The sequence below is a fragment of the Bacillus sp. NPDC094064 genome, from assembly GCF_050279585.1.
Classification (GTDB): Bacteria; Bacillota; Bacilli; order Bacillales; family Bacillaceae_G; genus Bacillus_A.
Window position 1 is genome coordinate 157829 of sequence record NZ_JBNNUI010000002.1, and the last position, 52396, is coordinate 210224.

The following is a 52396-nucleotide window of genomic DNA, read 5'->3' on the forward strand; positions in this document are numbered from 1 at the left end:
GAGAGATATAAAAAAGTTTTTACAAAAATTACGTCCTGTACAACTTATTGTTTTGTTTTATTTATTAGCAGTAGTTGTATCAGTGATATTACTTAGTTTACCGTTTGTTACGAAGGATGGTGTGAAATGGACGTTTATCGACGCCTTATTTACATCTGTTAGTGCGGTAAGTGTGACGGGATTGTCTGTTGTTACGATTTCAGATACATTTACTACGGCAGGAATTATTGTTCTTGCCCTAATTTTACAATTAGGCGGCTTAGGGATTATGGCGCTTGGTACGTTCGTTTGGATAATAACGGGGAAAAAGATTGGTTTACAGCGAAGAAGATTAATTATGGCAGACCATAATCAAGGAAATCTATCAGGTCTTGTAGAATTGATGCGTTCTATTTTAATTGTAATTATTTCGATAGAGCTCATTGGAGCAATCCTGTTAGGGACTAGATTTCTACTTTACTTTCCGACTTGGCAAGAAGCTTATTTTCACGGTTTCTTTGCGGCTGTTAGTGCAACGACGAACGGAGGATTTGATTTAACCGGGCAATCATTAATTCCGTACAAAAAAGATTATATTGTTCAAATGATTCATATGTTACTTATTATTTTAGGAGCTATCGGTTTCCCTGTATTAATGGAAGTAAAGCAATTCTTTAGTAAAAGGCGACAGCAACTATTTCGTTTTTCATTATTTACAAAATTGACGACAACAACATTTTTTGCACTCGTTGTTGTTGGAACTATTATGATTTTTTTACTAGAACGAAATCATTTTTTAGTAGGAAAGTCATGGCATGAAACAGTATTTTATACATTATTCCAATCTGTGACGACGCGAAGTGGTGGACTCGCTACAATGGATATACGTGAACTGTCACAACCAACGCTTTTGTTTATGAGTATATTAATGTTTATCGGGGCATCACCAAGTTCGGTTGGGGGTGGAATACGTACGACAACATTTGCTGTTAGCATATTATCGTTATACACGTTTGCAAAGGGCGGGAGAACAGTTAGAGTCTTCAAACGTCAGATACATGAAGAGGACGTGCTGAAAGCATCAGTCGTTATGACGATGGGGATTTTATTATGTGCCACAGCGTTATTCATTTTATCTATTACGGAAAATGTGCCACTTATGAGTTTAATCGTTGAAGTTTGTTCTGCCTTCGGAACGACAGGGCTATCAACGGGGATTACGCCAGATTTAACAACTGTCGGTAAACTTGTACTCATTGTACTTATGTTTATTGGACGTGTCGGTATTTTAACATTTATTTTAGCTAGTGGTGGAAGGGAACAGCCGCCTCGCTATAAATACCCGAAAGAGCGAATTATTATTGGATAGCATATGAAACCATTCTACCTAACTTAGGTAGAATGGTTTTTTAGTCGTTAATGCCAAATTGAGGGTGCATAAAAGCCTCATTCTTATTGTCCACTTCTTTTTTTAGCAACTCTTGATTTTCTTCTGAGATCCACCCAATATCATTTGTAGGATGAATCCATTCTTTTCCAGCCATGATGGCAGGATCTACTTCATCACTCCAATTGTTAAGCGGACTGTTTTCGGAATCATATTTACTGTCTCCGATTACAACATCATATTGATTTATAAAAGGTTGTTGCATTTGTTTTCCTGTACCTTTAAAAGAAGGAAAGTTCATTTGATGTGGGAGCGTTTCGGCTAAGATTGGTGACTGAATCTTTTCTTTCTTCTTCAAAATTATCGCTCCTTTTTAATCATTTGTTCATATGTAGTATTTCCATCTAGCGGCTCTTATGTACTTGTTAACACTTGCCAGTAATAATTATTTCAGGTTGCTCCAAACTAGAGTAGAAAGTGATTTCTTGAGAGCAGGTGAATGTATTGGTAAAAAGAAAAGTGAAACAAAATGCGGCAATCAACAATAATAAAACTCCGAAAGAAAGCTTACCAGATGCAGAATTTGCATTAGAGTATGAAGGAGAAAATAGTGCGAAGTATGCAAATCGTAATTCAAAAAAAGGTAAACAAAAATGAGGCGTTTTTTACAAACGCCTCATTTTTTTGTGGGATTATAAAGGTTTTTTTAATTATTTGTAAATTTAGCGTTTATTATTAGCAGAAAAATGCAAAAAAACATAGAAGTAGCAACGTATTACACAAAAACAACCAACAAACAAAAGATTAATGTTGGTTTAATACTGCTTTTACACTAGTTGTTTATATTTGAGTAGTACATAAGATTTGTAAAAGGAGAGAGAGACAGTGAAAAAAACAATCTTTAAAGCTGTAGCAACTGGAATGGTATTTTCGTTATTAATGGGGTGTGGTGCAAAGAAAGAAGAAAGTGCTGGAGCAAAAGTGAAAGATGATAAATTATCTGGATCATTAACTGTGTACACAGCGATTGAAGAAGAGCTTGTACCAATTTATCTTGATTCTTTCAAAAAGAAGTACCCAGATGTGAAGTTGAACATTGTTCGTGATTCAACAGGGGTTATTACAGCGAAATTACTAGCTGAAGGAAAAAATACACAAGCAGATGTTGTATGGGGAACTGCGGCGTCTAGTCTATTAGCTTTAGAGAAAAAAGATATGTTAAAAGAATACTCTCCAAAAGGAGCAGATCGCGTTCTTCCGCAATTTAAAGATGATAAGAAACCTGAAAAATGGGTAGGCAATACGGCATTTATGACGGGAATTGCTGTGAATAAAGAAGAATTAAAAAAGAAAAACTTACCGATGCCAGAATCATATGAAGATTTAACGAAACCGGAATATAAAGGAACGCTTGTTATGCCACATCCAGCTTCTTCTGGAACGGGATTTTTAACAGTTTCTGCATGGCTACAAATTATGGGTGAAGATAAAGGCTGGGATTACATGAAGAAACTTCATGATAATATGGCATCTTATACGCATTCAGGTTCAAAACCAGCGAAATTAGCGGGAGCAGGTGAATATCCAGTTGGTGTATCAATGGTTTATAGCGCTTTAAAAGAGAAACAAAAAGGTGCACCAGTTGAAGTTGTACTGCCGAAAGAAGGATTAGGTTGGGAAGTAGAAGCGAACGCACTTATTAAGAAAGATAATGCAAAGAATGATAAATTAGCACAAGCATTTTTAGATTGGGCCATTACAGATGATGTAATGAAGTTATACTTCGAGAAAAACGGATTTGCGACAATTAAAAATGATTATAAACTTCCAGATGGATTCCCAAAAGATGTGACAGAAAAGTTATACAAACAGAATGACTTTAAATGGGCAGCAGAAAATCGTGACAAAATTTTAGAAAAATGGGAAAAAGAGTTTGGTCAAAAAGCAGAACCGAAAAAGTAAGTGAGTGGGAGAGAGAAAAATGAGCGAATATTTATCAATTCAACACATTCAAAAACAGTTTGATGCATTTACAGCGCTAAAAGATATTTCTTTTACTGTGAAAAAAAATGAGTTTGTTTGTTTATTAGGCCCAAGTGGTTGTGGGAAAACGACGTTGCTCCGAATTTTAGCGGGGCTAGAAGAGGCAACAACAGGTAGTATTGCTGTGAATGGAAATAATATTACAGCTTTACCACCTGGAAAGAGGAACTTCGGAATGGTTTTTCAATCGTACGCATTATTTCCGAATTTAACTGCACTTGAAAACATTGAATACGGCTTAAAGACAAAAAAATATGGAAAAGCAGAAGTAAAAGAGCGAGCGCTGGATGCGTTAGAACTTGTGGATTTGCTGAATGTAAAAGATAAATATCCTGCTCAAATGTCTGGCGGACAACAGCAGCGAGTGGCACTTGCACGTGCGCTCGCTCTGTCTCCTGATATTTTGTTACTTGATGAGCCGTTATCTGCTTTAGATGCGAAAGTGCGTGAAAAGTTGCGTAGAGAACTGCGTGATTTGCAAGAAAAAGTGGGAGTAACAACTATTATGGTCACGCATGATCAAGAAGAGGCATTAACGATGGCTGATAAAATTGTTGTAATGAATCATGCGGAAATTATGCAGATTGGAACACCAGAGGAGATTTATCAAAGACCAGCCAATCCGTTTGTGGCAGATTTTATTGGTTCTATTAATTTCTTTTCGAAAAATAACGAGGAACATGCAATTCGTCCTGAACATGTAGCAGTTGTACAAAATAATGGTATGAAAACAGTTGTAGAGAGCATGGAATTTCGAGGATCTGTATACCGGACGGAAGTACGAATCGTAGAAGAGAAAACAAACCTATATAATGAAAGAATTGTAGTGGATATATTGGCATCAGAAGTAGAGGCAAATACTATTAGAAAAGGAAAGCCAATTCAAATCTCTTTCTCAGAAAATCATGTGTTGTCATATGGAAAGAAGGTCATTGTATAGATGGAGATGTTAGAAAATTTTAAGGTAGAAAGTACAAAAAAAAAGATTAAGAGACGTATCGGTAAAGAAGAGTGGATACAGAGACTATTAATTATTGGTATGCTTCTTTCATTTTTTATCATGCTTGTATTGCCTCTATTACAACTGTTTACACAAGCCTTTTACGATAAAGATGGAGCTTTCGTTGGTATTGCGAATTTCAGTAAATATTTTACAACACCAACGCTAGTGCAATCATTACAAAATACGATATGGATTTCGGGCGCTACAACAATTATTTCAGTTACACTCGCATTCGCTTACGCCTATGCGATTGCTCGTACAAATGTTTTTGGAAAGCGCGTATTTCAATACGTAGCGTTATTACCATTATTCGCACCGACGATGATGCATGGTATTGCGCTTACATATTTATTTGGTAATCAAGGGTTAATAACGAAAGGGATGTTCGGGTTATTTGAAGGAATACAAATACCGTTATACGGACCGGTAGGAATTGTAATGGCTGAAGTTATGTATACATTTCCACAAGCATTTCTTATATTATTAATTGCTTTCCAAAGTTCCGATTATCGTTTATATGAAGCTTCTAATATGTTAGGAGCGAGTAAGACAAAGCAATTTTTCACGGTTACTTTACCTAGTGTAAAGTACGGATTAATTAGCGCGATGTTCGTTGTATTTACGCTTAGTTTCACTGATTTTGGAGCCCCCAAAATTGTTGGTGGACAATACAATGTACTTGCTACCGACGTATATAAGCAAGTAATTGGACAGCAAAACATGTCCATGGGTGCAACTGTCGGAATGATTTTATTAATCCCAGCTATCTTTGCTTTTGCAGTTGATCGTATTACGCAAAGGAAACAGGCGAATCTTTTATCTTCAAAAGCAGTACCTTACAGAATCAAAAATAATAAGAAAAGAGATGTTATTTCGTTTATGTATTGTAGCGTAATAACGCTTATGATCATTCTTTTATTCGTGGCAGTTGGTATTGCTGCAAGTGTGAAAGTGTGGCCATATAATATGAGTTTTACATTTGAGCATTTTAACTTTTCGAGTTTAACAGGAGATGGACTTGAAGCGTTTAAAAATAGCGTAATTGTTTCAGCCGTTACAGCGGTGATTGGAGCGATTTTAACATTTGTGTTTGCTTATGCGATTGAAAAAATAGAACAGTTACATTTTTTCAGAAAAGTAGGTTATTTTTTCTCTATCGTACCGTTAGCGATTCCTGGATTAGTACTTGGATTAGGATATGTCTTTTTCTTCAGCCAACCAACAATACAAATACTAGGATTTTCAGTAACGAATCCGTTTCATTCCTTATATGGCACAATTGCTGTTTTAGTGTTAGTAAATATCATTCATTTTTACTCTGTAACGTTTGTTACCGCAACGACTGCTTTAAAGAAACTAGATCGAGAGTTTGAACTCGTTTCACAGTCAATGGGTATTCCATTTTATAAAACATTCTTTCGAGTAACCGTACCAATGTGTTTACCAGCCATTTTAGAAATGGTTATGTACTACTTCGTGAATTCAATGGTAACTGTCTCAGCAGTCGTGTTCTTGTATGCGGCAGATTTTAAACTAGCTGCTGTATCAATTGTAAATATGGATGATGCAGGAAATGTAGCACCAGCAGCTGCGATGAGTGTACTCATTGTCGTTACCAATATTGTAGTAAGAGTTGTATATGAATGGGGAACGAAAGCACTTCGTAACCGAACGTCACAATGGCAAAAAAGATAAATAAGAAGGGTGATGGAGTGAATGAAAATGGAAGCAGTTATTTTTGATTGGGCAGGTACGACAGTTGATTATGGATGTTTTGCACCACTCGAAGTATTCATGAAGATTTTCTATAAACGTGGAGTTGAAATTACAGCAGAAGAAGCACGTAAGCCAATGGGATTATTGAAAATAGATCATGTAAGGGCACTAACAGAGATGCCTCGTATTGCGAATGAGTGGGAGCGTGTTTTCGGACATTTACCAACTGAAGCAGACATTCATGAGATGTATGAAGAATTTGAAGAAATTCTCTTTACTATTTTGCCACAATATGCCACGCCAATTGATGAGGTGAAAGAAGTGGTTGCTTCATTACGTGCAAGAGGCATTAAAATTGGCTCAACAACTGGTTATACGAGAGAAATGATGGACATTGTTGCAAAAGAAGCAGAAATACAAGGATATAAACCTGATTTTCTTGTGACGCCAGATGATGTTCCAGCAGGCCGTCCGTACCCTTGGATGTGCTATAAAAATGCGATGGAACTTGGTGTGTATCCGATGAGTCATATGGTAAAAGTGGGAGACACGGTGTCAGATATGAAAGAGGGCAGAAATGCTGGAATGTGGACAGTCGGTGTAATCCTTGGCAGTAGTGAGCTTGGTTTAACGAAAGAGGAAGTTGAAACTATGGACCCGGTAGAACTTCGTGAAAAGATGGAAGTAGTTCGTAATCGTTTTGTTGAAAACGGGGCTCATTTTACGATTGAAACGATGCAAGAACTCGAGAGCGTAATTGAACATATCGAGAAACAAGAACTTATTATTTCATAAAAGGGGCATAGGATCATGAATGAAAATCATTACTTATTATTAACGCCAGGACCATTAACGACAACAAAAACAGTAAAAGAAGTTATGCTATACGATTGGTGTACGTGGGATGCGGAATATAACACAATGGTGCAAGATGTAAGAGCTAAACTTGTATCATTAGCAACGAAGGAAGAAGAGAAATATACAACGGTTTTAATGCAAGGAAGCGGTACGTTTTCAGTTGAAGCAGTGTTGGGTTCTGTTATTCCTACAGACGGAAAGCTTCTTGTTTGCACAAATGGTGCTTACGGTAAGCGCATTGTGCAAATGGCAGAGATGTTACGTATAGATGTGGTGGTCAGTCAAACAGAAGAGTGGGAACCTACTAATATTGTAGAGGTAGAAAACTTATTGCAAGAAGATAAAGAGATTACGCATGTTGCAGTCGTTCATTGCGAAACAACGACTGGCATTATAAATCCAATTGCAGATGTATGTAAATTAGGAAAACAGTACGAGAAAGTTACAATCGTTGATGCAATGAGTAGTTTTGGTGGTATTGAAATAGATATTGCTGAGTTGCAAATTGACTTTTTAATTAGTAGTGCGAATAAGTGCATTCAAGGTGTTCCAGGATTCGGATTTGTAATCGCAAAGCGTGCTGAATTACTGAAGTGTAAAGGACAAGCTCGTTCTTTATCTCTGGATTTATATGATCAATGGGAAACGATGGAAGAGCAAAATGGGAAGTGGCGTTTTACTTCACCTACACATGTTGTACACGCTTTTTACCAAGCGCTACTTGAACTAGAAAAAGAAGGCGGAGTAAGAGCGCGTTACAATCGATATTACAACAATCAAAAACTATTAGTGAATAGAATGAAAGAAATCGGCTTTAAGTCAATAGTAGATGAAAAATATCAATCGCCTATCATTACATCTTTCATTTATCCAGAAGAGGACTTCGAGTTTCAACAGTTATATAACGAGTTAAAACGTTATGGATTTGTTATTTATCCTGGGAAAATTTCGAAGGTAGATACGTTCCGCATTGGAAATATTGGTGATGTACATGAGGAAGACATAAATCGTTTAGTTGATAGTATTGCTAAAGGGGCTGTTATAGGGTGAAAGTATTTTGCTTAGGTGGGGCAGGTAAAATTTGTCGTGAAGCAATTTTGGATTTAGTTCAATTTTCATCTTTTGAGACGATTACAGTAGCAGATTTTAACGAAGAAGAGGGACTTGAAGTAGTAGAATGGCTCAACGATCCTCGTGTTAATTTTGTGAAAGTAGATGTTACAAATCATGAGGATACAGTTGCAAAAATGAAAGGTTATGACATTGTAATGGACGGTACGACGATTAAGTTAAATGGATTGTCTACGCGCGCCATTGCGGAAGCTGGGTGTCATGGTGTGAACTTGAATGGGTTTGGTGAAGAAAATGACTCGCATTCTATATTTGTTCAAAATGACAAAACGTGTTTACCTGGGTTTGGTATGACGCCAGGTGTAACGCAAATGATGGCGATGCATGCAGCAAATCAGTTAGATACGGTAGAGTCTGTTCGTGTAAGCCACGGCTCGTATCGTCCAATTGCTTTTTCTGCATCCATTACAGAAACAACGACGTATGAATATGACCCACATTTACCATCGCGTACAGTGTATGAAGATGGTGAGTTTAAGCAGGTACCCCCGTTTGCGCGCCCGAGAGAAATTGAATTGCCAGCGCCTTATGGTAAGGCAACGCAGTATATAATCCCGCATTCTGAAACGTTTACGTTAGCAAAGGCGTTAGAAAATAAAGGTGTCAAATTAATAGAGACGAGAGGAACTTGGCCAAAGCAAAACATGCAGCTCGTACGCGCTTTATATGATTACGGCATATTGCGTAATGATCAGATTGAAATAAATGGTAAAGAGATTGGGATTATGGATTGCATTTCGAAGTATTTACTAAAATCGAAAGAAGGACAAGAAACAGAGCTTTATGGTTATGCTCTTCATGTAGAAGTAGTAGGTATGAAAAATAATCAAAAACAGCGACGTGTGTTATATCATACACATCCGTTATCTGATGGTTCTGTAGGAGGCTGGGAGAAGTTAAGAGCTTATACAAGAAATGTTGGGATCCCATTTGGAATCGCTACAGAGTTAATTGCAAAAGGAGTAGTTAATAAAGTTGGTGTTATTACTCCTGAATTCGCTTTTGAAAATCCACAAATGATTTTTGATGAGCTAGAAAAGCGTGGTATTCATATTCATGAAGAGGTTTTTACTTACAAAGAAAATTATAACTTTGTATAGGCAAGGAAGTTTATGAGGTAGATATAAATGGGGTGAAGCTATGTCTGTAGTAGGAGAAGAAAGAAAGCGTACCATTCTTGAAAAGGTAGAGTTTAAAGGGAAAGTGAAAGTTTCAGAATTAGCGAGAGAATTTGCTGTATCAACAGAAACAATTCGTCGATATTTAGAAGAATTAGATCGTGAAAAGAAGCTAAAGAAAGTGTATGGTGGAGCTGTTCAACTGCCTGGTGCTGGGATAGAGGCACCGATGTTAGAAAGAGAAATGTTGCATATAGAAGAGAAGAAAAGAATTGGTTATAAAGCAGCAACGTTTGTGGAAGATGGAGATGTTATTGCGATTGATGATGGGAGTACACCACTTCAAATGGTACCATATCTTGTTCATCGTAAAAATTTAACGATTGTGACAAGCTCTTTTCCAGTTGCAACACAATTAATCTCTTCCATTAATAAAAAGATGTTTCACGGTGAAGTTTTATTTATTGGTGGAAAAGTATCTCCAAAGCATTCGCGCGTATCAGGATCTATCTCTCAGCAAGTCATTCATCAATTTCATTTTCATAAAGCGTTTGTTTCGATGGATGGGTTATTACCTAGTTTTGGAGTTTCCAGCTTTGAATTAGAAAAGGCGAAACTGTCAGAAGCGATGATGAAATTAGCGGAAAAAACATATATTCTATGTGATCATACAAAGGTAGGCGTAAAAGGGAATTATCGAATAGCAGCATTTTCTCGTATTCAGCATGTTATTTGTGATAAAAAAATGCCACATAGTTTTGAAGAAGAAGTCAAAAGGCATAATATTCAATGGATAGTTTGCTAAATAAAGTGACAGTAAGACTCCTACCTAATTTTTAGATGGGAGTCTTACTGTCCACAAATAAAGGAATAAAAGATTTGCATTTATGCAAAAAATGGACACATTTTCTTATTTCCTTCATATAATTTACCAATATAAAAAAAGTTGGTCGGAGGAAAGAAGGGGTAATATGTCAGAACGAATTTATAACAAACTTGTATTGTATACAAATATCTTACAAAAAATCGGTGTAATTAATGAGAAGGAAAAAAGTGAAATTCTTCATACGTTAAGTAAAAAATCCCTTTGAATAAAGGGTTTTTTATTTTTATCTTTATAAATATAAATTTAATGTAACATTACCGTTGACAATGATAATGAGATTCATTATCATTTATTCGTGGATAATTGATAATTTTTATCAATTAAATAATTATATACGATAGGAGATATTATTTTGAAAAAAAATTATATTAAGGCACTAGTAGTAGCAACAACATTAGCAATTCCATTTGCTGCGTATTCTACTCCAGCATTAGCAGCAATAAAAATTGAAGCAAACCAGTCGGTAGCAGCGAGTGATCGCACGTATGATACTGAGATTAAAATTTATAAGGATCAAAAAGACGAGCCATCTATGGTTTCTCAATACATAAAAAATCCTAAAGTAGCGATTGAAGACGGGAAAAAAATTGTTACTGTAACAATGCAAGATAGCGATTATTTTCAATATCTTAGAATAGAAGATAAAAACCAACCTGGTGTATTTCATGATGTGAAAGTTTTGTCAGAAGATAAGAGGAAAAATGGAACGAAAGTAGTTCAATTTGAAATTGGCGAGTTTGAGAAGAAGCATAATATGCAAATGCATATACTTATTCCGGCTATTGGATATGACCATAAATATCAAGTTCAGTTTAAAATTGTAGATCCGACTTTAGGCAACAAAGAAACTGAAAACCCAGATGATAATTCTAATTCAGGTAATACGGAAACAGATGATCAAGTCGACAGTCAAAATATGATAACAGATAAAAAGTTAAGAGAACTTGTTAATAAAAAGGTATTTAATAGAAAAGATGTAGATACACCAATTACGAAAGAGGAATTATTACAAGTAAAAGACTTGTTTTTAAATACGAATGAGATTCTTGATTATAGTGCATTAAAATATATGCCAAATTTAAAATCTTTAACAGTTGCAAATGCAAAGATAAAAGATCCGTCATTCTTTACGAACTTAAAGCAATTGAAACATTTGGCTTTACGCGCTAATGAAATTGTAGATGTAACACCACTTGTTAAGATGGATAATTTGGAATCTCTTGATTTAAGTAATAATAAAATTACGAACGTTGCACCACTAACGGAAATGAAAAATGTAACAAGTTTATATTTAGCAGGAAATCAAATTGAGGATGTGGCACCATTAGCGAAAATGGAACAATTAGATTACTTGAATGTGGCAAACAATAAAATTTCAAATGTTGCTCCGTTAAGTAAGTTGAAAAATGTAACATACTTATCTTTAGCAGGAAATCAAATTGAAGATATTACACCGCTTTATACGTTGCCGTTAAAAGATTTAGTATTAACACGTAATAAGGTGAAAGATTTATCAGGTATAGATCAATTGAATCAATTACAAGAGTTATGGATTGGGAAAAATGAAATAAAAGATGTTACCCCTCTAAGTAAGATGACACAGCTGAAAGTATTAAACTTACCTAACAATGAGTTAAAGGATATTACTCCATTATCAAGTCTAGTAAACTTGCAAAAACTTGATTTAGAAGCAAATTATATTTCAGACTTAACACCAGCTAGCAATTTGAAAAAGTTAGTATTTCTAAGTTTTGTTGCAAATGAAATCCGTGATGTTCGACCAGTTGTAGAACTAAGTAAAACAGCTTACATTAATGTTCAAAATCAAAAAGTATTTTTAGAGGAAACAGAAGTAAATAAAGAAGTGAAAGTACCTGTATACGAAAAAGATGGTAAAATCTCTACAAAAATTCGTTTGAAGAGTGAAGGGGGTACGTATAGTAACGATGCGGTGAAGTGGAGTACACCAGGTGAGAAAGTATATGAATTTGGTGTGAAGGACCCATTTGCGGACACAGGCATTTTCTTCACTGGTTCTGTGATTCAAAATGTTGTAAATGAAAAAGTATCCGAAGAAGTAATAGCATTTAAAGATGTACCAAAGGGCCATTGGTCAGAGAAAGCAATTAATCATTTAGCGAAAGAAAAGATATTTGTAGGTTATGGAAATGGACAATTTGGATTTAGTGATAACATTACTCGTGGTCAAGTAGCAGTTTTAATACAAAAGTACTTGAAGTTGGAGCAAAATGTAGAACAGAAAACGAAGTTCACAGATACAAAAGGAAATGCGTATGAAGGGGCTATTGAGACAGTTGCACAAGCCGGAATTATGACGGGCGATGGCAATGGTAAGTTCCGTCCAGATGGAGTATTAACTCGATATGAAATGTCAGTAGTACTACAAAAAGTATTCAAGTTGAAGGAAAATGGAAATATTGTAGAGAGCTTTAAAGATGTACCAAAGGGTCATTGGGCAGAAGGATATGTGAAAGCTTTAGCGGACAATAATATATCAAAAGGTGATGGGAAAGGAAACTTTTTAGGTGATGACTTCGTAACACGCGAAGAGTATGCGCAGTTTTTATATAACGCAATAATGAAATAAAAAAGAGAAAAATACGTTATTCTTTAAATAAGAAGAATAACGTATTTTTTCATGTACGAAATGAAGAGGATAATAAGTATATGAATAGCCCTTTTTATAGAAGAGCCGTGAAACCATATTGACAAAAAAGCATTCTCATGTGATAATTCAATTAAATTTTTAGAATAATCAAAAAATATTCCTTTTACATAAAAAGGATTCGAACCTTATATGAATATTACGCCGGGGGTGACGAGATGTTATTTTTTCTGAAGAAATGGAATGAATTAAAAGATGTAAAGTCGGAATTGGCACTTCGTGATTGGTTTTATGGCACAAAAATTAGTTTATCATTATGTACGTCAAAAGAGCCATTAACATTTTTAGTGAATGTCGAGGGAAGAGATAAAGGGTTATTTTCAGAAGAAGATTTTATTGTCGTAAATTGTATGTGTGAGCCAGTCTTTGAAAATGAAGAGAAACCAGCTGCCGAATCATTTATGCATGCGGATATTTATAAAAAAAGTAGTGCAGAATGCATTTTACAAGTACAGACTGTAGATAGTCATTTAATATCAGAGTTGTATGGAAAAGAAGGAGAAGTAACATTCGATAAACGTAGTGTGGAACGTGTCTTCGGAAAAGAAGGCATAACAGAAATGACAATTCCGATTGTAGAAGATGAAAAAAAATTCGCTGATTTATTAGAAAGTAATGTTCCAAATTTTATTGAAGGCGGCGGAGTAGTCCTTGTTCATAATTATGGTATGATCGTGTGGGGAAAAACGCCAGAAGAAGCGAAAAAATGGCTAGAGGGTATAGAGTATTTAATGAACTATCACGTAAAGTTGTTAATGATTAAAGGTGCGAAAAGTTCGGTTATATAAGAACGTTTGTAATGTTGTTACAAGTCAACAAACAAATGAAAGCGTTTTAAAAATAATTTTACTCATAAAATATAGGTCTCCTTATTATATATAGATTACATGTTGACATGTAAGGAGGAACATATTTTGCGAGTTAAATATCATTTTCTGCCAAAACAGCAAGTAACCTTTTGCAAAATAAACGATTCCGGTGAAGAGGCTTTGCAAATTATGAATGAAACGGGATTTCGAGCAATCCCTGTATTAGCAGAAGATGAGAAGAAATTCATGGGGATTATTTATAAAGTAGATCTATTAGAAAAGAAGTGTAATAACGGTTTAGAGAAATTAAGTACAGGAGATATGCTGGAAGACTCCTCTGCATTTATTTTCGAGAAGGATTCATTCTTCAGAGCATTTTATGTTATTCGTCGTTTACCATTTTTATCGGTTTTAAATGATTATAATGAGTTTGTCGGTATTTTAACACATTCCAATGTATTTGATGTTATTGAAGATTCATTCGGTATGCAGACAGGTGGGTACATATTAACAATTGCAACACAAGATTGTAAAGGAACGATTAAAGAACTTGGAACGTTGTTAAAAGCATATAATATCGGTGGACTGTTTACGCTAGATAACGGTGATCAATATATTCGTCGTGTTATTGTAAATATAACAGATGAGTTAAATGAAAAAAGATTAAAGCTATTAATCGAAAAAATAGAGAAAAAAGGTTTTAGGGTGAGTCATGTAGATTATATTTAAGTTAAAAAAGGTACCTATCTGCTACATATCGATTGGTACCTTTTTTAGTATGAGAATGAATTTTATTTTGAAACAGGAGGTGGAGATAATGCTAAATCAGATAAAAAAATAAAGTCTGCATGTTCACGAATTTTAGGAATAGAAGTTTCTATAACGCGTGACGTAATTTCACCTGGAGGCCCAACATGTCCGATAGCTACCATTATAGGTTTTTCTTGAATTTTTTTGATGAGTAATTGGGCTTGTTTTGAAATATGTCCTGCTGTATACACATCATCAAAAAATAGTTGGTTTTCAATTATAGGCACTCCTAATTCTTTTCCGATTTTTGGGACGACGCTATTAGGGTTTGTTTTGCTATCTAAATAAAATAAACCGTGCTTTTTACAAGCTGCAAGTATAAGTCGTACAATTCTTTCGTCTGCTGTTACTTTTGACCCCATATGATTGTTCATTCCAATTGCATGCGGTACTTCTTGAATCGCTTGTTCGAGGCGATTATTTATTTCTTCATCACTTAAATCAGTTGTAATTGCTTTTGGTCCAAGCCATTCTTTCTTACCTTTAATAGGTTCCATTGGCATATGTATAATAACTTCGTGTCCTTTTTTATGGGCTGCTATCGCATCTTCTTTTGTGGAAGGAAGAAAAGGCATAACAGCAACAGTCAGTGGGATGGGAAGTGATAACATTTTATCAGTCCCCTTCATATTATTGCCGAAGTCATCAATGACAATGGCTACTTTATTCGTATGAGCATTTGCTTGAATCGGAAACAAAAAGGACGGTAAGAACATAGTGAAAATGAGTACTGCAATCGTATATTTGCGCATATAAATATTTCCTTTCTATTTTATTCCGCTATTTGCAGGCGGTAAGGTTCTTACCTCAAAATTCTGCTGGAGCAAAGACATTAGGTAGGAAAACTGCCCGCAAACGCCCGATTGGTGTGGGTTGATAATCAGTGGGGGATGAAGAAAACCTCACTGATTAAAGTTTCACTTTATCAATCATCATTATGTTTTGCTTTTTTATATAAATTAAACAAAAAATGTCGAAGAAAAGGGTGGCGAAAATAAAGAATCAGCTATTTAATTGGTATTTGTAAAAAAAGAAGATGAAAAAAATGTCTATTATTGCGAATGTATTTACAAAGATAGAATAATTTGTAATAATTCTCAAAGTGAGGGTAAAGATTTGTAAATTACAGGGAGAAAATGTTAAATTTTCTGATTCTTCAAATTTACATATGGTTAAGCGGCTAAAAGGTCAATGGAGAAGTGAAGAGCATGGAAGTATACTAAGGGGGATATGGATGTTTACTGTAAAAAGGAAGTACACATTAGAAAAGCTTTCACGTGATATTCATATGAAACGTGAAGAAATGATTCAATTAGGATTAACAAGTGGGTTAAATAGTATGGAGACAATTCAAGTTAGTCAAGAGTTGGACAAGCTTATTTTACAGTACCAGCGTTATAAAGAAAAACAAACACCGAAATGGTTTTCAATTATAAAGGTACCTATTTTTCAAATTGGGTATGAAGGGAAATCAAATAATTTTTGGCGAATGCTTGTGGCTGGTTTTATGAAATAAGTATAATTATCCTTTCGGGATAAGGATAATTATACTATGTGTAACGGAATCTCGATATGAACTGTTGTTCCTTCGTTTTCTATACTGTCAATAAAAATATGCCCATTGTACATCTCTACAATTCGTTTACATATGACAAGTCCAAGACCTGTTCCAGTATCTTTATTAGTAAAGAACGGATGAAAGAGGTGTTTTTGAATATGTTTCGGAATCCCTTTTCCGGTATCTATAATTTGCAATTGTGCGTGTGTCTTATTGTTTGTTACGATAATTGTTAATGTATCACTAGAAGTCATGGCTTCAATTGCATTTTTTGTAATGTTTAAAACCACTTGTTTCATATGGTCTTTTGAGCACCGAATATAAACAGGATGGTCTGGCAAATGTAAATGGAATACAATGTTATGTAGATTCGCCTCAGATTGAATAATTAATGCTACCTCATTTAGAATTGTTCTTACGTCATATGTTTGTTCGATGATAGCAGTTGGCTTTCCAAGAATAAGAAATTCGCTTACAATTTCATTAATTCGTTCTATTTCTTGTTCGATTATGGAAAAGTAGAACTGATCCTGTTCACCTTTATATTTCTCTTTTAATAGAGCGACGAGTCCTTTAATTCCAGTAAGAGGATTACGTATCTCATGCGCTGTACTAGCTGCAAAAGTTCCAACCAATTCAATTTTTTGCAGTTCATTTTGTTGTCTTTCCAGTTTTGTTTGACGTTTTAATAACATATATTGGGCAAGTAAAAATAAAATAGACATTAAAAATAAAGTAGCCACGCACTCTATTGAAACTAGCTGGTGTAAAGTTTGTTTGTGAATAGGTAACGGAGAAACAGAGACCGTCCAATTTAATTTTTGTAGTGGGGTAATAAGCATATTAGAATGCTTATCAGTTGTGTCATTATTATCATCAGTTAGAAACACTACACCATGTTTATCCGTTACTTCGAAATGGTATTGTGGTTTAATAGCATTTAAAGAAGAGGAAATGTAGTCAAAGCGTAAACTAGCTAATAATAAGCCTGAGAGCTCCTTTTGTTTACTAAATATTGGAGAGGCAATCATAATAGCTTGATGTCCAAGAACGCGATCTGTAATAACTGATGATACAGTTGTTTTCTTAGTCTGTAATGCGTCTTGAATATACTGGCGGTCTGAGACGTCAACAGGACTTGGTTCGCCTTCGGATGCGATTGTAATCATGCCGTCTGTCGTAGTGTAATAGATACCAGAAAAACGTTCATCATTACCATCCGTATCATGTACAATCTGCTTAATCCCATTAGTGTTTCCGGTTTCGGTCCCTACGACCTTTGCGAGCATTTCTAAGGCTGAGATAGCTTCACCAAGATGATGGTCTAAATAGTCTCTATATAAAAAGAGGACAGTGTGAGCAGCTAGTTTGTTTTCCTGTTCCATTTTATACGTATGATACGAATAAAATGTAGCACCAATCCCTATTGTTGGTAGGATAACAAGCAATATATATAAAATTATGCTTTGGAATTTGAATTTCAAATTTGGTACTCCTTTTTTTGTTATCATTATATATAAACTATGTTAAAATTGTCATGTTTTTATTCAAGAATCATTCGGGGTACGTTAGGGGAGAGGAAATGAGTGAGTACTCATTCGGAAATTACATGAAGTATGAAGCTGGTTTTTCTTTTTATTGCTGAGAATTTAAGTGAAGGGTTGAAAGTTGTATGACATCAAATAATGAACGAGAAAATATTTCTCAATCTTTAAAAGTATTTATTGCATTATCTCGTGTACATCGTTCTGTTATGGATACTACAAATAAGTCCATACAAAGTAATGGGTTAAATCCAACTGAATTTGCTGTGTTAGAACTGCTATATCATAAAGGTGGTCAACCACTGCAGCAAATTGGTGAGCGTATTTTAATAGCTAGTGGCAGCATTACATATGTTGTAGATAAGCTAGAAAAAAAAGGGCTAGTAAAGAGAATTCCATGTCCGAATGATAGACGTGTTATTTATGCACAATTAACTGAGTCTGGAGAAACCTTTATTGCTTCTATTTTTCCAGGTCATGAGCAAGTTATACATCAGTCTTTTGAAATGTTAACGAAAGATGAAAAGGATGAATTACTTGATCTACTAAAAAAAATTGGAAAGTATGAAAAATAATAATATGTTCCAAAGAGGCTTTGGATAAATAAATCCAAAGCCTCTTTGTTTATATGTAATTATGACAGCTACTGCCGCTTTTTATTGAAGAATAAAAGGGAATATGTAAGTAGGCATTGAATTATAGTAATGATGCATATAACGGAGAGGAGGCTCGTTCATGTCATTTAAAGACTATGAATATAAGCGGCCAAATATTGAAGAATTAAAAGAGAAGTTTACTGTTGCTTTAGAAAAGTTTGATAATACAAAAACGGTTGAAGAACAAAAACAAGTAATCAATTCGATTAATGAAATTCGTAATGATTTTGGTACAATGGGGAACCTTTGTTACATTCGTCATTCTGTTGATACGACAGATGCTTTTTATAAGGAAGAGCAAGATTTCTTTGATGAATACTCTCCAGTTGTACAAGGATATGGAACAAAATATTATAAGGCATTAATCAATTCTCCATTCCGTGAAGAATTAGAGGCGTATTATGGAAAACAATTATTTGCTCTAGCAGAATGCGATTTAAAAACATATTCAGATGAAGTCGTGAAAGATTTACAAGTAGAGAATAAACTGTCTTCACAATATACACAATTATTAGCATCTGCAAAAATTGACTTTGCTGGAGAAGAAAGAACGTTATCACAACTGATTCCGTTTATGCAAGGAAAAGAAAGAAGCGAACGTAAAGCAGCAAGTGAAGCATACTACGGATTTTTAGCGGAGAATGAGGAAGAACTAGATCGTATTTATGATGAGCTTGTTAAAGTGAGAACGAAAATCGCGAAATCTTTAGGTTTCAAAAACTTTGTTGAACTCGGATATGCAAGAATGTACCGTACAGATTATAATGCGGAGATGGTGGCGAATTATCGTCAGCAAGTGCTTGATTATATCGTTCCAGTTACAACGGAATTAAGAAAGAGACAACAAGCGCGTATTGGTGTAGAAAAGTTAGCATATTATGATGAAAACTTTGAGTTTGCTACAGGCAATCCGACTCCAAAAGGAGATGCAGATTGGATTATTAATCATGGGAAAACGATGTATAAAGAGTTATCGGCTGAAACAGATGAATTTTTCAATTTCATGTTAGATAATGATTTATTAGATTTAGTTGCAAAAAAAGGAAAAGCTGGCGGTGGATATTGTACATATATCGAGAATTATAAAGCGCCATTTATTTTCTCGAACTTTAATGGAACATCTGGTGACATTGACGTATTAACGCATGAAGCTGGTCATGCTTTCCAAGTATATGAAAGCCGTAAATTTGAAATTCCAGAATATAATTGGCCAACATATGAAGCGTGTGAAATCCATTCTATGAGTATGGAATTCTTTACATGGCCATGGATGAAGCTATTCTTTGAAGAAGATGCAGATAAATATTACTTCTCTCACTTAAGTTCAGCACTTCTGTTTTTACCATATGGTGTATCTGTTGATGAATATCAACATTTTGTGTATGAAAACCCAGAAGCATCACCCGAGGAGCGTAAGACAGCATGGCGTAACATAGAGAAGAAGTATTTGCCACATCGTGACTACGAAGATAATGAGTATTTAGAGCGCGGTGGTTTCTGGCAACGTCAAGGACATATTTATAGCTCGCCGTTCTACTATATTGACTACACGTTAGCGCAAATTTGTGCGCTGCAATTTTGGAAACGTGCAAGAGATAATAGACAAGAGGCGTGGGAAGATTATGTGAATCTGTGCCAACAAGGTGGAAGTAAATCATTCTTAGAATTAGTGGAAGTTGCGAATTTAACATCGCCATTTGCTGAAGGCTGTGTGAAAAGTGTCATTACAGAAATTGAAGCATGGCTACACGCGATTGACGACACAAAATTGTAAAAAACATGCGCTTTTTTTCACATGTTTAACATCGACATAATGGGAAAATAATGAGATAATAAAAGAAAATTCAGAATTATTAAAAGGGGTGTTTCGGATAAGGAGCACCTCTTTTCACCAACAAAAAGGGGGAAAGAAGTATGCTCCACTCTAATATGGATGTAAGTTTAGAAGGTTTGGTGAACTCATTACACTCTACCCGAGGCACACTATTATCAGAAATTGAAATGTTAAATGATACAGAAGTGAATGTAAAGCCACGTCGTGATAAATGGAGTATTATTCAAATTTTACATCACTTGCATTTAGTTGAACAATCTGTCACATCTGCCCTTGTATATGCTTTACAAAAAAAAGAAAGAAAACTGGCTCCATTTAAAGACCTCCAACTTACGCTTGATCGCACACATAAACGAGAAGCTCCTCAGCAAATGAAACCAACAGAAACTTTAATGAAAAAACAACAAGGAATTCAATTACTAGAACATTCACGACAAGAACTATTACATGCGCTTCATAGTGTTATAGATGAAAATGAATTATTTGAAAATGGATTAAAGCATCCTATTTTTAATGATTTAAATTTGTATCAGTGGGTTCAATTTCTTGATTTGCATGAACAAAGGCATCTTACGCAGTTAAAAGAGGCGAAACATGCAATACTACAACGGTAAGAAGAGAGAGACGGGTGATCTGCCCGTTTCTTTTTTTGTGCGTAGTTATAGCCTCACTTCAAAAGCTGGGGGCTGTATGTTACATAATCAAAAGGGATAGAAAAAACTATGCATAGTTTCCTATCTCACTTTGGAATAATACTTTGTGAAAGAGTCAGAAGGAGTGAACAGTGTATGGCGAAGAAGAAGAGAGAAGAAGAGCGTGCTTGGAAAGCTCGTAAAGAGAATCAAAAACCACATGGAAAAGTGAAAGCTTTTGCTGAATTAGTGGAAGGAACAGAAAAAACGTGATGAATTCCATCACGTTTTTTTTATGAGCGGGAAAGTTAACAAGAAGGTTGTACCTGTACCTTTTTCGCTTATAATATCAACTTTTCCATCCATTGCTTGGATGACGCTAAAGACGACCATCATTCCGAGTCCAGTACCTTTTTCTTTCGTTGAGTAGAAAGGTGATCCGAGCCGCTTTACTTGTTCTTGATCCATACCAACTCCTGTGTCTTTTATATACAGTTGTATATGTTTATGGTCTGGAACTAATGTAAGAATAAGGTCACCGCCGTTAGGCATTGCCTCAATACAGTTTTTAAAAATATTTAATAAGCATTGGTTCAGTTTTTGCTTTTCACCAGCTATAAAAAAAGATGTACTTTGTTTTATATAGTGTATACGAACATTTGTTAAATTGGCGAGAGGTGTAATTAAAGATAGCGCATGAAGTAATTCTTCCTCTACTTGTAATTGTTGTTCTTTTTCAATACTTGGTTTTGCAAAAGTTAAGTAATCCGTAAGAACATGATTTGCTTGTTCGATCCCATTAATGGCTATGTCGATATATAATTTTCGTTCCTTTTCAGAACATGTATCTGACTGTAAAAGTTGCAAAAATCCTTTCGTTGAAGTTAAAGGATTACGAATTTCATGAGAGATAGAAGCTGCCATTTCACCGATTAAATGAAATTTTTCAGCATTCATAAGTTCATTTTGAAGTCGAACTTGCGTTTGTAATATGTGTAGCAAATATAAAATAAGGATTGTGCCAATCATTGTACATATTTCGTATACGATAATATGCGGTATATAATCAGCCTTATTTGTAACCTCTGCAAGGAAAAATGGTATCCAGCCAAATCCGAATATGAGACTGTAAAAGACAGCAAGTGCTATTTTTATACGGTTAGAACTTCGGTTAAACAGTTTGTATGTTAATAGTAGAACAATAAACAAGAGAACCGAAGCGATAAGGGATGGGAAAACACCAACTCCTCCTAATAAAAAGCGGTATATGTTTAATACAGTTAAGATGGAAGCACCAGCAATAGGCCCCCCTGTTAATGTGCCGACAATTAATACGATATGACGCATATCAAATTGAAATCCATAATTTGTTTTTGCACCAAATGTGATACATAGTATGGTAGCGAGGCAACACAATACAATAAATATAGCTGAATTTAATTTAGGAGATCGTTTGCCTTTTTGATTCCAAAATAAGTGATAGATAAGCATCGTAACGAGAATGGATAATATATTTAAAAAGAGGTAAATAATAAAGAGTTTCAGTAGGATGCCCCCTCCCTTCTAATATTAGATTAATCATACTATAAAATGAAAAAAATGAAATAAAAATAGCGGAAAAATCAGAAATTTTTTATGGTAGTATACAATATGTTACAATAAGCTTTGTCAATGAAAGAAGAAATTCCGTGCACTGCACGGGAGAGGTTCGTGAACTCCCTCTATAAAAAACTATGGAAACAACAATATCTCTAGGTATTGTTTTGTTTTTTTATTGCGACAGTTCAAGAACGTTCTTTCTTCTTATTCGTAGTAGAGAAGGAGAATGAGTGAAATGAAAAAAGAAAAAGCGGTTGTTGTTTTTAGTGGTGGACAAGATAGTACAACATGTTTATTTTGGGCGATAGAGCAGTTTGCAGAAGTAGAAGCTGTAACGTTTAATTACAATCAGCGTCATAAGTTAGAAATTGATTGTGCAGCGGAAATTGCGAAAGAGCTAGGAATTAAACATACAGTACTAGATATGAGTCTATTAAATCAACTTGCTCCAAATGCATTAACGAGAACGGATATGGAGATTACACATGAAGAAGGTGAATTACCATCAACATTTGTGGATGGACGAAATTTACTATTCTTATCATTCGCTGCTGTATTAGCGAAACAAGTTGGAGCGCGTCATATTGTAACAGGCGTATGTGAAACTGATTTTAGTGGGTATCCAGATTGTCGTGACGTATTTGTGAAATCATTAAACGTTACATTAAATTTATCTATGGATTATCCGTTTGTCATTCATACACCACTTATGTGGATTGATAAAGCGGAGACATGGAAATTATCTGATGAACTTGGTGCATTTGAGTTTGTTAGAGAAAAAACATTAACATGTTATAACGGAATCATTGGTGATGGTTGCGGTGAATGTCCAGCATGTCAACTTCGTAAAGCAGGATTAGATACGTACTTACAAGAACGCGAAGGAGCGAGCAATTAATGGATAATTTCTTTGGATTTCGCATCGTAGAAAATTTGCAAAAAATGGACAAGGATATTCAGCGTAAACAACTTAAATATCATAATAAAAGAGTAATGGTCAGCAAGGAATTTACATTTGATGCAGCACACCATTTACACTGTTATGAAGGAAAATGTAAAAACTTACATGGTCACACATATAAAGTTGTATTTGGGATTAGTGGATATGTAAATGAAATAGGCCTTGCGATTGACTTTGGAGATATAAAAGAGATTTGGAAAAATGAAATAGAAATTTATTTAGATCATCGTTATTTAAACGAAACGTTACCTGCAATGAATACGACTGCTGAAAATATGGTCGTTTGGATTTATGAAAAGATGGCAGAAGCATTAACAAAAGATAATCGTGCGAACGAATATAAAGGAGCTCGTGTTGAATTTGTTCGTCTATTTGAGACGCCGACTAGTTATGCGGAAGTAAGACGGGAGTGGATGCTCGATGAGTAAAATCCCTGTCTTAGAAATATTTGGTCCAACTATTCAAGGTGAAGGAATGGTTGTAGGACAAAAGACAATGTTTATCCGTACAGCTGGCTGTGATTATAGCTGCGCTTGGTGTGATTCTGCTTTTACGTGGGATGGATCTGCTAAAGATCAAATTAAACAGATGACAGCGGAAGATATTTGGAATGAGCTTATTGCAATTGGAGGAGAAAATTTTTCTCATGTTACGATTTCAGGCGGAAATCCGGTATTGCTGAAAAATATTAAGTTTCTTCTTTCTATACTAAAAGAGAATGGAATGCGAACGGCAATCGAAACGCAAGGGAGTAAATGGCAAGACTGGTTACTTCAAATTGATGAGGTAACGATTTCTCCCAAACCACCAAGTTCGACGATGCAAACAGATTTTCAGAAGTTAGATGCTGTTATTCAGAAACTGGCAGGAAAAGATATTAGCTTAAAAGTAGTCGTATTTGATGATTATGACTTTGAGTATGCAGTTAAGATGCACGAACGTTATCCAGACGTACCATTCTTCTTGCAAGTAGGGAACGATGATACGAAAACAGTGGATGATGCAATGCTTATTAAAAAATTATTAGATAAGTATGAGTGGTTGATTGAGAAAGCTGTAAATTGTAAAGCAATGAATGATGCAAAAGTATTGCCGCAGCTTCATGCGTTAGTATGGGGAAATAAACGCGGCGTATAACGAGAAGGGATGTTTAACATGGCAGGAAGATTAGATGAAGATTTAAAAGATGTAACATTACTAGGAAATCAAAATACAAAATATTTATTTGAATATAGCCCAGAAATTTTAGAGGTATTTGATAATAATCATCCAAATCGTGATTATTTTGTAAAATTCAACTGTCCTGAATTTACAAGCTTATGTCCGAAAACAGGACAACCAGACTTTGCAACAATTTATATTAGCTACATTCCAGAGCAAAGAATGGTAGAGAGTAAATCTTTAAAGTTATATTTATTTAGTTTCCGTAATCATGGTGATTTCCACGAAGATTGCATGAACGTAATTATGAATGATTTAATTAAATTAATGGATCCACGTTACATTGAAGTATGGGGGAAATTTACACCACGTGGTGGCATTTCAATTGATCCGTACTGCAACTATGGTCGCCCAGGAACGAAGTATGAACAAATGGCAGACTACCGCATGATGAACCACGATCTATATCCAGAAACAATTGATAATCGTTAATAGAAAGAAAGGGCCTGTATACTATACAGGCCCTTTCTTTCTATTATATTATGCATTTTGGTTAATGACAGTATAGTTTTTATGACTTACAACTGTAAGAGGTTCCATATCTAGTTCTCTAAAATTCTCCATAATTGTTATATCAACAATAACAGAGTTTTGATTTACTTTTTGAACACGGCCTTGCATGCCACCTTTAAATTCGATGATATCTCCAGTTTCTGCGATCTGCATAAGCAACTCTCCTTGTTACAGTTTTTCCAAAAAAGAATAATTTGGGATTTTTTATTTTCCTTTATTTTGAACTATGTTACCTGTTTTGTAAATGTTTTCAAAGTAAAAATTCGAAAAATATTCACTTTTTGTAAGAAAATATATGAAAAAACATGTTGTTAGGAGATAAATGAGAGAAATGCGAATATTTTTATATGAGAGTATAATGAAAAGGTACAATGACCTACTAAAGTGGGGGAAACTAGGGGCGGTAAAATGATGTTTGAAATTGTGGGGAGCTTTATAGCGATTTTATTATTTTTATTTTCTTATATACAGCTAAAGAAAATTCGGCACCATGAAACAACTGCATATTTTGACGGATTGGATGGTATGCATGCATCGATAACACATGATAGTGGCGGGGATATGTAATAATGTATAACTTTCTTTTTACGCATGGTATGATGGCAATAAGAAATAGTGCATAATAGAGTTCGTAAGTGATGAATGGGGAGTGAAAAGAATGAGGATTTCTTTTATTCGTCATGGTCGCTTAAATCGTACTATGGAACCAATGACAGTTACTTCATTTCATGAGTGGATGAAACGATATGACTTACATACTATAACAACAAAAGCTCCTATACCAATGGAAACAATTGAAGTGATGGAAGCAGCAAAATTGGTCGTAACGAGTGATCAAAGGCGTGCTGTACAGTCAGCAGCTGAATTAACGGATTCTTTATCTTTTATACAAAACTCTCTTTTTAGAGAGGCTGAGGTTTCTTCAAGCTTTTTTTTTCCAAAATGGTTGAAATGCAAACCTAAGGTATGGATGGTTATCGGCCGAACATTATGGATACTTGGCTACCATAAAGATGTAGAGTCTTATAAGGAAGTAAGAGAGAGAGCAAGGCAAGCGGCTCATCTATTGCACCGTTATGCTCTCGTTCATGGAAGTGTTGCTCTTGTAGGTCATAGTTATTTTAATACGATGATTGGGACTGAACTGAGGGCAATGGGGTGGTCTGGTTCGCCTATTTTTCATAGGAAGCCATGGGGATGTACAACATATACATTCCACGAGGCGATGGATGGAAATGTATTAAATACGAATTTAACATAAAAGCACACGATTTATATAAATCGTGTGCTTTCCTTTTAAGATACAGAAACCTTTGTATTTAATGGTTTTACTAAATGGGCGTAAGGTTCACCCACAAGCATAACGATTTGATCTTTTTTGTAACCTAGCTTTTCATATAATGAAAAAGCACGTGTGTTTTCTAAATTAACAAGTAAGGCGATTTTTTCATGCGCTTGTTCAGTTGCATGGATTTCAGCAGCTTTAATTAATTGAGAACCTATGCCTTTTCCGCCGTATGCACTTGAAACTGATAACGTATCAATGTAATACTCATCAAGCTCAGCTTCTTTTTCTAACGTAATAGAGTTATCTTTATGTAATTCTCTTAATTGACGTACAATTGGTGCGTCAATTATTGTTGCTTCACTACCGTGATAAGCGACGATAATTCCGACTGCAGTCCCGTCTTGTTCATATACAAGACAATTTTCATAGCTCAGTCGATTTTTCTCTTTTGAGAACCATGTTTCTAGTCCTAGTAATACTTCTGTTTCAACTGTGCTACCTGTGATTTTTTCAGCAATTTCGTGCAGAGCGTTATACAATAAAGGAGCTATAGCCTTTGCATCTGTCTTTTTTGCTTTCCGAATCATAGTATCCCTCCTAGTTCTATTTATATATTGTAGCATAATGGTATGGAACTTTGCATAATTGAATGTCAAAATGTTTGATATAGAGAAGTGGCTATGTTAGTATATGATATTTAGTGGACATACAATAAAGAGATCTCTTTTGAAAAATAATGAAAGTAAAATGCCGACATAGCAACGGGATAAATTTACAGTTGTTGACCTATAGAATATACGATAGAATAAAATATTGCATAGAGGTGAAATACATGGATGAACAATTAGCAAATGCAATTTTGGATCAGCTGAAAAATGGTGAGATAAAGGAGTATGTTGCAACGAAAGATGTATTTTATACGTTCAGGAAAGTTGTAGTAAGTCGGGAAGATTTTAAACATATTATTGGGAATGCACAGCGCGGCGGACAGGTCATTTATACATATTCAGAAACGCCACGTTCGTAACTAGAAGATATAGGGGAGGAGACTTATGGGCGATTTTAAACAAGGGATATTACCGCATTGGGATTATATGTGGAAAGATCGATCTGGAAATAGGTTTATGGGAATGGTTATGTATCCAGAGAGACGAAAATGTTCAGCGAAAATGCTGCAGAAAATAAAAAGAGCATATGAAGAAGCGATAGAAATTAAGGTAACCGTACAAGTTCAACATACATATCAGTACGTAGAAGGAATGATTGTATACTTTGATGAAGAAGCTCCTGTATGTACAATGATTGATAAAGATGAGAATCCACATCACATTTTTGTAAAAGATATTTTGCGTATTGAGCACTCTGAATAATCTTTTCATAAATAAATTGAAATTCCATAATAATAATCTTTTTCTATAATAGTTATCTTTTAGTATGTAACGAGAACTGAAAGTATATGTATAATATTTAATAAAGTAAAATTGATAAATGTAATCGTTTTTTAGAGCAGATTATCGTTTAATGTCTGTTCTTTTTTGCGTGATGCTGGAGAAATATATTCCTCCAGCATTTGCCGTTTTATGACAAAATATATTGGTAACTTTTTTAAAAATAAGGTTAAATTCGTTGACAACTTTTTTGAAAAGCACTTTATTGACATGAGTTTTAGAATGTTGTTTCATAGTCATTGTATTGAAAAAAAACGACTGTCATGTCGAAAAGTAAAAGTTAAAAAAAGAAAGAATTTATACATATATCTTGTGTCTTATTTTGAAACGTAATACAATATATAGAGAAATCAAGAAACAACATACAGAGAGTATAGATTGGAGAGGGAGGGTCGGAAATGTTAGTTGCATATGATTCTATGACAGGAAACGTGAAGCGTTTCATTCACAAATTAAATATGCCGGCCGTTCAAATTGGTGAAGATCTAGTAATAGATGAAGACTTTATTTTAATTACGTATACAACAGGTTTTGGCAATGTACCAGAACGTGTTTTAGAATTTTTAGAGCGCAATAATGACAAATTAAAAGGCGTATCTGCAAGCGGCAATCGTAACTGGGGAGACATGTTCGGTGCAAGTGCTGACAAAATTTCTGCCAAATATGAAGTGCCTATTGTATCAAAATTTGAGTTATCAGGAACAAATAACGATGTAGAATATTTTAAGGAAAGGGTGCGGGAGATTGCGACACATTGAACTGAATAACGAAATCACGCAAATGCAGGACGGTTTTTATCAGCTTCATAAAGATAAAGAGGCATTAGAAGTCTTTATGGAAGAAGCTAGAGAAAATACCGTTCCTTTTAATAGCGTGGCAGAGCGAATGGAGTATATGAAAGAACATGATTACTATTACAACGTTCTGGACGAGTATAGCTTGGAGGAAGTAGAAGAGGTATATAACATCGCTTATGGTGAAAACTTCGAGTTCCAATCTTATATGGCAGCATCTAAGTTCTACAAAGATTATGCGTTAAAAACAAATGATCAAAAACAATACTTAGAAAGCTATGAAGATCGTGTAGCAATTGTTTCATTATACTTAGGACGCGGTGATGTTGCGAAAGCAAAACAATTCGCAAGCATGATCGTCAAACAAAACTATCAACCAGCGACACCAACCTTTTTAAATGCGGGAAGAAGCAGAAGAGGAGAAATGGTGTCTTGTTTCTTGTTAGAGATGGACGACAGCTTAAATTCAATCGGTTTTAACATTAATACTGCAATGCAATTATCGAAAATCGGCGGGGGAGTAGCTTTAAACTTATCTAAGCTACGCGCACGTGGCGAGCAAATTAAAGGTATCGAAAACGCTGCAAGTGGTGTAGTACCTGTTATGAAATTGCTTGAAGATTCGTTTTCATATGCGAATCAACTTGGCCAACGAAAAGGTGCCGGCGCAGTATACTTAAACATTTTCCATTGGGATATTATTGAATTCCTTGATACAAAAAAAATAAATGCCGATGAGAAGAGCCGTATTCAGTCTCTATCAATCGGAATTATCGTTCCAAGTAAGTTCTTTGAGCTTGCTGAGAAAAACGAACCTTTCCATGTTTTCGCGCCTTATACGGTGTATAAAGAATATGGAAAGCATTTAGATGATATTGATATCGATGAAATGTACGATGAATTAATGAGCAATCCGAAAGTGAAGAAGAAGCCGCTAGATATTAGTGCACGTGATATGCTTATTAAAATTGCTATGATTCAGCTTGAATCTGGTTACCCATACTTAATGTTTAAATCAAATGCAAATAACCAACATCCACTGAAGGGTATTGGAACTGTGAAGATGTCGAACTTGTGTACAGAAATCTTCCAGCTTCAAGAAACTTCTGAAATAAATGATTACGGTACAGATGACATTATCCGTCGTGATATTAACTGTAACTTAGGATCGTTAAATATCGTAAACGTAATGGAAAATAAAGAGATTCGTGAAGCAGTTCATGCAGGAATGGAAGCTTTAACAGCTGTTTCTGATATGACAATCATTCCGAATGCACCAACTGTGAAAAAAGCAAATGATGAGCTTCATTCAGTTGGACTTGGCGCAATGAACTTACACGGATATTTAGCAAAAAATAAAATCGCTTATGAAAGTGCAGAAGCGAAAGAGTTCGCGCGTACATTCTTTATGATGTTAAATTACTACTCTATTGAGAAAAGTATGGAAATTGCTAAAGAAAAAGGCGAGACATTTAAAGACTTCGATAAATCTGATTATGCGAACGGCACATACTTTGAAAAGTATGAAACGACAGATTACAGCCCAGTAACTGAAAAAGTTCAACAACTATTTGAAGGAATTCATATTCCAACAAAAGAAGATTGGACAAGTTTAAAAGAGCAAGTGCAGAAGAATGGTTTATACAACTCATATCGTCTTGCAATCGCTCCTACACAATCAATCAGCTACGTTCAAAATGCAACTTCAAGCGTAATGCCGATCGTAAGTCAAATCGAATCAAGAACGTATGCGAATGCGACAACATATTATCCAATGCCGTATTTATCAAAAGATACGTTCTGGTACTATAAATCTTCTTACGATATGAATCAGTTTAAACTAATTGATTTAATCGCAGAAATTCAAGAACATATTGACCAAGGAATTAGTACAATTCTTTACGTTAATAGTGATATTTCAACACGTGAATTAGCACGTTACTACATCTATGCACATAAAAAAGGCTTAAAGAGTCTGTATTATACGAGAACACGTAAATTAAGCGTGGAAGAGTGCGTGGCTTGTACCGTTTAATATAAAAATTGAGACATGATGAGCAGGGTTTTCTGAACCCTGCTCATGCTTAGTTATCAATTTTTCATGTTTATTTAGAGAAGGGGCGATTGAATGCGTGCGGTAAACTGGAACAAAAAAGAAGATGATTTTAGTTTAATGTTTTGGAAGCAAAACATCGCTCAGTTTTGGACAGAAGAAGAAATTGCGGTTTCGTCTGACAAAAATACTTGGGCACAATTATCAAAAGAAGAGCAGGTTGCTTATAAGCGCGTATTAGGTGGTTTAACACTTTTAGATACGAAACAAGGCGGCGAAGGGATGCCACTTGTACTTGTTCATCTTGAAAATTTACAAGCGAAAAGTGTATTAGCTTTCATGGGAGCTATGGAAGAAGTACATGCGAAGAGTTACAGTCATATCTTCACAACATTAGCTACAGAAGAAGAAATTGATGATATTTTTGAATGGGTAGACAACCATCCATTACTTGAGAAAAAGGCTGGTATTGTTACTAGTTATTATCGTCGTTTATTAAAGCCTGAAGTAACGAAAAAAGAGTTATACATGGCAATGGTCGCAAGTGTGTTCTTAGAAAGTTACTTATTCTATAGTGGATTCTTCTACCCACTTTACTTAGCTGGTCAAGGTAAACTGACGGCAAGTGGTGAGATTATTAACTTGATAATTCGTGATGAGTCAATTCACGGCGTATTCGTCGGTATTTTAGCACAACAAATCTTCGCGGAACTTTCTGCAGAAGATCAACAAGAAGTGCAAAAAGAAACGCAAGAGTTATTAATGAAACTATATGAAATTGAAATGGCATATACAGAAGAAATTTACACTTCTATCGGTCTTGTAGAAGATGTAAATCGTTTCGTTCGTTACAATGCGAATAAAGGACTTATGAACTTAGGACTTGAGCCGAAGTTTGAAGAAGAAGAAATTAACCCAATCGTTTTAAATGGTTTACGTACAGATACGAAAAACCATGATTTCTTCTCTGTAAAAGGAAATGGTTACGTAAAAGCAACGAACGTTGAAAAGTTATCTGACGATGACTTCGTGTTTAATTTTTAATATACGATCATAAAGAAAAGCTGTCTTATCAATGAATAAGACAGCTTTTCTTTATGATTTTGTTTACATAACACTATTATTTTTATATAGTGATTGCTGTTTAAAGAGTTCTATCTCATTAATGGATAGAATTTTTTTTGTAATTAAATAGGTATTTACAATCCTTTTGTATCGGTGTACTAGTTAAATAGTACACCGATACAAAAGGAGGGAAGAAATGAAAATATATTTTTCTCCAAATACACCAATTTACATTCAGGTAATGGAATACATAAAAAAAGAAATCGTAACGGGTCATTTATTACCTGGCGATAAAATTCCCTCTGTCCGTGAATTAGCGAGAGAATGACAGAGCTATTGAAAATAGAAAATTTATGGAAGAGATATGGGTTAAAAGCAGTAATCCGTGAATTAAACATAGAGATTACAGAAGGGAAATTTGTTGGGCTTGTTGGAGATAACGGGAGCGAGAAAACGACGTTATTAAAAATGATTGCAGGCTTGCAGCATCAAGTGCATTATTCCAAAAACGTGACGTATTATAATAAAGTGAAACTTTAATCAGTGGGGGTTTTCTTCATCCCCCACTGATTATCAGCCCTCACCAATCGGACTTTAATGGGCAGCCCGACCCCCACCTGAATTCTTTGCTTTCGCTGAATTTTGAGGTGGGGGTCTTACTGCCCATTAAAGCGGGATAAAAGAAATCCCAGCTTGTAAAAACGGGGATTTTTATTACATAACTTTCTTCTGTCTTTTAACTTGAAAAACGGTGATACGGTATATTAAATAAAATGATTACTATATATGTTAAGAGATATGCTGTTTGAAAGTATATGAGAGAAATAGGAAGATTTTCAACTATATTCATATTATAATTTAGTTATTCCACCATTTGTAGGAGATGGATTGCCCATAAAACATTGATTAATGCTTTACTTTTTACTATCTTTGGAGGTGATTGATATGCAATATGCATTTTCACGTATAAGGCTACGTAGTTTTTTCGGATGGATGATTATAGGGTTGTTCCTTACGATGATCCCATTAGGTTTATCAAATGTTTCAGATAACACGTTAGAGGTTATTTCACAAATAACTATATTTTTTGTATTTCCGTTATTTTGGTTATACGTAAAAACAAATAAAAACAATGTTGTGTTTCAAAGTTTTTTTGATAAGCCAAGTCGTTTACCGTGGGGATTAATTTTATTAGCGACGATAATGGGAATGATTTTTTCAGTCGGTATATCTCATATTCAATTTTACATATTGGCACACACGTTACCTAATTTTTTAGTGAGTATGTTAGAAGACGGAAATGTAATTAATACGAGTAACATATATATGACAATATTTACTTTCATTTCAGCATGTGTATTAGCGCCTATTATGGAAGAAGTTATTTTTAGGGGTTTCTTTTTACAGCGAATGGCTTATAAATGGGGGATTAAACGAGCTGTAATTATATCTTCACTTATTTTTGGTTTCGGACATTTTGACGTGATCGGTGCTTTCATGTTTGGTGTCATTATGTGCTTTTTATACATAAAGACGAAAAATATATGGACGAATATTGCGGTGCATGCTTTAAATAATTTGATTGCAACAAGTATGCAATTTGTAGGTGGAGAAGAGAGTGGGGCAATCTCAATTCCTGAATTACAAGCGCAAAGTAATTTATGGATTGGCATTGGTCTTGCGGTTGTTGGATTACTTTGGTTAATTCCTTACATATGGAAACAATGGCGTATAGTAAAAGAAGTTGGTGTGCCACCGATCCGCTTTATAAATGAAGAAAAAGTAGTGAATGTATCACAAGAAAATGAAGTGTATAGTCAAGTCATTGTAACAGATAGATTGATGGCTGTAGAACTACCAGATGAAGCTGTAAATAAGCTTCGATTAGAAGAAAATGATTATGTAAAAGTATTCGTAGAAGAAGATACAATTGTTATAAAGAAAGCGCATGATAAATAATTAAAAAACATCTCTCCTATATATAAAAGGAGAGATGTTTTTTAATTCGTAATAATTTCTACACGAAAATTATTACCGTTCTTTACATATTTAATATCTGTAACAGTACGGACTGTTTTTAAAAGCTCCACTTTCTCACCAATTCGAGGGATGGTCGGAACATTATCCCAAATACCAAGCAAGTCGTCTAATTGTGCCGTTTTTTCATAAAACCAGATTTTCAATGTAAAGCCCCTTTCTCGAACTTTATGTATTTTAATACATAATATATTATTTTTATTCTTAATGTAAGGGGTTTTTAATATTTTTTTGAATAAATATTAATTAGTGTTCTGGGAAGATATGTTCAATGTCCGGAGTAAGAGATACTTCTGATAATACGATATGAGAAACTGTCGTTGCATATGAAGAAACATCATTGATAAATTCTTCAAGTTCAACGAGTGAAGGGACGGAAATTTTTACAATGTAGCATAAGCTTCCTGTTACTCGGTAACAAAAACTTGCAGATGGATAAGACTGAATAAACTGTTGCATACGTGTTGTGTCACCATTTTTTAAAGTGATTTCTAAAATACAATCTAAAACAAGTCCAGCTTTTTTATAATCAATATCGATTGTGTATTTTTGAATAACTCCTTCACTTTCAAGTTTACGAACACGTTCTGCAGTAGACGGAGCAGATAAATTTACTCGTTTGGCTAATTCGCGCATCGAAAGGCGACTATCATTATATAATTCATTTAAAATTTTACGATCAACACGATCTAATTGCATTTGTAAATATACCTCCAGTAAAATGATAATTTTTGTAAAGTGAAAATAAAAATTAAGATTCATATGAAATGTAAAGAGAACTTTATTTATTTTACAATAAAACAGAAAGAAATAGGAGGGGAAATGATGGAGAGAATTTCATTATCAAATGTAGGAGATACAAAGTTTCAAAAATTATTAGGCCATAATCGGGATATATTACATTCGTGGAGTACGTTAGAAAATACACTGTATAATAAAGGAACTCTTTCAGCGGAGTTGAAGGAACAAGTAAGAAGAACATTGGCGTACGGGAATGAATGCTCGTACTGCATGGCAAAGGGAAGACCAGATGATATGCAAAAGGTAGAAGAAATTAGTGTAGCTGTTACTTTTGCGCATACATTTGTTCATGATAAAAAGGCGATCGATGATAATATGTTTCGTGTATTAAAACAATATTGGACGGAAAAAGAAATTGTAGAGCTTTGTGCTTATATTTGTTTTATTACTGCGTCGCAGCAACTTGGTTTTCTGTTTCAATTACAGCCTAATTAAGGAGAGAATGATGACAAATCAAACAGCACTTATCATAATTGATGTACAAAAGGCGTTCCAATTACCATACTGGGGCGAGAGAAATAATCTTTTTGCCGAAGAAAATATGAAAAGTTTAGTAGAAGAATGGAGAAAGAGGAAGCGACCAGTTTTTCATATTCAACATGTAAATAAAGAAAATGTTCAGTCGATGTTTTATCAACATGCGGAAACAGTAAACTTTAAAGAAGAAGTGAAACCACTGCCAGGTGAAGTAATTATTCAAAAGTCTGTTAATAGTGCGTTCATTGGGACAAATTTAGAAGAACAATTAAGATCGAAACAATGTGATACGGTAGTAATTGTGGGATTAACGACAAATCATTGCGTGGAAACTACGACACGGATGGCAGGTAATTTAGGATTTACTACGTATTTAGTGAATGATGCGACAGCTACTTTTAATCGTATAGGCCCAGACGGCATAGAGTATAGTGCAGAGTCTATTCATAATATGACACTTGTCAATTTGCATGATGAATTTGCAACAATTATGACGACAAAAGAAGTGTTAAAATTATTTTGAGAAAATAATTGCGGAATTATGTAGAAAAAAATAAGAATATTTCGTATAATCTAAGTATAATCATTTTGAAAATAGGGGTGGCATCATATGAAGCAAATTCCAGTAAAGAAAATAGAAGAAGTAGTTGTTTTAGCAGGAGATAATAAACAAAAGCAAAAAGAATTTTATGAATTGCTCTTATCAACAGAGTTTTATGTTGCCGGTTCACTAGAAGCAGAAGACGGAGCAACAGAAGGAACACTTCGTTTGCGTCATTTCCAAGGAGAGGGTAGATGGATCGTGCCGTTCTTTACACAATTGGAATTTGTAAAAGATGTGTTGCCAGAAGGTACGCCCCTTGTTACGATACGTGGAAAAGAATTGTTTGGTAGTATCGAGAAAGATGCAACAGCGGTATTAAATGTTGGTACGGATATAAGTAAAACATTTGTTCCAGAAGAAATTGTGGATATCGCATCTGGACGAATTTTTAATTATTATAAGTAAAAGGAAAAGCTTAATAGCTTTTCCTTTTTAGTTTGAATATGGAGTGGCCACGCCGGAAGAAATAGAGAGTGTTTTATTGTTTGTATGGATTGTCGCTGTAGCTCCAAGCGGAATACCGACGTTTGGGCTTATATGTCCAATCGGTAAACCGAATAGTACAGGTATATCATATGGCGTGAAATATTCAGATAGTATTGTTTGCAATGACTGGGATGGTTTTGAAGGAGTGCAGTCGTGACAACTTGTAAAAATAACACCGCTGCATTCATTAAACTGTCCAGATAAAAGTAGTTGATTTAACATGCGGTCAATGCGATACGGTTCTTCCCCGATATCTTCAAGTAATAAAAGTGTATTGGCCGTATTTATTTCATAGGGTGAGCCAACTATACTCGTTAAAACAGTTAAATTCCCTCCAACCAATGTCCCTGTAACTGAACATGCAGAGGTGGATAAGATACATTCTGATGCAGATAAATTGATTGAACACGGATGGAATAGTTGATTGAAAGAAGATAAAGAGAGAGAATCTATACCTTTTCCTAATTCTTCAATCATTGGACCGTGAAATGTAACAAGCTTTGCATAGCGTGAAAACGCGGTATGTAAAGCTGTAATATCGCTATATCCCCAAAAGATTTTAGGGTTTTGCCTAATGATTTCATATTGAATGTAAGGGAGGAGACGAGCGCTGCCATAACCACCTCGTGCACAGAAAATTGCTTTTACTTCAGTATTTGTAAAAGCTTCATGTATATCATCAAGACGAACTTGGTCTCTTCCAGCCAAATAGCCATACTTTTCATAAACACTCTTCCCAATTAGTACGGATAACCCCATCTCTTGTAATACCTTCACACCTTTTAATACGTTTTCAAGTGTTGGTGGCCCAGACGGAGCAATAATCATTACTGTATCACCTTGTTTTAACGCATTTGGATAAATCATTATTCTCAGCCTCCTTCTCTTTCAATATATTCGCTTCATATGAAGTTCACCCCTTGTAAAAGAAGGGGAAAGCTTATCACATAAAGAAGATATAAGGGGGATAGGAGGGAAATGATGTTTACAAGTCGAGTAATAGATAGATTGCAAATTAAGTATCCCATCATTCAAGCTGGTATGGCAGGTGCGATTACGACGCCAGAACTCGTTGCAGCTGTAAGTAATAGCGGAGGGTTAGGAACGCTTGGAGCAGGATATATGAGCCCAAAACAAATTCGTGAAGCGATTTATAAAATAAGGAAACTAACCGATAAACCTTTTGGTGTTAATTTACTTTTAACAAAAGAGGTACAGATAGAAGAAGAGAAGGTAAACGGGGCGAAAGAGTTACTTAGTGGAGTGAATAGAGAGTTAGGAATAGAGGAAGAGGATGTATTACAGCTTCCAAAAAGTTATAAAGAACAATTACAAGTATTATTAGAAGAAAAGGTACCGGTCGTTAGTTTTGCATTTCAAACGTTAGAACAAGAAGAAATAGATGAATTAAAAAGAAGCGGAATAAAGGTCATTGGAACAGCAACTCATGTAGCAGAAGCGAAAGTACTTGCCGAGCTAGGGGTAGATATTATTGTCGGGCAAGGTAGCGAGGCAGGTGGGCATAGAGGAACTTTTATCGGGAAAGAAAAAGACGCCATGATTGGTACGTTTGCATTAATTCCGCAGTTAGTAGCAGCAGTACCGCATATCCCGATTATTGCAGCTGGTGGTGTAATGAACGGACAAGGGCTTGTTGCGGCATTTGCGTTAGGGGCAGAAGCAGTTCAAATGGGATCAGCTTTTTTAACGAGTGAAGAAAGTATTACACATGATACATATAAAGAGCTCGTATTACAAAGTACAGATACGAGTACAACTGTAACTCGTGCGTTTTCCGGGAAATATGCGCGGGGTATCCGTAATGAATTTATAGAGAAACATGAAGGAGAAGAAGAAAGGCTCCCGATGTATCCAGTGCAAAACGTATTAACTTCTAAAATACGGCAAGAAGCAGCAAAGCAAAATAAGGGTGAATACATGTCACTTTGGGCGGGACAAGCGTCATCATTGGCACGAATAGAATCAGCGCAGCGTGTAGTGAAGCGTGTCATGGAAGAAGCGGATAACGTAATCGAACAATTACAAAATGTATATAGAAAAAGACCACTTGAATAATTCAAGCGGTCTTTTCATTAGTTTGCTTTATAAAATTGTTGGATAGCTTCGTCGATGTAAACCCAGCCCTTCCAACCTAAATGCATATGATCTTTTAAGAAGTACTTATCATATTCATGATTTGAGAAGTCAGCAATTGGATAGCCAGCTTTCGTAATTTGCTCATGAACTTTCTTATAGTACGCTTCGCGGCGTTCTTTCGGGAATCCAGCGTAATCGTACCAAGGACCTTTCACAGGAACAGAAATGAAGAGTGGTTTTGCACCAGATTGTTTTAATAAATCAAGTACCATTTGTAAGTCTTCATATTCTGGTGATTCGTCATAAGAATCATTTTTTAAGTAGCCTTCACGCTGTTTTAATTTCTTCTTAATTTTGTTATTGAAGTAATCATCTTCAATACCGTATTCGTTAGACCCTGATTCTGCTGCACCTGTTTGATCTGCATGTTTACGAGCTTCATCCCAGTTCATTTGTTTTAATGAAGGATCAAGGTTTTCTTTATGCGGTTTAATATCAAACATTACTGTAAATAAATCTTTACGATCTAAAATGTTACGATAAATATAAGCAAAAGGTTTAGCAGCAAGTGCTTTTACTTTATGCTTCGTATCATCATAAGCGATACCTTCAAGTGAAATTTTTAATAAAGTTTCTTTCTTAACAATCTCAAAGTTTAATAAACGTTTTGCAATTTGTTGTTTCATTTCAGGTTTTAAATCATCGTTGAAAATGAAGTGATAACCTTGTTGTTTTGAAAAGTTAGGTGCAAAGTGTGTTTCATCAATACCTTGTGGTACAAACCATTGCGGAGAAAGAACGAATACCATCTTCTTATCTTTCAATTGGTCCATTGTAGATGCAAAGTTTAATACATGTACAAGGTCTTGTGTTCCGCCGCGTCCAAGTAGGAATGGTGTAAATCCTTCAGGCTTTACTTTGAAATAATTTGATGGATGGAAAGCATCCATACGTGCGAATTCCGATGAACCGTACATCGGAAGGTATTTCGGGTCTGCTAACATTTTTTGCTGTAAAATCATACTTTGAATCTTTTCTTCTTTTAAAGAAGTGGCAGCTTGTTCTACTTTTTCATCACTTAAAAGTGGAAGTAGGAAGCGCGTTGGAATAAGTAAGAATACAGCAAAAAGGGCCAATGCTAAAAGCATCGGACCAAATTTTGCTTTGTTCATCGGATTTCTTCCAACTTCTTAATAACCATGTTTGGTGTAGCCCACTCGTCACGGTCAAAATCAGAAATAGAAACTTCAATATCTAAACGCTCTTGGAATTCAACTAATAAAGATACTACAGCGAAAGAATCAAGAATACCTTCTTCAAATAATTGAACATCTAAGTTTTCTTTTACAATATCGTTTTCACATACTTCTTCTAAAATATCTAATACTTGCTCTTTGAATTCTGCCATTTTTAAAATCTCCTTTATATCCGAATATATTATATGTGCAACTTCTTATTGGAATAAGAAGGGTGCATTAAAAGTATCTGTTAAGGTGTCCAGAGAAAATTAGGAAACCGAAACATACAACGTGGAACGTAATTACAATCGCAAGGACGTGCGTAAATTTATTATTTGGCCAAAACTTATGCTTCTTGTTTTTTCGTTCGAAAATATCGAATAGGATGAACAAAGCAGCGTGATAAAGACCATAAATAATGTATTGATACACATGCTCACCAGTAATATGCCATATTCCCATGATGAAGAAGTTTAAAAATGCACCGATATACGAAATTGTGTAGCGGTTTTTAATTAACTTTTTCTTCGTTGCAAAAAAGACGAAACGCATGTAAATAAAGTCACGGAACCAGAATGATAAACTCATGTGCCAGCGGTTCCAGAAGTCTTTAATATTACGACTAAGGAATGGTTTATTAAAGTTTTCTGGCGTTTTAATCCCCATCATATAACTTACACCGATTACAAATGAGCTATAACCAGCAAAATCGAAGAATAAATATAAGCTATAGCTATACATGTAAATCATATTTGAAAGGATTGTGTCGTGTTGCGCGAATGCTGGATCCATAAAATATTGCTTTATTAAGTAAGCGATAATAAATTTATATAAGAAACCTTGGAAAATACGGTTTAGTCCTATATATAGTAAGTTTTGATATTCTTCTGCACTAGGTGGCTTTTGAATATCTTTTTGGAATCTTCGGTAACGATCGATAGGTCCCGTTGAGATAGCTGGGAAGAATAAAACGAATTCCCAAAAATTGAAGAAGGAAAGTTCTTTAATTAAGCCATCACGAACTTCAAATACCATTTGTACTGCTCTAAATGTTACATAAGACATTCCTAAAAATACAACAAACTTTAGTTCAGGTACAAACGGTGCGATTTTTGCCAAAATAAGTGGCAAAATTGATAAAATAACAGCTATACAAAATGTGAATGTACTATTATTTTGTTTTCTTAAAAGTAAATAGCCTTTAATAAGGGCATATTGCCAAATAATAAATGCGGCTAACATAATTGCTTGCTTCGGTTTATCCGAGAATATAATAGCAAGCATGACTAATGTTAAAACGGCATTATATTTACGCAACATTTTACCTTTTAATCCAGCTATGATAGTAGGTATTAATAAAATGCCCACTATAGCGAAAAAATAAAATGATCCATATGCGGTCATGCTGTAACCTCACTCAATAATTTTTTGCGATCTACCTTTCCATTTGGTGTCATTGGAATAGAAGATTGATACATGAATTTACGTGGAATCATGTAGTTTGGTAAACGCTCATTGAGTTCTTTTTTGATTGCAGATGTTAATTTGAATTCTTTTTCAAACGAATGCTCTCCAGGAACAACAACCGCTAATAAATAATCGTATTTTTCACCTTTTTTAATAGGAACAATAACTGCCCCTTCTACGTAAGAACACGCACGAAGATGATGTTCGATTTCTTCTAATTCCATTCGATAACCATGAAGCTTAATTTGGAAATCAAGACGACCATTATAGAATAGAAGACCATTTTCTACATAGCCAGCATCGCCTGTTTTATAGGCACGCTCGCCGTCAATTATAGTAAATGCTTTTTCTGTTAATTCAGGGCTTCCTAAATACCCAACGCTTACGCTAGGACCAACAATTACGATTTCACCTTTTTCACCATCAGGTGCAATTGTGCCATCTTCTTTCATAATAAGAAGGCGACAATCTGATTTACAGTAGCCAACTGGAAGTGATTTATATTGATCCAGCACTTCTGTTGTAACGTGAATACCTGTTACAGCAACTGTAGCTTCTGTTGGACCGTACGTATTCATAATTGTTGCTTTCGGGAATCGCTCAATTAATTTTCTGGCTACTTCATTTGGTAACACTTCACCGCAGAATAAGAATGTTTTCATGTTCGGTAGCATACTCTCAGAGAAAGATGCTTCCATTAAACACATTTCAGCGAAAGATGGTGTTGAAGTCCATACTTGAATATCCGATTGCTCTAAAGAAGCAAACAAGTCTTTTGGACGTGCAATCATATCTTTATCGATTGCCCAAAGTGTACCACCTGTTACTAATGATGGGTAAATATCCATTACAGATAAATCGAATGAGAAAGGTGCTTGGTTTAAGAATACTTGCCCTGCTTGTAAGTTGAAATCTTCTACAGCCCATTTTGTAAAGCTAACAAGGCAGTTATAAGTAATCTGAACCCCTTTCGGATTACCTGTACTTCCTGATGTGTAAATAATGTAGAAGTTCTCATCACCTTTTACCGCATGTTCAGGATTTGGAGTGTTCCCTTTATGAGTAAAGAAAATATCTTTTAAGTTGTTTTCACTTACAATGCGAACTGGTAAATCAGTTACAGTTACTTCAGCTGCCGATAAAAGTAATTTCGCACCAGAATTTTCAGCGATACGTTGTACACGATCAGCTGGGATAGATAAATCTACAGGAATGTAAGCATGTCCAGCTTTTACACAACCTAAAAAGTTAATGATCATTTCAGGTTGCATATGGCCATACACCATAATTGGTGAACGATCATCTGGATACTCAGAAGAAATCCAATGTGCTAACGCATCAGAATCTTCCTTTAATTGTTTGTACGTAATTTTCGCATCTCGCCAAACAAAAGCGGTTTGATCAGGCGTTTCTGCAGCCCACTTTTCAATTTGTTCTAATAACTTCATAACGTTCCCACCCTAAAATTCGTTGTAAATAAATGTACTTGTGTTTGTATCATGGAATCCATACAACCAAAGTAATGCAAATAAAATTGCAAGGTAATAAACCGTCTTTGCAACCCATTGTGTGAGTGGTCGAGACCATATCTCTTTTAATCTTTCCATGTCTTTCCCTCTCTTAATGAAATAATAGCTCTTTGTAGGTATCATGTCCTACATTATTGTGAAAAAAACAAAATCCCACATTTTAGGTAAAAATAAGTCAAAAGGCTCTTTTCTGATATTAGCACTAAATACTAAAAAAGAAAATCCCTAACTTAGCAATTATATTACATTCAGCATGAATTTGTAATGGGTTTGACATGCAAATAGAAAGTGGATTGTGTGAATGTATAAAAGTGGACTGAGAGAATGGGTAGAAATGCAATATTTGTTTGTATCTTTGCGTTTGTCATAGTTAATTTATGAATCGCTAAAGTTTCTTAACAGGAGGGATTTTTGATGAAGAGCGTGTGGAAGGATATTATTTCAGAAAAAAATATTATGAAATGGAGACGGCATTTTCATAAATATCCAGAACTATCGTTTGCTGAAAAAGAAACTTCTCAATTTATATATGATACATTATGCTCATTTTCTACTTTGGAAGTAACGAGGCCAACGAAGTATAGTGTACTAGCAATTAAAAGAGGAACGGAACAAGGGAAAGTAGTTGCAATTCGAGCTGATATAGATGCTCTACCAATTCAAGAGGAGACAAGGAAATCTTATACGTCTGTAAATAAAGGAATGATGCATGCATGTGGACATGATGCACATGCTGCTATTTTGTTAAGTGTTGCAGAGACGCTAGCAAATATAAAGGAAGAGTTTGTAGGTGAAATTCGTCTATTCTTTCAGCATGCAGAAGAAGTATATCCTGGCGGCGGACAAGAAATGGTTGCGGCAGGTGTTATGGATGGCGTTGATTATGTAATAGGTTTACATGTTATGTCTGGATTAGAAAGCGGGAAGATTGGGATTGTGTATGGGGCGATGATGGCAGCACCAGACGTATTTACAGTTGAAATTCATGGAAAAGGAGGGCATGCGGCGCGGCCAGAAGAAACGGTAGATCCTATTGCTATCGGAGCACAAATTATTACAAACTTACAACATATCGTATCAAGAAATACAAACGCTTTTATGCAAAGGGTAGTTTCGGTTACGCAGTTTCATGGGGGAATGGCGGATAATATTATTCCAAATGTAGCAACTTTAATGGGAACGGTTCGCTCTTTTAATCAAACATTAAGAAAAGAAGCAGAAGAGAGAATTGAGCAAGTCGTGAAAGGAATTACAAAAGCACATGGAGGATCATATACATATACGTATCGATATGGATATGATCCAGTTATTAATGATGAATCTATCACGAAAGTAGTAGAAGAAAGTGCGATATATTTATTCGGGCATGAGCGTGTTGTGAAGCTGGAACCTTCTATGGGAGGAGAAGATTTTTCAGCATATTTAAGAAAAGCACCGGGTTGCTTCATTAAATTGGGGACGGGGAATGAAAAAATAGATACATGTTACCCGCATCATCATCCAAGATTTGATGTAGATGAATCAGCTTTAATTTATGGAGTGGAATTATTTTTAGAAACAACGATGAGGTTACTGAAATCATAGAAAAGCATAAAAAAAGGCAACTGCACTCTATTGCAGTTGCTTTTATTTCTTTCCGTCAGAGAGGGCTGAGAAAGAACTATGCTCATTTATAGTATATGAATAGCTAACGGACAAGCTTGTACATTTTAACTATTTTTTTAAAAATAGTTATTGACATTGATAATAATTATCAATTAATCTAAGTGTAGTTAGAATTGATAATTATTATCAATAGGATGGATGCGACATGTTAATGAGAAAAAAATATCACCTTCTGCGTAGGGGATTAAAAGATAAAAATAAAGATGTTGATCAGCATATAGAATGGCAACGAAATGTAATTCGTTCGGAATATGTAGAAGAGAAGAGTGCAATTCAAACAGAAAAAGAGATACAAAGTAAAGGGAGAGATAAAGTTGAGTAAGTTAGTAATGATTTTTGCAAGTATGAGTGGAAATACAGAGGAAATGGCCGATCATATTGCAGGGGCAATTCGTGAAACAGAAAATGAAATTGAAGTTATTGATATTATGGATTCACCAGAAGCTTCTATATTAGAACAGTATGATGGGATTATTTTAGGCGCTTACACTTGGGGAGACGGAGACCTTCCTGATGATTTCTTAGACTTTTATGACGAAATGGATTCTATTGATTTAGCTGGAAAAAAAGCGGCAGTATTCGGGTCATGTGATTCGGCTTATCCGAAATACGGCGTGGCTGTTGACATTTTAATAGAAAAGCTGCAGGAACGTGGGGCAGCAGTTGTGTTAGAAGGACTAAAAGTAGAATTAACGCCAGAAGATGAAGATGTAGAAAAATGTTTACAGTTTGGAGCTGAATTTGTAAAACATCTTTCTTAATGGCAGAAGGGAGATGAAGAGCAAGTGCATGAGAAAATCACCATTAAAACGATGACAGATTACCATTTGTATGATTTTATGCGTTGTCCGCATAAATTTTACTTTCGTCATATAAAAAGAAGAGAACCTTCTTCTTTTGAATGGCAACAAATAGCACAGATGATTGTGAATCAAATTATTAACGAGTATTACACACTACCTGCGGGTCAACAAACGAAAATTGTACTTTTAATATTAATAGAAAAGTATTGGGAAAAAGTAAGGATTAATATGTTTGCTTCGAAGACGGAGTACTATATTGTGTTAGCGAAGCTAACGGATCACTTATTACAGTTTGTTGAAAGAGATGATAGCGAGACGCCGCCGTTATTTTTATTTGAAAAATTTCAAATATATATGGAAGAGTTAGGTGTCCACATGTCATTGACATTAGAAGTTGGTGAGTGGCGTACTGAGTCGTTTGTAATTAAAAAGTATGTTGTCGATGCAGATGAGGAAATGCTTGCTCTTTGTCAAAAGTTAATGACAGTATTCAGTTATAAAGCTTTCGGTATTCTTCCAGGAAAAGTTGAAGTTATTAATTTAATAGAAGGAACTAAGTATGAGTACATTCCGAAACAGGAAGATATTATAATTGGAATGGCTGATTTATCTAGAATGAAAGAAATGTTGCAACAACCTGAGCACTACACAGAGCGGCATTTTCGTTCTGAGTGTATGAGTTGTGCTTTTCGTAGTGAATGCCAAGGGGAAGAAGTAAAGGAAGAAGCGAAGCAGCGGAAAAATATCGTACATTAAAGGATGCAAATTTGCATCTTTTTTTGTTATTGACATGAAAAGCTTTTCATCATTTACGGTGTATTTGTAGCAGATTTTAATACGAGGAGGAATAATCAATGAAAGACGAAACGAAAGTATTTCAATGGTTAAAAGAACAAAATGCTCCTTTTGGAATGCAACTACAAATTTTACAGGCGTTTCAATTATATAAAGTTATTGTTGAAATGGATAAAAAGTTAATGATGTATGAGGAGAAAGAATGTAGGGAGAGAATGTAATCTCATCCCTGTAATATCGTTTTCAGCTGTTCTGTACCCGTAATGAATGCTAGTTCATTCTCTGTCTCAAAGTTATAAATAATATTATGTAATAAAGGGCTGTATTGATAAAAGGTCGTGACGCGGTGAATGAGTAATGGATCATGGTGAGAAATAAGAGTACTGTATTGCTCATATACAGATGTAGTAAATTCATGTCCGAAGTCATGATATAGCCCAGCGAAATCAAAAGCAGGATCTCCAATTTGAGCATCGCCAAAATCGATAACACCTGAAATGGTTGTATGCTGCTTATTAAATAAAATGTGATGGTGTGTAAGGTCAGCATGAATGATTGTATTTTGAAATGCGGATGTAGCAATGCACGCAAAGAAATTTTCGAATAAACGATTTAAGGCTAATTTCTGTAATGAAGTAAGGTTGTTAGTAACATACTGATTTAATTTTGTTTGTAGCTCTTTCCAATAGGTAAGTGTTTTTTCAAGAGGGAATCCTAACGTTGTACCTTGTTTTAAAGGAATACTATGTAGGGTTGCAAGGAAAGTAGCTAATTGTGTAATAATTGCTTTCCGTTCTTTATCGTCAAGCTTGATAACTGTTTCTGTTTTTAATGGTTCACCATGAATGAGAGTATAGTAACTACAAAGCGGAATCGCATCAGCATCCTTTCTATATAATAGGTGATACTGTGGAACCTCAATTTCTTTTAGTGAATGAGAGAGAAGCGCGCATAGTTCCTTTTCTAACGGAATTCGCGTTGCATATTCAACCTTTCTCGGAAAACGAAACAGTAGTTCATCATTTATAATAACTGCTATATTATCCCATCCTTCTTCATTTTGCTTATATGAATGTATAGAAAGATTAGGCAAAGCTTCTTTTATATATTGTTTGTAAGAGTCCATAATTTTACCTCGTTTCTAAGTTAAATTATTCCACTTAATAATATCAGAATTTTCTTTCTGAATGTTAAGATATAACTATTATTATGAATAGGGATGAGGTGTATTGTGAGGAAAAGAATAGTAATCACTTCGTTATTTATTATTTTTTGTTTGTTTTGGTCATATAAAAAAATAGTTTTTGTTACCTTTAAACCGATAGATCACTATCAGTTAGATCAGGAATTAAAGAACAAAAGTATAGAAACTTTAACTCATAGGGAAATGAAAAAGGTAGGAGAGTACTTTGTGACAGCCCAGCTGTCAGTGTTTGAGTTTAATAATAAAGAAGATGTGAAGAAAAAGAGTGAAGCACTATTTGTAAATAGAGGGTATGAACAATTAATACAAAATTATTACCCAAATCGTTTTCGGGATTTAGAGTATAAATTTAAAAGCGAGGAGATACGTGAAGAGACAGGTGAGAGTTTTCGCTATCATGCTGTAGTGTACGTTGCTGGCACTGAAGAAGGTGAGAGAAGTGAAATTAAATTATGATATGAATATTGTAAAGGTTAATAATATATTTATGGTGTTAGAACAAAGACAATATGTACAATAAAGTGAAGTTTTAATGAGTGGGATTCTTACTGTTCGCAAATAGTAGGATAAAAAATCCCTCAGTTCTTTGAGGGATTTTAAAGATTTTCATTTTGTTGTCCAAGTTCTTTTTGAGCAATGTATAAATTCCCTTGCTCGACTTGTTTCAGTGTATGAACAGAATCTCCTGCATATCCTTTTTCAGTTTTCACAGTTCTTTTTGAACGATTGGAATCTTGTTTCTTCATATTAATAAACCACCTTCCATCAAAAATAAACGAAAATGATAAGCACAAGTAATACAGCAGCGAAAATGGTTATACCCATTAAAAAAGAAGTGTTTTTATATTTAGGCGGCTTATGTACATCTTGCCGATATCCAGGTGAAATTTCAGGGGCGAATTCTTCGTCAAAGGATTGCTTTTTGTCTTTTTCGTCCATATGTATCCACCTTTCTTTTTCATTATGTTATACGTTACAAGAAAAAATATGCATAAAGAAAACAGCCGCTTTATCGTTAGCGGCTGTTTTCTGTTGTATATTTTCGTTGTACTTGAAAGAGACGGATAAGTAGGAAGCTAGCACCAAATGCTAGACCGATAATAAGACCGATCCAATACCCTTTCGCTGCCCAGTCAGTATACGTTGCTAATATGTAACCAAGAGGGAGGCCTATTATCCAATAAGCAATTAATGTCATAATTAAGGCAACATTTACGTCTTTATAACCACGAAGTGCTCCTTGTACGGGAGTTGCAATCGCATCAGATATTTGAAATAGAATCGCAAATATAAGAAATTCTTTTGCTAAATGATGAACTTGTACATCTGTCGTATAAATAGAAGCAATTTCATCGTCAAAGAAATAGAGAAGGATCGAATATAATAGGGCAAATGCAAGGGCTAATCCAATCCCGATAAATCCATATTGTTTTGCATTATCGTATCGGTTTGCTCCAACTTCAAATCCAACTGCGATAGTCATTGCCATTGCTAAACTTAGCGGAGTCATATATAACAAGGAAGCAAAGTTCATAGCTGCTTGATGCGCTGCAATAGTTGTTGTATTAAAATTACTCATCATAAGTGTTACTGCAGCGAAAATACTTGTTTCAAAAAAGATGGCAAATCCGATAGGCACGCCAAGTTTTAAGAATGCTTTCCAACTCGTGAGAGAAGGGCGGTATAACTGTTTAAAGATATTAAACGATGCAAAAGGTTCTTTCGTACGAATAATAATGACGGTAATAATTAATATGCACCAATATGTTGCTGCTGAAGCGATTGCGGCACCAACACCACCGAGTTTTGGAAATCCGAAATGACCAAAAATTAATACATAATTTAATACTACATTAATTGGTAATGATAATAGGGTAATAATCATCGTTGTTCGCGTTTTCCCAAGTGCATCAATAAATCCACGTAAGACAGTGTAAGTGAATAAAGGGATAATGCCAATCGCGATAATAACTAAAAATTGTGTTGCAATACGTTCCACTGGTTCTTCTAAGCGCATGCCGTTTAAAATAGGTGAAACAGTGAAAAAACCGATAAGAATGACAATGAAACTCGCACAAATTGCTAAATATACTGCCTGTATGACAACGTGTGGAACATCTTCTTTTTTCTTTGATCCAACGAGTTGTGCAACAATTGGCGTAGTGGCCATTAAAATTCCTGTTAATCCCGTACTAACTGGAATCCATATACTCGTTCCGATAGCAACACCTGCTAAATCAGTAGGACTTGCATGCCCTGACATTGTTGTATCAAAAAAGCTCATCGCAAATAATGACATTTGCGTTACAAAAATCGGGAAAAAGAGTAATACAAACTGTTTTAACTTTTGTGAGAATGAAGTAGTTTCTTTCATAAAATCCCCTTTCCGATAAAAAACAAACCTTTTCTATCATACAATTTAATCAAAAAATAGAAAAGAAATACGCGTATGCAACAGATAGAATCAATAAAAAAAGGATGCACTTTGAAAAGGGATAAGGTATTATGATAAGGTGTGAAAAAATTACATATTCGTTATTAAGGAGGCACTACTTGTGGCTGATTGGTTAATTGGAATAATCATGGGTGCTGTTGAAGGATTAACAGAGTTTTTACCAGTTTCATCAACAGGACATATGATTTTAACAGGTCATTTACTTGGGTTTGACGACGAGAGAGCAAAAGTTTTCGAAGTTGTTATCCAATTGGGATCGATTCTAGCAGTTGTTGTTATATTTTGGAAGCGTCTATGGTCATTAGTTGGAATAGGAAAAGTAACAGACGGACCATCGTTAAATTTATTACATATTATTATTGGGATGATTCCTGCCGGCGTACTTGGTGTATTATTCCATAGTGCAATTAAAGAAGTTTTATTCGGTCCAGGACCGGTTGTTATTAGCTTAGTAGCTGGTGGTATTTTAATGATTGTTGCTGAGAAGTTTTCAAAACCAAGTACAGCAAGAACGTTAGATGAAATCACATATAAGCAAGCATTTACAATCGGAATGTTCCAATGTTTAGCGCTTTGGCCAGGATTTTCTCGTTCTGGATCTACAATAAGTGGTGGTTTATTAGCGCGCGTGTCGCATACAGCGGCAGCTGAATATACATTCATTTTAGCAGTGCCAATGATGGTAGCAGCAAGTGGTTTAGATTTAATTAAAAGCTGGGACATATTAAGCGCAAATGATATACCGTTATTTGCAACTGGATTTATTACTGCATTCGTTGTTGCAATGCTTGCAATTGTTTCATTCTTAAAATTATTATCTCGTGTAAAACTAACACCGTTCGCTTACTACCGTTTCGTTTTAGCTGCGGTATTCTATTTCTTCATTATGTAATAAAAAAACTGCCGAGTTCGGCAGTTTTTTTATTTTACTACTTTTTCCATCATGCTTTCCATTACATGTTCCCAAAGAGAAGTATCATCAGCTAATGTAGCACGGAAGTTAGCATACATTTCTTTTTGTTTTTCTTCGAATGTTGGATCCTCTTTTTCAGGCAATGTAGTACGCATTGAAGTTACTAATTCTTGTACTTTTGGAGCGCGTGGTCCCCACACAGCTTGCTCATTTCCATCTTTATCAATGAAAATGAAAATTGGAATCGCACGTGCTGTTCCATTTGTTAAATATTGATCCATTAATTCTAAGTTTTCATCGCGAATTAATAATCTCATATCAATATTTGCAACTTCAGAAATTCGTTTCATAACAGGAACACATAGCAGGGCATCACCGCACCAATCAGCAGTTAATACGATAACGCTCCATCCATCATTTTGACGCTCTTCTAAAACAGGAAGTAGTTCGTTTGGAATTAAAAAGTTATTGTAAATGTGTAATAGTTCGTATTGGTTTACTTTCATTTCATTCACATATGTATCAAAGGACATACCTTTATCAGCCCATTGTTGTAAGTTCATAAGTAACACCTCTTTAGTATGATTTGTTTTTATTGTACCAATTTTTATGTAGAAAAGCTTGTATTCTTACTCCTTCTTGTCACTTAATGATTTATTTAATAGGGAAAAGAATAGTACGACACATAATTCAGCTATGTTAGACAATTGTACGCTCTCTATCCAGTCGTCGGCAGTATGTATGACAAACCAATCTAGCGTAATTTCAATGATGGAAAGCAGGGCGATTGAGAGGTAATTGGGCATACTTGTCATCATTGGATGTAGGAGCACTTTAAAGAAAACGAATATAAAATATGTAATGCCATCTAATAAAAGAATAAGTAAAAAAAAGAGTAGTAGAGCTGTTTTTGATGAATATTCTATACCTGTAATTTGAAAGATTCCTACATATACAAAAAATATAAATGCAAAAAACATAATGAGAAACAGAATAACAAAACCAATAATCAAAGTCTTATGTTTTAGATTAAGATTAGAAAATTTGTCTTCTTCACTCACTATTTCAACTCCTTTTTTTGGAAATTCAATTTTATTGTATCATGAAATAAATATTAAAAAACTACGAATTATGGGAAAATAAGGTGACAAAAAGTAAGATTTCATGTAAAATTATTAATAAGGTTTTTATTTAATCAAATGAAATAAAAGGGGCTGTCAAAATTGTCTCAAAATCGAGAGCAATTAATGGAAGAACTATCGACAAATGTTTTTGCTATGTTTCGCACATTGCGTAATGATATCGGAAAAATATTTGGTGGTTACATACCGTGGAATGAGTTCATCGTTCTTAGAATATTGAATCGTACGAATAAAGAAATGGTATCACGAGTAGCTAATGAGCTAAATGTGTCGAATAGTCATATTACAGCTGTTACAGAAAAATTAATTAATAAAGGTTTTGTAACTCGTTCGCGTTCTACATCAGATCGCCGAGTTGTATATTTAGAGATTACAGAACAAGGGAAAGATTTAGTTACGAAAATGGAAGATGCGAAAAAACAATACTTACAAGAAAGATTTTCCGCACTTTCAGAAGATGAAATGAATGTAATGATTTCTATTTCTAAAAAACTTATATAAGTAATTACAAACAAGAAAGCGCTTACGAAATGATAAAGAAGAGGTTCCTCATATGTGGAATCTCTTCTTTCTTATGTAAAAGATTATAAAAAATAAAATATGTACCATACTACTAGTAAAGGAAGGAGGGAGAAATATGACAAATCGTAATGGGAGTAAAGGAAGCGGTAATCAAGGTTCACCAAAATCAGGGCAGTTTAATCAGGAGTTTAGTACTGAATTTGAAACTGGTAACGACAATAAAGGAAAAGAATATCGTTCGAAAAAAGGAAGTAAATCAAAAAAGGAGTGAATTAATTCACTCCTTTTTTGATTTACGATGCTGCAGATTGATCAGTATTGTATTTTTCCTCTGATTTTGTGACAATCATTGCGCAAATTGCATCACCGGAAATATTGACCGCATTCTACTAGTAGATTTAATACCATCGTAAGCATTGCAAGTCCTACACCTGGTACTTGCCAGTACAGCAGTTAATACGACCATAGATAAATAGAAAGACAAAAAAATAAGACCATCATATGATGGTCTAGGGAAGGGGACAATTTATGTCAATTTAATTAGGGATGGAAGCTATTCAAGACACTGG

61 protein-coding genes, 3 pseudogenes and 1 riboswitch (1 of these 65 only partly in view) are annotated in these 52396 nt (G+C 34.9%); of the genes and pseudogenes, 44 read left to right on the forward strand and 20 right to left on the reverse strand.

Annotated features, from left to right (window positions below):
• Positions 1 to 1348 carry the 3' portion of a TrkH family potassium uptake protein gene (locus ACQKNI_RS05355; RefSeq protein WP_427282246.1) on the forward strand. Its footprint begins 2 nt before the window's first position, so only the last 1348 of its 1350 coding nucleotides appear in the window; its start codon straddles the left edge of the window (only 1 of its three bases is visible, at position 1); its stop codon occupies positions 1346 to 1348.
• Between the two features lie 40 nt (positions 1349 to 1388).
• Here the strand turns inward: ACQKNI_RS05355 and ACQKNI_RS05360 are convergent, their stop codons facing one another.
• Positions 1389 to 1724, reverse strand: a complete 336-nt coding sequence (locus ACQKNI_RS05360; protein ID WP_427282247.1) for a DUF3905 domain-containing protein — start codon at positions 1722 to 1724, stop codon at positions 1389 to 1391.
• A 146-nt stretch (positions 1725 to 1870) separates the two neighbouring features.
• On the opposite strand from ACQKNI_RS05360, the gene ACQKNI_RS05365 reads away from it, so the two are divergent.
• From ACQKNI_RS05365 to cbpA, 11 genes are all read left to right on the forward strand, one after another.
• Positions 1871 to 2023, forward strand: coding sequence for a hypothetical protein (locus ACQKNI_RS05365; RefSeq protein WP_000240799.1), 153 nt, complete (start codon positions 1871 to 1873; stop codon positions 2021 to 2023).
• Positions 2024 to 2251: 228 nt separating this feature from the next.
• Entirely contained in the window at positions 2252 to 3328 is a 1077-nt protein-coding gene (locus tag ACQKNI_RS05370) for a putative 2-aminoethylphosphonate ABC transporter substrate-binding protein (RefSeq protein ID WP_088231342.1), read from the forward strand.
• Positions 3329 to 3347: 19 nt separating this feature from the next.
• Positions 3348 to 4349 (forward strand): putative 2-aminoethylphosphonate ABC transporter ATP-binding protein, encoded by a 1002-nt coding sequence (locus ACQKNI_RS05375; protein ID WP_427282248.1) that lies wholly within the window; start codon positions 3348 to 3350, stop codon positions 4347 to 4349.
• The gene (locus ACQKNI_RS05380) at positions 4350 to 6107 is read left to right on the forward strand and encodes a putative 2-aminoethylphosphonate ABC transporter permease subunit (protein ID WP_427282249.1); all 1758 of its coding nucleotides are present in this window, start codon (positions 4350 to 4352) and stop codon (positions 6105 to 6107) included.
• A 21-nt stretch (positions 6108 to 6128) separates the two neighbouring features.
• Positions 6129 to 6923 carry a phosphonoacetaldehyde hydrolase gene (gene phnX, locus ACQKNI_RS05385; RefSeq protein ID WP_098252409.1) on the forward strand — a complete coding sequence of 265 codons (795 nt, stop codon included), beginning with the start codon at positions 6129 to 6131 and terminating at the stop codon, positions 6921 to 6923.
• A 15-nt stretch (positions 6924 to 6938) separates the two neighbouring features.
• Positions 6939 to 8036, forward strand: a complete 1098-nt coding sequence (gene phnW, locus ACQKNI_RS05390) for a 2-aminoethylphosphonate--pyruvate transaminase (RefSeq protein WP_088231339.1) — start codon at positions 6939 to 6941, stop codon at positions 8034 to 8036.
• The gene (locus ACQKNI_RS05395; protein ID WP_098252408.1) at positions 8033 to 9217 is read left to right on the forward strand and encodes a saccharopine dehydrogenase family protein; all 1185 of its coding nucleotides are present in this window, start codon (positions 8033 to 8035) and stop codon (positions 9215 to 9217) included. The genes phnW and ACQKNI_RS05395 overlap by 4 nt, the downstream gene beginning before the upstream one ends.
• 40 nt (positions 9218 to 9257) lie before the next feature.
• A complete protein-coding gene (locus ACQKNI_RS05400) occupies positions 9258 to 10040 on the forward strand; it encodes a DeoR/GlpR family DNA-binding transcription regulator (RefSeq protein ID WP_088231337.1) in 783 nt (260 codons plus the stop codon).
• 433 nt (positions 10041 to 10473) lie between these two features.
• Positions 10474 to 12729, forward strand: coding sequence for an NEAT domain-containing leucine-rich repeat protein (locus ACQKNI_RS05405; protein WP_088231336.1), 2256 nt, complete (start codon positions 10474 to 10476; stop codon positions 12727 to 12729).
• A 236-nt stretch (positions 12730 to 12965) separates the two neighbouring features.
• Positions 12966 to 13595, forward strand: a complete 630-nt coding sequence (locus ACQKNI_RS05410; protein ID WP_000895999.1) for a class II aldolase/adducin family protein — start codon at positions 12966 to 12968, stop codon at positions 13593 to 13595.
• 126 nt (positions 13596 to 13721) lie between these two features.
• Positions 13722 to 14345 carry a cyclic di-AMP binding protein CbpA gene (cbpA, locus tag ACQKNI_RS05415; RefSeq protein ID WP_088231335.1) on the forward strand — a complete coding sequence of 208 codons (624 nt, stop codon included), beginning with the start codon at positions 13722 to 13724 and terminating at the stop codon, positions 14343 to 14345.
• A gap of 62 nt (positions 14346 to 14407) precedes the next feature.
• Here the strand turns inward: cbpA and ACQKNI_RS05420 are convergent, their stop codons facing one another.
• Entirely contained in the window at positions 14408 to 15178 is a 771-nt protein-coding gene (locus tag ACQKNI_RS05420; RefSeq protein ID WP_088231334.1) for a divergent polysaccharide deacetylase family protein, read from the reverse strand.
• 482 nt (positions 15179 to 15660) lie between these two features.
• On the opposite strand from ACQKNI_RS05420, the gene ACQKNI_RS05425 reads away from it, so the two are divergent.
• Complete coding sequence (locus tag ACQKNI_RS05425) at positions 15661 to 15942, forward strand: aspartyl-phosphate phosphatase Spo0E family protein (RefSeq protein ID WP_088231333.1); 282 nt, start codon at positions 15661 to 15663, stop codon at positions 15940 to 15942.
• A 29-nt stretch (positions 15943 to 15971) separates the two neighbouring features.
• On the opposite strand, the gene ACQKNI_RS05430 is transcribed toward ACQKNI_RS05425, so the two are convergent.
• A complete protein-coding gene (locus tag ACQKNI_RS05430; protein WP_088231332.1) occupies positions 15972 to 17468 on the reverse strand; it encodes a DUF3149 domain-containing protein in 1497 nt (498 codons plus the stop codon).
• Between the two features lie 188 nt (positions 17469 to 17656).
• On the opposite strand from ACQKNI_RS05430, the gene ACQKNI_RS05435 reads away from it, so the two are divergent.
• From ACQKNI_RS05435 to ACQKNI_RS05450, 4 genes are all read left to right on the forward strand, one after another.
• Positions 17657 to 18103 (forward strand): MarR family winged helix-turn-helix transcriptional regulator, encoded by a 447-nt coding sequence (locus ACQKNI_RS05435; RefSeq protein ID WP_088231331.1) that lies wholly within the window; start codon positions 17657 to 17659, stop codon positions 18101 to 18103.
• Positions 18104 to 18263: 160 nt separating this feature from the next.
• The gene (locus tag ACQKNI_RS05440) at positions 18264 to 19958 is read left to right on the forward strand and encodes a M3 family oligoendopeptidase (RefSeq protein WP_088231330.1); all 1695 of its coding nucleotides are present in this window, start codon (positions 18264 to 18266) and stop codon (positions 19956 to 19958) included.
• A gap of 140 nt (positions 19959 to 20098) precedes the next feature.
• Entirely contained in the window at positions 20099 to 20632 is a 534-nt protein-coding gene (locus ACQKNI_RS05445; protein ID WP_088231329.1) for a DinB family protein, read from the forward strand.
• A gap of 174 nt (positions 20633 to 20806) precedes the next feature.
• Positions 20807 to 20923, forward strand: coding sequence for a DUF6254 family protein (locus ACQKNI_RS05450; protein WP_001085166.1), 117 nt, complete (start codon positions 20807 to 20809; stop codon positions 20921 to 20923).
• A 9-nt stretch (positions 20924 to 20932) separates the two neighbouring features.
• Here the strand turns inward: ACQKNI_RS05450 and ACQKNI_RS05455 are convergent, their stop codons facing one another.
• On the reverse strand, positions 20933 to 22141 hold the full coding sequence (locus tag ACQKNI_RS05455; protein WP_088231328.1) for an ATP-binding protein: 1209 nt from the start codon (positions 22139 to 22141) through the stop codon (positions 20933 to 20935).
• Between the two features lie 206 nt (positions 22142 to 22347).
• Positions 22348 to 22391: riboswitch (PreQ1 riboswitch) on the forward strand.
• Between the two features lie 93 nt (positions 22392 to 22484).
• On the opposite strand from ACQKNI_RS05455, the gene queC reads away from it, so the two are divergent.
• The 4 genes from queC to queF are packed head-to-tail and all read left to right on the forward strand — an operon-like array spanning position 22485 to position 24863.
• Positions 22485 to 23147: a 7-cyano-7-deazaguanine synthase QueC gene (queC, locus tag ACQKNI_RS05460; RefSeq protein WP_000711596.1), complete on the forward strand. Its 663-nt coding sequence runs from the start codon at positions 22485 to 22487 to the stop codon at positions 23145 to 23147.
• Positions 23147 to 23638, forward strand: coding sequence for a 6-carboxytetrahydropterin synthase QueD (queD, locus tag ACQKNI_RS05465; protein ID WP_000368412.1), 492 nt, complete (start codon positions 23147 to 23149; stop codon positions 23636 to 23638). Before queC ends, queD begins: the two co-directional genes overlap by 1 nt.
• Positions 23631 to 24347 carry a 7-carboxy-7-deazaguanine synthase QueE gene (gene queE, locus ACQKNI_RS05470; RefSeq protein WP_088231327.1) on the forward strand — a complete coding sequence of 239 codons (717 nt, stop codon included), beginning with the start codon at positions 23631 to 23633 and terminating at the stop codon, positions 24345 to 24347. The genes queD and queE overlap by 8 nt, the downstream gene beginning before the upstream one ends.
• A gap of 18 nt (positions 24348 to 24365) precedes the next feature.
• On the forward strand, positions 24366 to 24863 hold the full coding sequence (queF, locus tag ACQKNI_RS05475) for a preQ(1) synthase (protein WP_000918895.1): 498 nt from the start codon (positions 24366 to 24368) through the stop codon (positions 24861 to 24863).
• Positions 24864 to 24911: 48 nt separating this feature from the next.
• Here the strand turns inward: queF and ACQKNI_RS05480 are convergent, their stop codons facing one another.
• Positions 24912 to 25097, reverse strand: a complete 186-nt coding sequence (locus ACQKNI_RS05480; RefSeq protein WP_001165081.1) for a YkvS family protein — start codon at positions 25095 to 25097, stop codon at positions 24912 to 24914.
• A gap of 258 nt (positions 25098 to 25355) precedes the next feature.
• Here ACQKNI_RS05480 and ACQKNI_RS05485 point away from each other — a divergent pair, with 258 nt between their 5' ends.
• Together ACQKNI_RS05485 and ACQKNI_RS05490 are read left to right on the forward strand one after the other, a co-directional pair.
• On the forward strand, positions 25356 to 25511 hold the full coding sequence (locus ACQKNI_RS05485) for a hypothetical protein (RefSeq protein WP_170952756.1): 156 nt from the start codon (positions 25356 to 25358) through the stop codon (positions 25509 to 25511).
• Between the two features lie 91 nt (positions 25512 to 25602).
• Complete coding sequence (locus ACQKNI_RS05490) at positions 25603 to 26205, forward strand: histidine phosphatase family protein (RefSeq protein WP_427282252.1); 603 nt, start codon at positions 25603 to 25605, stop codon at positions 26203 to 26205.
• 35 nt (positions 26206 to 26240) lie between these two features.
• Here ACQKNI_RS05490 and ACQKNI_RS05495 read toward each other — a convergent pair whose 3' ends face one another.
• Positions 26241 to 26819 (reverse strand): GNAT family N-acetyltransferase, encoded by a 579-nt coding sequence (locus tag ACQKNI_RS05495; RefSeq protein WP_088231324.1) that lies wholly within the window; start codon positions 26817 to 26819, stop codon positions 26241 to 26243.
• 245 nt (positions 26820 to 27064) lie between these two features.
• Between ACQKNI_RS05495 and ACQKNI_RS05500 the strand changes: the two genes are divergently transcribed.
• From ACQKNI_RS05500 to ACQKNI_RS05535, 8 genes and pseudogenes are all read left to right on the forward strand, one after another.
• Entirely contained in the window at positions 27065 to 27259 is a 195-nt protein-coding gene (locus ACQKNI_RS05500) for a hypothetical protein (RefSeq protein ID WP_000344282.1), read from the forward strand.
• 25 nt (positions 27260 to 27284) lie between these two features.
• Positions 27285 to 27602: a hypothetical protein gene (locus tag ACQKNI_RS05505; protein ID WP_088231323.1), complete on the forward strand. Its 318-nt coding sequence runs from the start codon at positions 27285 to 27287 to the stop codon at positions 27600 to 27602.
• Between the two features lie 476 nt (positions 27603 to 28078).
• Complete coding sequence (gene nrdI / locus ACQKNI_RS05510; protein ID WP_000959449.1) at positions 28079 to 28438, forward strand: class Ib ribonucleoside-diphosphate reductase assembly flavoprotein NrdI; 360 nt, start codon at positions 28079 to 28081, stop codon at positions 28436 to 28438.
• Positions 28425 to 30509: a class 1b ribonucleoside-diphosphate reductase subunit alpha gene (gene nrdE / locus ACQKNI_RS05515; RefSeq protein ID WP_427282253.1), complete on the forward strand. Its 2085-nt coding sequence runs from the start codon at positions 28425 to 28427 to the stop codon at positions 30507 to 30509. The genes nrdI and nrdE overlap by 14 nt, the downstream gene beginning before the upstream one ends.
• Positions 30510 to 30602: 93 nt before the next feature.
• Positions 30603 to 31571, forward strand: a complete 969-nt coding sequence (gene nrdF, locus ACQKNI_RS05520; protein WP_088231320.1) for a class 1b ribonucleoside-diphosphate reductase subunit beta — start codon at positions 30603 to 30605, stop codon at positions 31569 to 31571.
• Positions 31572 to 31788: 217 nt separating this feature from the next.
• Positions 31789 to 31917: pseudogene (locus tag ACQKNI_RS05525) on the forward strand (GntR family transcriptional regulator); the annotation flags it as partial.
• Positions 31917 to 32081: pseudogene (locus tag ACQKNI_RS05530) on the forward strand (ATP-binding cassette domain-containing protein); the annotation flags it as partial. The pseudogenes ACQKNI_RS05525 and ACQKNI_RS05530, both read left to right, overlap by 1 nt.
• 456 nt (positions 32082 to 32537) lie before the next feature.
• Positions 32538 to 33551, forward strand: coding sequence for a CPBP family glutamic-type intramembrane protease (locus tag ACQKNI_RS05535; protein WP_427282254.1), 1014 nt, complete (start codon positions 32538 to 32540; stop codon positions 33549 to 33551).
• Positions 33552 to 33592: 41 nt separating this feature from the next.
• On the opposite strand, the gene ACQKNI_RS05540 is transcribed toward ACQKNI_RS05535, so the two are convergent.
• Positions 33593 to 33775, reverse strand: coding sequence for a DUF3913 family protein (locus tag ACQKNI_RS05540; RefSeq protein WP_000707110.1), 183 nt, complete (start codon positions 33773 to 33775; stop codon positions 33593 to 33595).
• Between the two features lie 100 nt (positions 33776 to 33875).
• The gene (locus tag ACQKNI_RS05545) at positions 33876 to 34328 is read right to left on the reverse strand and encodes an Lrp/AsnC family transcriptional regulator (protein ID WP_088231318.1); all 453 of its coding nucleotides are present in this window, start codon (positions 34326 to 34328) and stop codon (positions 33876 to 33878) included.
• Positions 34329 to 34391: 63 nt separating this feature from the next.
• On the opposite strand from ACQKNI_RS05545, the gene ACQKNI_RS05550 reads away from it, so the two are divergent.
• The 3 genes from ACQKNI_RS05550 (at position 34392) to ACQKNI_RS05560 (ending at position 35916) form a co-directional block, all read left to right on the forward strand.
• Positions 34392 to 34865, forward strand: a complete 474-nt coding sequence (locus ACQKNI_RS05550) for a carboxymuconolactone decarboxylase family protein (protein ID WP_140417408.1) — start codon at positions 34392 to 34394, stop codon at positions 34863 to 34865.
• A gap of 10 nt (positions 34866 to 34875) precedes the next feature.
• Positions 34876 to 35430 carry a cysteine hydrolase family protein gene (locus ACQKNI_RS05555; protein WP_088231316.1) on the forward strand — a complete coding sequence of 185 codons (555 nt, stop codon included), beginning with the start codon at positions 34876 to 34878 and terminating at the stop codon, positions 35428 to 35430.
• 87 nt (positions 35431 to 35517) lie between these two features.
• Positions 35518 to 35916, forward strand: a complete 399-nt coding sequence (locus ACQKNI_RS05560) for an SseB family protein (protein WP_427282255.1) — start codon at positions 35518 to 35520, stop codon at positions 35914 to 35916.
• 27 nt (positions 35917 to 35943) lie between these two features.
• On the opposite strand, the gene ACQKNI_RS05565 is transcribed toward ACQKNI_RS05560, so the two are convergent.
• Positions 35944 to 36864, reverse strand: a complete 921-nt coding sequence (locus ACQKNI_RS05565; RefSeq protein ID WP_098252402.1) for a S66 peptidase family protein — start codon at positions 36862 to 36864, stop codon at positions 35944 to 35946.
• A gap of 114 nt (positions 36865 to 36978) precedes the next feature.
• Here ACQKNI_RS05565 and ACQKNI_RS05570 point away from each other — a divergent pair, with 114 nt between their 5' ends.
• On the forward strand, positions 36979 to 38073 hold the full coding sequence (locus tag ACQKNI_RS05570; RefSeq protein WP_098356918.1) for an NAD(P)H-dependent flavin oxidoreductase: 1095 nt from the start codon (positions 36979 to 36981) through the stop codon (positions 38071 to 38073).
• A 17-nt stretch (positions 38074 to 38090) separates the two neighbouring features.
• Here ACQKNI_RS05570 and dltD read toward each other — a convergent pair whose 3' ends face one another.
• The 5 genes from dltD to ACQKNI_RS05595 form a co-directional block, all read right to left on the reverse strand.
• Positions 38091 to 39266 carry a D-alanyl-lipoteichoic acid biosynthesis protein DltD gene (gene dltD / locus ACQKNI_RS05575; protein ID WP_088231312.1) on the reverse strand — a complete coding sequence of 392 codons (1176 nt, stop codon included), beginning with the start codon at positions 39264 to 39266 and terminating at the stop codon, positions 38091 to 38093.
• The gene (gene dltC, locus ACQKNI_RS05580) at positions 39263 to 39502 is read right to left on the reverse strand and encodes a D-alanine--poly(phosphoribitol) ligase subunit DltC (RefSeq protein ID WP_000807310.1); all 240 of its coding nucleotides are present in this window, start codon (positions 39500 to 39502) and stop codon (positions 39263 to 39265) included. Before dltC ends, dltD begins: the two co-directional genes overlap by 4 nt.
• A gap of 67 nt (positions 39503 to 39569) precedes the next feature.
• A complete protein-coding gene (gene dltB, locus ACQKNI_RS05585; protein ID WP_088231311.1) occupies positions 39570 to 40736 on the reverse strand; it encodes a D-alanyl-lipoteichoic acid biosynthesis protein DltB in 1167 nt (388 codons plus the stop codon).
• On the reverse strand, positions 40733 to 42247 hold the full coding sequence (gene dltA / locus ACQKNI_RS05590) for a D-alanine--poly(phosphoribitol) ligase subunit DltA (protein WP_088231310.1): 1515 nt from the start codon (positions 42245 to 42247) through the stop codon (positions 40733 to 40735). Before dltA ends, dltB begins: the two co-directional genes overlap by 4 nt.
• Positions 42248 to 42259: 12 nt before the next feature.
• On the reverse strand, positions 42260 to 42406 hold the full coding sequence (locus ACQKNI_RS05595) for a teichoic acid D-Ala incorporation-associated protein DltX (RefSeq protein WP_000440293.1): 147 nt from the start codon (positions 42404 to 42406) through the stop codon (positions 42260 to 42262).
• A 336-nt stretch (positions 42407 to 42742) separates the two neighbouring features.
• Here ACQKNI_RS05595 and ACQKNI_RS05600 point away from each other — a divergent pair, with 336 nt between their 5' ends.
• The 5 genes from ACQKNI_RS05600 to ACQKNI_RS05620 all read left to right on the forward strand — a co-directional run bounded on the left by ACQKNI_RS05600 (position 42743) and on the right by ACQKNI_RS05620 (position 45812).
• Positions 42743 to 43912 carry an amidohydrolase gene (locus tag ACQKNI_RS05600; RefSeq protein WP_088231309.1) on the forward strand — a complete coding sequence of 390 codons (1170 nt, stop codon included), beginning with the start codon at positions 42743 to 42745 and terminating at the stop codon, positions 43910 to 43912.
• A 226-nt stretch (positions 43913 to 44138) separates the two neighbouring features.
• A complete protein-coding gene (locus ACQKNI_RS05605) occupies positions 44139 to 44315 on the forward strand; it encodes a hypothetical protein (RefSeq protein WP_088231308.1) in 177 nt (58 codons plus the stop codon).
• On the forward strand, positions 44308 to 44754 hold the full coding sequence (locus tag ACQKNI_RS05610; protein ID WP_098252400.1) for a flavodoxin: 447 nt from the start codon (positions 44308 to 44310) through the stop codon (positions 44752 to 44754). The genes ACQKNI_RS05605 and ACQKNI_RS05610 overlap by 8 nt, the downstream gene beginning before the upstream one ends.
• A gap of 24 nt (positions 44755 to 44778) precedes the next feature.
• Positions 44779 to 45552 carry a hypothetical protein gene (locus ACQKNI_RS05615; protein WP_427282256.1) on the forward strand — a complete coding sequence of 258 codons (774 nt, stop codon included), beginning with the start codon at positions 44779 to 44781 and terminating at the stop codon, positions 45550 to 45552.
• Between the two features lie 98 nt (positions 45553 to 45650).
• Complete coding sequence (locus ACQKNI_RS05620; protein ID WP_088231305.1) at positions 45651 to 45812, forward strand: hypothetical protein; 162 nt, start codon at positions 45651 to 45653, stop codon at positions 45810 to 45812.
• 2 nt (positions 45813 to 45814) lie between these two features.
• On the opposite strand, the gene ACQKNI_RS05625 is transcribed toward ACQKNI_RS05620, so the two are convergent.
• On the reverse strand, positions 45815 to 46717 hold the full coding sequence (locus ACQKNI_RS05625) for an aminoglycoside phosphotransferase family protein (RefSeq protein ID WP_088231304.1): 903 nt from the start codon (positions 46715 to 46717) through the stop codon (positions 45815 to 45817).
• Between the two features lie 93 nt (positions 46718 to 46810).
• On the opposite strand from ACQKNI_RS05625, the pseudogene ACQKNI_RS05630 reads away from it, so the two are divergent.
• Positions 46811 to 47315, forward strand: a pseudogene (locus ACQKNI_RS05630) (biotin transporter BioY).
• Positions 47316 to 47391: 76 nt separating this feature from the next.
• Here the strand turns inward: ACQKNI_RS05630 and ACQKNI_RS05635 are convergent.
• The 3 genes from ACQKNI_RS05635 to ACQKNI_RS05645 all read right to left on the reverse strand — a co-directional run bounded on the left by ACQKNI_RS05635 (position 47392) and on the right by ACQKNI_RS05645 (position 49169).
• Positions 47392 to 47541 (reverse strand): hypothetical protein, encoded by a 150-nt coding sequence (locus ACQKNI_RS05635; protein ID WP_000743737.1) that lies wholly within the window; start codon positions 47539 to 47541, stop codon positions 47392 to 47394.
• 19 nt (positions 47542 to 47560) lie between these two features.
• Positions 47561 to 47734: a hypothetical protein gene (locus ACQKNI_RS05640; RefSeq protein ID WP_000343545.1), complete on the reverse strand. Its 174-nt coding sequence runs from the start codon at positions 47732 to 47734 to the stop codon at positions 47561 to 47563.
• Between the two features lie 76 nt (positions 47735 to 47810).
• Positions 47811 to 49169, reverse strand: coding sequence for an MATE family efflux transporter (locus ACQKNI_RS05645; RefSeq protein WP_088231302.1), 1359 nt, complete (start codon positions 49167 to 49169; stop codon positions 47811 to 47813).
• 181 nt (positions 49170 to 49350) lie between these two features.
• On the opposite strand from ACQKNI_RS05645, the gene uppP reads away from it, so the two are divergent.
• Positions 49351 to 50142, forward strand: a complete 792-nt coding sequence (gene uppP, locus ACQKNI_RS05650; RefSeq protein ID WP_088231301.1) for a bacitracin resistance undecaprenyl-diphosphatase — start codon at positions 49351 to 49353, stop codon at positions 50140 to 50142.
• A 29-nt stretch (positions 50143 to 50171) separates the two neighbouring features.
• On the opposite strand, the gene ACQKNI_RS05655 is transcribed toward uppP, so the two are convergent.
• Together ACQKNI_RS05655 and ACQKNI_RS05660 are read right to left on the reverse strand one after the other, a co-directional pair.
• Positions 50172 to 50759 carry a thioredoxin family protein gene (locus tag ACQKNI_RS05655; protein ID WP_098252396.1) on the reverse strand — a complete coding sequence of 196 codons (588 nt, stop codon included), beginning with the start codon at positions 50757 to 50759 and terminating at the stop codon, positions 50172 to 50174.
• Positions 50760 to 50792: 33 nt separating this feature from the next.
• Positions 50793 to 51224: a YrvL family regulatory protein gene (locus tag ACQKNI_RS05660; protein WP_427282257.1), complete on the reverse strand. Its 432-nt coding sequence runs from the start codon at positions 51222 to 51224 to the stop codon at positions 50793 to 50795.
• A 162-nt stretch (positions 51225 to 51386) separates the two neighbouring features.
• On the opposite strand from ACQKNI_RS05660, the gene ACQKNI_RS05665 reads away from it, so the two are divergent.
• Positions 51387 to 51806 carry a MarR family winged helix-turn-helix transcriptional regulator gene (locus ACQKNI_RS05665; RefSeq protein WP_140417421.1) on the forward strand — a complete coding sequence of 140 codons (420 nt, stop codon included), beginning with the start codon at positions 51387 to 51389 and terminating at the stop codon, positions 51804 to 51806.
• A gap of 136 nt (positions 51807 to 51942) precedes the next feature.
• The gene (locus ACQKNI_RS05670; RefSeq protein WP_000184928.1) at positions 51943 to 52098 is read left to right on the forward strand and encodes a hypothetical protein; all 156 of its coding nucleotides are present in this window, start codon (positions 51943 to 51945) and stop codon (positions 52096 to 52098) included.
• Positions 52099 to 52396 lie beyond the last annotated feature (298 nt).

Excerpts from the sequence above, each read along its gene's own strand:
- ACQKNI_RS05375 (WP_427282248.1), top strand. The coding sequence starts at position 3,348 with ATGAGCGAATATTTATCAATTCAACACATTCAAAAACAGTTTGATGCA.
- ACQKNI_RS05380 (WP_427282249.1), top strand. The coding sequence starts at position 4,350 with ATGGAGATGTTAGAAAATTTTAAGGTAGAAAGTACAAAAAAAAAGATT.
- phnX (WP_098252409.1), top strand. The coding sequence starts at position 6,129 with ATGAAAATGGAAGCAGTTATTTTTGATTGGGCAGGTACGACAGTTGAT.
- phnW (WP_088231339.1), top strand. The coding sequence starts at position 6,939 with ATGAATGAAAATCATTACTTATTATTAACGCCAGGACCATTAACGACA.
- ACQKNI_RS05400 (WP_088231337.1), top strand. The coding sequence starts at position 9,258 with ATGTCTGTAGTAGGAGAAGAAAGAAAGCGTACCATTCTTGAAAAGGTA.
- ACQKNI_RS05410 (WP_000895999.1), top strand. The coding sequence starts at position 12,966 with ATGTTATTTTTTCTGAAGAAATGGAATGAATTAAAAGATGTAAAGTCG.
- ACQKNI_RS05420 (WP_088231334.1), bottom strand. The coding sequence starts at position 15,178 with ATGCGCAAATATACGATTGCAGTACTCATTTTCACTATGTTCTTACCG.
- ACQKNI_RS05425 (WP_088231333.1), top strand. The coding sequence starts at position 15,661 with ATGTTTACTGTAAAAAGGAAGTACACATTAGAAAAGCTTTCACGTGAT.
- ACQKNI_RS05435 (WP_088231331.1), top strand. The coding sequence starts at position 17,657 with ATGACATCAAATAATGAACGAGAAAATATTTCTCAATCTTTAAAAGTA.
- ACQKNI_RS05440 (WP_088231330.1), top strand. The coding sequence starts at position 18,264 with ATGTCATTTAAAGACTATGAATATAAGCGGCCAAATATTGAAGAATTA.
- ACQKNI_RS05445 (WP_088231329.1), top strand. The coding sequence starts at position 20,099 with ATGCTCCACTCTAATATGGATGTAAGTTTAGAAGGTTTGGTGAACTCA.
- ACQKNI_RS05450 (WP_001085166.1), top strand. The coding sequence starts at position 20,807 with ATGGCGAAGAAGAAGAGAGAAGAAGAGCGTGCTTGGAAAGCTCGTAAA.
- ACQKNI_RS05455 (WP_088231328.1), bottom strand. The coding sequence starts at position 22,141 with ATGCTTATCTATCACTTATTTTGGAATCAAAAAGGCAAACGATCTCCT.
- queC (WP_000711596.1), top strand. The coding sequence starts at position 22,485 with ATGAAAAAAGAAAAAGCGGTTGTTGTTTTTAGTGGTGGACAAGATAGT.
- queD (WP_000368412.1), top strand. The coding sequence starts at position 23,147 with ATGGATAATTTCTTTGGATTTCGCATCGTAGAAAATTTGCAAAAAATG.
- queE (WP_088231327.1), top strand. The coding sequence starts at position 23,631 with ATGAGTAAAATCCCTGTCTTAGAAATATTTGGTCCAACTATTCAAGGT.
- queF (WP_000918895.1), top strand. The coding sequence starts at position 24,366 with ATGGCAGGAAGATTAGATGAAGATTTAAAAGATGTAACATTACTAGGA.
- ACQKNI_RS05480 (WP_001165081.1), bottom strand. The coding sequence starts at position 25,097 with ATGCAGATCGCAGAAACTGGAGATATCATCGAATTTAAAGGTGGCATG.
- ACQKNI_RS05485 (WP_170952756.1), top strand. The coding sequence starts at position 25,356 with ATGTTTGAAATTGTGGGGAGCTTTATAGCGATTTTATTATTTTTATTT.
- ACQKNI_RS05490 (WP_427282252.1), top strand. The coding sequence starts at position 25,603 with ATGAGGATTTCTTTTATTCGTCATGGTCGCTTAAATCGTACTATGGAA.
- ACQKNI_RS05495 (WP_088231324.1), bottom strand. The coding sequence starts at position 26,819 with ATGATTCGGAAAGCAAAAAAGACAGATGCAAAGGCTATAGCTCCTTTA.
- ACQKNI_RS05500 (WP_000344282.1), top strand. The coding sequence starts at position 27,065 with ATGGATGAACAATTAGCAAATGCAATTTTGGATCAGCTGAAAAATGGT.
- ACQKNI_RS05505 (WP_088231323.1), top strand. The coding sequence starts at position 27,285 with ATGGGCGATTTTAAACAAGGGATATTACCGCATTGGGATTATATGTGG.
- nrdI (WP_000959449.1), top strand. The coding sequence starts at position 28,079 with ATGTTAGTTGCATATGATTCTATGACAGGAAACGTGAAGCGTTTCATT.
- nrdF (WP_088231320.1), top strand. The coding sequence starts at position 30,603 with ATGCGTGCGGTAAACTGGAACAAAAAAGAAGATGATTTTAGTTTAATG.
- ACQKNI_RS05535 (WP_427282254.1), top strand. The coding sequence starts at position 32,538 with ATGCAATATGCATTTTCACGTATAAGGCTACGTAGTTTTTTCGGATGG.
- ACQKNI_RS05545 (WP_088231318.1), bottom strand. The coding sequence starts at position 34,328 with ATGCAATTAGATCGTGTTGATCGTAAAATTTTAAATGAATTATATAAT.
- ACQKNI_RS05550 (WP_140417408.1), top strand. The coding sequence starts at position 34,392 with ATGAAATGTAAAGAGAACTTTATTTATTTTACAATAAAACAGAAAGAA.
- ACQKNI_RS05555 (WP_088231316.1), top strand. The coding sequence starts at position 34,876 with ATGACAAATCAAACAGCACTTATCATAATTGATGTACAAAAGGCGTTC.
- ACQKNI_RS05560 (WP_427282255.1), top strand. The coding sequence starts at position 35,518 with ATGAAGCAAATTCCAGTAAAGAAAATAGAAGAAGTAGTTGTTTTAGCA.
- ACQKNI_RS05565 (WP_098252402.1), bottom strand. The coding sequence starts at position 36,864 with ATGATTTATCCAAATGCGTTAAAACAAGGTGATACAGTAATGATTATT.
- ACQKNI_RS05570 (WP_098356918.1), top strand. The coding sequence starts at position 36,979 with ATGTTTACAAGTCGAGTAATAGATAGATTGCAAATTAAGTATCCCATC.
- dltD (WP_088231312.1), bottom strand. The coding sequence starts at position 39,266 with ATGAACAAAGCAAAATTTGGTCCGATGCTTTTAGCATTGGCCCTTTTT.
- dltC (WP_000807310.1), bottom strand. The coding sequence starts at position 39,502 with ATGGCAGAATTCAAAGAGCAAGTATTAGATATTTTAGAAGAAGTATGT.
- dltB (WP_088231311.1), bottom strand. The coding sequence starts at position 40,736 with ATGACCGCATATGGATCATTTTATTTTTTCGCTATAGTGGGCATTTTA.
- dltA (WP_088231310.1), bottom strand. The coding sequence starts at position 42,247 with ATGAAGTTATTAGAACAAATTGAAAAGTGGGCTGCAGAAACGCCTGAT.
- ACQKNI_RS05595 (WP_000440293.1), bottom strand. The coding sequence starts at position 42,406 with ATGGAAAGATTAAAAGAGATATGGTCTCGACCACTCACACAATGGGTT.
- ACQKNI_RS05600 (WP_088231309.1), top strand. The coding sequence starts at position 42,743 with ATGAAGAGCGTGTGGAAGGATATTATTTCAGAAAAAAATATTATGAAA.
- ACQKNI_RS05605 (WP_088231308.1), top strand. The coding sequence starts at position 44,139 with ATGTTAATGAGAAAAAAATATCACCTTCTGCGTAGGGGATTAAAAGAT.
- ACQKNI_RS05620 (WP_088231305.1), top strand. The coding sequence starts at position 45,651 with ATGAAAGACGAAACGAAAGTATTTCAATGGTTAAAAGAACAAAATGCT.
- ACQKNI_RS05625 (WP_088231304.1), bottom strand. The coding sequence starts at position 46,717 with ATGGACTCTTACAAACAATATATAAAAGAAGCTTTGCCTAATCTTTCT.
- ACQKNI_RS05635 (WP_000743737.1), bottom strand. The coding sequence starts at position 47,541 with ATGAAGAAACAAGATTCCAATCGTTCAAAAAGAACTGTGAAAACTGAA.
- ACQKNI_RS05640 (WP_000343545.1), bottom strand. The coding sequence starts at position 47,734 with ATGGACGAAAAAGACAAAAAGCAATCCTTTGACGAAGAATTCGCCCCT.
- ACQKNI_RS05645 (WP_088231302.1), bottom strand. The coding sequence starts at position 49,169 with ATGAAAGAAACTACTTCATTCTCACAAAAGTTAAAACAGTTTGTATTA.
- ACQKNI_RS05670 (WP_000184928.1), top strand. The coding sequence starts at position 51,943 with ATGACAAATCGTAATGGGAGTAAAGGAAGCGGTAATCAAGGTTCACCA.